This window comes from Corynebacterium sp. MSK195 (assembly GCF_030228885.1).
Taxonomy (GTDB): domain Bacteria; phylum Actinomycetota; class Actinomycetes; order Mycobacteriales; family Mycobacteriaceae; genus Corynebacterium.
Genome location: NZ_JASPGT010000001.1, coordinates 1 through 57,671, shown reverse-complemented (window position 1 = coordinate 57,671; position 57,671 = coordinate 1). Strand labels below are relative to the sequence as shown.

Below are 57,671 nucleotides of genomic sequence, written 5' to 3'. Positions count from 1 at the left end.
ATCTTCTTCGTCTGCGGCATCTGCCGCATCATTGCGGGCTTGGGCGATTTCGATGGCGTTTTCTGCCTCTTCGCGGGTGTCATACGGGCCCATCCGATTCTCCCAGCCAGAGGTCTTGCCTTGGCTGACTTCCTTAGTGGCGGGATCAAAGAACCACTTCTGGTCTGCATCGCTCATGAAACTATCCTCTCAGTCGTTGCATCAACGGCACCGGCTGACTGCTGCCGCTGATATGGTTTCTGCCCACACTACCTACGCTGTCTCACCGCTGCCCGCTAGAATGTGGGGCAGCACATTTCTTTTATACGATTCCATGTCGTATTCCCCGCCACCGCGCACAAAGGTGGCGGGCGTTCGTTGCTTTAAACGCACCGCCGCGTGTGTGGGGCAACGAAGACTACTGGTCCCAGAACCTGGAAAAGGAGCTTTAGCACCCATGCCACTGTGGTCAACGCCTGCAGAGCCCGTAGCCGAGCGCGCCGCCCGAGCACATACCGAACTCACAGGCAGCGCTCCAACGCATACCGCCAGCGCGCCGGCAACGTGGTCCCTCATTGGTGAACATATTGATCACTTCGGCGGCATTGTCGCCATGTGTGTGGGAAAGTTGCGCGCTGCAGCGGCGGTAAGCCCGCGCACCGACGGCGTGGTGGCCGTACATTTCCACCCAGCTCAGGGCGAGACTGCCCATGACTCGATTAGCCTGCAGGCGCTGGCAGAGCTGGCAACGGCGCAACAGCCCACCACGGATGCGGAAGGCCAGCCAGTTATTCCGCCGGCACCACAAGGTGGGTTGGCGGCCCGCGTAGGTGGCATTGTCCACACGATGATTAATCGTCAGTTGCTCTCCCGAGAGACGGCCGGTGCGGATATCACCATCGCCTCCGATATTCCAGAGGGCGCGGGTGTAGGCGCGGATGCCGCTGCGGACGTCGCGGTGGCGCTAGCGCTCATGGGCGCAGATGCGGATCTCGATGCACCGTTGAGGGCCCGGGTGGCTGATGTATGCACACAGGCCGTTTCTGCCTTCGCAGCGCGACCGCCACTGCGCGCACGCCACAGCGCAGCGCTGCGCAGCACGGGTGAGGGCGTGTGCATCATGGACTACGCCGATGGTTCGGTCACCCACGCCCCGCATGTGGTGGGGCGCGAGATGTCCGTCTTTGCGGTGGCGGTGCCTGAGGATTTTTCCGCGCAGGAGGAAAGGGCCATCGCCGATATCCGCCAGCGCCAGCGCTTTATCGATGATGCGTGCCACTCCTTCGGCACCGATTCGCTGCGCTTGCTTCCCGACGCCCAACAGCGCGTCCTAGACTGGCTCAAGGCCGTGCACAAGGTCTACGGCGAGGACGGCCGCCCGAGCATCAGCGCCGCCACGGAGTGGATGGCCTTTTATGAGGAAGAAACTGAGCGCGTAGAAAAGTTTGCGCGCTGCCTGCGCTCGCACCGCGGCGCGGAGCTCTTCCCTATCCTGTTGCAGTCGCAGTCTTCCTTGGCCAATATCTACGGCTTGGATTCGGCAGAAAAACTCGCCGAGTTGGTCACGGTTCGCGGTGCTGTTGCGGGTCGCTCGGCGCATGCCGGCACCTCGAACGCGGTCATCGCTTATGTTCCGGCGAAAAGCGCGCACAATTTCGCAGCTGACTTGGCTGAAGACGGACTGCTCGTCGTCGAGCTGCAGCCAGGCGAGGCCGCCCGCGGCGAAGGCTAAGAGCCTTGCCGGCTAGTCGGCCGGCCAGGCAAAAAGAACCTCGCGCGAATCGGTATCCGCCGTCACCAGCGAGACAGTGGTTTCACTGCCGGTTTCCGGTGCGCCCACGCATTGGGCGAAGACGGGTGGCTCCGGTACGAAAATCCGCGCCCTGTCCCGCTTCGGATCGCCGCGGACCACAGTGGCTGAGAAATTGGTACCCAGCCGAGGTCGCAGCACTGTCGCCTCCGTCAGGTTCAGGCAGGCCTTATCCACTTGGGAGGCGAGCTGCGAGGTCGAGCGCATTGCCCCGATGACCTCCGTGGCGCTGCCTGTTACCCACTCGGGAACCTCGTAACCGCCGCACAGCGCTAGGCATACTTCCGTGGCGAACCTATCGGAAAGGCGTCGCAGCGGCGCGGTGACGTGGGCATAGTAGCCACCAATTCCGGCGTGTACCTGCGCCTCCTGCTCGCCTAGCCAGGCATAGTCGGCTCCGCGCAAAAGGCTTTGGGCTTCGCGCATAACGGCCATGCCGCGCGGGGAATCGGCGTCGACGGTGAGGAGGAATTGGGGAATGGGGGCGTCGCCAAGCGCAAAGCCTAGGGCCTGCGCCTCGGCGCGAAATTGGCGCTCGTGCTCCGGCTCGGCCGCGGGCAGGGTTCGCAAGAAGCCCACGCCAGCTTCCTGCATGAGGCGCCCGGCGCACATGCCGGCAAGCAAAGACATCTCCGAGTTAAAGTCCATAACCTCATAGCGCGGCTCGATGACAAGCTCAAAGGTGCCATCGTCATTTTCCACCACCCGCTGGGAGGGCAGGCGCAAGGAAATGGCCTCGCGGCGCAGGGAGGATTCCTGGCGCAGCCGTCCGACCACTGGCAGCAGTGCAATAGATGGGTGGAGGTTGCCGGCCGCAAGATCCGCATGCGCGCCTTCATAATCCAGGCGGGCCTGGGAGTAGATGAGCGCGCGCTCGACGTGGAAGGACTCCACCTCGCCGTTGCCATCCAAGTCAAAGGTCCACAACACGGCCGGCTTATCGGTGCCAGGCAGTAGCGAGGCTCGGTCCTCGGAAAGCTCTGGCGGGTGCAGGCGCGCGGGTTCATCGGGAAGATAGATGGTCTGGCCGCGGCGGAACGACTCGCGCTCCAGCTCGCTGCCGGGCTCGATGAAAGCAGCAACGTCCGCGATGGCATAAAAGACGCGGTATCCGCCCTCGCGCTCTTCGATGTAGACCGCCTGATCCAAGTCCATGGAGCCGGCGGGATCCAGGGTCACAAAGGGAATATCGCGAGCGTCGCGGCGCGAGTCGGCATATCGGTCCTGCGCGCGGGCGGCCTGGGCGGTGACCTCGGCCGGAAAATCGGTGGCTACCGAAAATTCTGTGGCAATGGCGCGGAAATCAAGCGGGGCGGCATAGAGCTTCATGCCCACCACCATAAACGTAGTAGGGCGAATGAGTCGGCCTATAAGCCGGATTCTGTCTAACCGCGGCACTCCCTGAGAAGCACCGCGCGGTGAACATCCATCTAGACCAACCGTTGCCAGTTGGTTCCAGCAGCTACCTTCAGGCTCGAGCGAGCAGCCTTAAAACGCCTGATCGGGCCCCGCAACGTGGCGGGGCCGTGATGCCTTGCTCCCGGTGGGGTTTACCCAGCCACCGCCATCACTGACGGTGCTGGTGCGCTCTTAACGCACCGTTTCACCCTTACCTTGCTGCTCCAACGTGGCCGAAACCAAGTGGAGGAACGAGGCGGTCTACTTTCTGTTGCACTTGCCCGCGGGTTTCCCCGGGTTGCCGTTAGCAACCACCGTGCTCTGTGGAGTCCGGACTTTCCTCGGCGCCCACGCGGCAGCACGTAGCTGCCCGTATGAAGCGACGCGATCACCCGGCCGGCTCATTCGCGTTCCTTATTCTAGCGCAGGCCCGCCAGGTGGCCCACATCGTTAAATCCGTGCACCATAGAGCCGCCTTCCCAAAATTCCACCCGCGAAATGGCAGCCAGGTCTAAGAAGAGGTGCCCAAAGGTGGCTGGGCCGGCATCGAGCGCCTGGCGTATGAAGGACTTAATTGGGTTGACGTGGCTGACCACCAGCACGGTCTTGCCCGCAAAGCGCTCTTGGAGATCCTTGCGGGTGGTGCGCACGCGACGGTTGACCGCTTGCAGCGATTCGCCGCCCGGACAGGCGACGCTCGCATCGTGCAGCCATTCCTCGTGGAGTTCCGGATCGCGCTGGTGGGCCTCGGCCGCGGTCTTGCCTTCCCACGCACCGAAGTCCACCTCGATGAGGCCTTCGACGGTCTCTACCTCGATATCGCGGCCATTGGCCACGGCCGCCGCGGTCTCTTGGCAGCGGCGCAGGGGCGAGCAGACGATGGCGTCAAAGTCGGCGTCGGCAAGCGCCTGCGCAGCGGCGAGCGCCTGCTTTTGGCCAAGCTCCGTAAGCCCCGGATTGGCGCGGCCGGAGTACTGCTTGGCGGCCGACATCTCCGTCTGCCCGTGGCGCAGCAAGATAAAGCGGGTGGTAGGTCCGCGGTCCCCCAGCCAATCGGTGGGGTGCGGCGCGGTGGTGTCCTGCTCCGCGGCTGGGGCTGACTCGGCGTCTTCTTCGCCGGCCACGATGCCTTCCGGGTGCCCGGCGGCCGCGGCATCCATGGCGTCATTGGACAGGGCGTCTGCCACCTTGTTCTTGGCGCGCGGCACCCAGTCCAGGCTGAAAGAAGAAAAGCCGTTGATGTATTCGCGGGCGCGCAGGGCCAGCTTCTGCATATCAGGGTGCTTGATCTTCCAGCGGCCGTTGATTTGTTCCACCACCAGCTTGGAATCCATGTGGAATTCCACCTCGGTAGCGCCCATCTCGGTGGCGGCTTCAAGGCCGCGCAGCAGGCCGTTGTACTCTGCGACGTTATTGGTGGACTTGGTGCCTACCACGTAGACAATTTCGCGCAGGATGCGCTGCCCGCTGCCGTCATAGATAACGGTGCCGGAACCGGCTACCCCGGGGTTGCCGCGGGAGCCGCCATCGGCGTAGATGATGACCTTCATTAGACCAGGCGCACCAGGTAGGAGCCACAATCTCCGCACTGCGGCAGCTCATCGGCCGGGGCATTGCGCACAGCGTTTTGCTCGGCCGGCGGCAAGACGATGAAGCAGCCGCCGCAGGCGCGGTTGGCCTTGAACTGGGCGGCGCCGACGCCGTTTTCCTCGCGCTGGGTATCGTACTCGCTGAGCACTCCGGCGGGCAGTTGATCGCGCAGCTCGCCGATGCGCACGGCCGGATCTTCTTGATTGGCGGCCGCTTCCTTAGCCGCCTCGGCCGCACGGCGCAGCTTTTCCAGCTTGCGCTCGGAATCAGAAACGCGCGCGCCGTGGACATCCAGATTGGAACGCAGCGCGTGCACCTCGTTATGCGCCTCCTGCAGCTCGCTCATGAGATCTGCGATGCGGGACTTGGCAGCGTAGAGGTCGTGCTCCAGATCCTTGCGGGTTTCTGGGTCCACTGCGGCACCGAGCTGGCGCTTATCATCGCGCTCGCGCTGGCGTAGCTTGCGCTCATCGGCCTGGATGCGCAGAATTTCGGTCTCCATGTCATCGACGGCCATCTGCGCAGAACCGGAGGCATCGAGCAGGCGCTTGTGCTCCTCTTTGGCCTTGTCATACTCGGCTTGTTCCGGGATTTCCTTCTCAGCGCCATGGCCCTGCGAGCGTTCCAGGTTGGCCAGCTCCAGCAGTACCGGCTGTAGTTCTTGCGATAGTTTCACTTATGACTCCTTTGGGTGCGCAGAGATAGTCCACGGGTCGGTGCGCAGGCTAATAATTTCCGTATCCAGTTCTAAAGCATCCTCTACGATATCGCGCGCCTGGGCCGTCCACGGAAATTCGCTGGCCCAGTGGGCGGTATCGATGACGGCCGGGCCGCCGGCGCGCAGGTGCTCATCCACCGGGTGGTGGCGCAGATCCGAGGTGACATACACGTCCACGCCTAGCTTCGCGGCCGCGGAGAGGAAAGAATCGCCCGAGCCCGAAGAAACAGCTACGGTCCACACCTTCTGTTCCGGATCCCCGGCAGCGCGGATGCCCCAGGCGGTCTCTGGGAGGGCATTGGCCACCTGCTGGGTGAACTCGCGGAGGGTCATCTCCTGCGGCAGTTCTCCCACGCGTCCGAGGCCAAGCGCCTTGTCCAGGTCCTGGTGGCCGGCAGTTTCCGTGATGTCATAGGCCGGCACCTCATAAGGGTGGGCGGTGTGCAGTGCCTTCAGCAAAGAGGAGCGAAGTGCGGCTGGGGCGACAAACTCGACGCGGATTTCCTCGCCGCGGTGCAGCGCGCCAATCTCACCCTCGGTGGGGTCAGCGCCCTCCTCCGGCTGGAATTGGCCCGTGCCGGCGATATCAAAGGAGCAGTGAGAGTAGGCGCCGATGTGGCCCGCGCCGGCGTCGAAAAGCGCCTGCTTTACCTCCTCGGCCGCGGCTACCGGCACGTGCACGCCCCACTTATCCACGCCCTGGGGCTCCGGCACGATGGGCCGGCCGGGGTTGATGCCTACCAGCTCCGCGAGCTTGTCGTTGACGCCCGGCCGCGCCTTATCCGCGTTGGTGTGGGCCGCAAAGAGCGCCACGCCATTGCTGACCAGCGTGTGCACTACCTTGCCCTTGGGCGTATCGGCCGCTACGGACTCCACCCCGCGCAAAAGCAACGGGTGGTGGACCACGAGCATGTCCGCACCAAGCTCCACCGCGCGCTCGGCCACCGCCTGGGTGCAGTCCAAGGCAAAGGCCACGCGCTTTACCTCCGCGGCCGGATCGCCGCAGATAAGCCCCACGGCATCCCACTTTTCCGCCAGGTGCGGCGGGTAGGACTCATCGAGTACGCGGCGGACATCGCCCACGCTCACAGCGGACATAGAGGTGCTCCTTTATGCTCGTTTCATGGAATAGTTAGTACTGCTATATCCTATCTTCCGCACCACAGTACTATTCGCGCGAAGGGGTTTTCCGCATGACCGAATCCGATACCCGCTCCGGCCTTTACCTCGTCTTTGTCTGCACCGGCAATATCTGCCGCTCCCCCATGGCAGAAATCATCGTGCGCGATGAAATGGAAAAGGACATGCTAGACCTCGTCGCCACCGTAGATTCCTGCGGTCTGGGCGGCTGGCATGTTGGCCAGGGCGCGGACGAGCGCGCGATTGCCGAGCTGCGCCGCGGCGGCCACGATGGCGGTTCCCACCGCGCGGCCAAGCTAGGCGCCGAGCACATGGACGCTGATCTCTTCATTGCCATGGACAAGGGCCACCGCGAGGCCCTCATTGAGCACGGCATCGACCCCGACAAGATTCGCCTGATGCGCAGCTTCGACCCCAACTCCCCGGAGGACGCGGACGTGGCAGACCCCTATTACGGTTCCACAGCGGATTTCGAGACCACGCGCAAGAATATCGAGGCCGCCGTGCCTGGCCTGCTGGATTGGATTCGCGCTAACCACGACTAAACTAGGCCCCATGCTAAAGACGTTCCTTAAGCCGGGTTGGGTTCTACTGCTGCTGTTCGTCGTGGCCTTTTCCTACCTCGCTTTTACCGTCCTTGCCCCGTGGCAGCTGGGCAAGGACGATGACATTGTGGAACGCAACGAGCTCATCACCCACGCCTATGAGGCCGACCCCCAGCCGGTGGAAGACCTCGTGGATGACAACGGCGCCATCAAGGACGATGAGTGGTCCCGCGCCACCCTGCACGGCCATTACCTGCCGCAGGATGAGGTGCTGCTGCGCCTGCGCCCGGTCGATTCCGGCCCGTCCTACCAATCCCTGGTTCCCTTCCGCACCGATTCTGGCCTGACCATCTTGGTCAACCGCGGCTGGGTCAAGGCCGGCGAGGCCAACGCCGTGCCGGATATCCCTGATGCTCCCTCGGGCGAGACCACGCTTACCGGCATGATTCGCGCCGATGAGGCCGAGCACCAGTCCGCCCCCATTAAGCAGGAGGGCTACCAGCAGGTCTACTCCATCCATACGGAGCAGATTGCCTCGCTTATCGACGCCCCCTTGGCCCACGACTACATCCAACTCTCCGCCGACCAGCCCGGCGTGCTCAACCCCATGCCTATCCCGCAGCTCGACCGCGGCAACCACCTCTCCTACGGCTACCAGTGGATTGCCTTCGGCATCATGGCCCCGCTGGGCTTGGGCTACTTCGTGTGGTCCGAAATCCGTGAGCGCCGCCGCCTGCGCGAGGAGGAAGCAGCCCTCTCCGCCCTCGATGCCGATGCCTCAACTCCATCCGAGCCCGCGGACGCCTCCAGTGCAAGCTCCGCACCGGTAGAAGCCCCGTCCCCCGCGACCTCCCGGCGCGACGCCCACGCGGCCGCTGACGACGCCACCGATACCGCCCCAGCCGTTCCCGCCGCGTCCTCCTCGCATGCCGCCAGCCGCCGCAATCGCTCGCGCTACGGCGACTCCAAGCCGGATCACTACGCCAAGCTGAACAAGCGCCGCCGCGAGCGCTACTAGGTCCTCTGCCTGCCTAGGCTATTGCTTGAACATCCGCCTAGGCCCCGAATCAGCCACGTTAATGCGTTATGCCCTCCCCTCTTGGGGCATAACGTGGCCACAAGTTGGCTCCCCAGGCCTTACCCCCCTCAACTCTGCCAGCCGCCTAAGCCCACCAACACAAAAATGACCGCCTCTCGGAACCGAGTCCGAGAGGCGGTCTGTCTTGTGCGGCCTGAGGGGATCGAACCCCCGACCTATTGGGTGTAAACCAATTGCTCTTCCAGCTGAGCTAAAGCCGCATGCGCTCTTGCGCTGTTAGAAACAGTAGCGCAGGTTGCTAAAACAACACAAATCGGCAGGTAGAGCCCTACTTCTTGGTGTAGCCGCGCTGCACTAAGCACGAGCCTTGCCACTCGCCTAGGCGCTCCGCCTTGGTCTGCACTAGGCCTGCCAGCTGAGCAGACTCAGAGATGAGCCCAGGCTCTACGGTTCCCGGCTTGCCGGCACCTGGAGTAAGCAGCCAGACTGCACCGTTATCGGCCAGCGGGCGGCTCGCGTCCACCAGTCCATCCACAAGGTCGCCGTCTTCTTCGCGCCACCAAAGAAGGACTACATCGCACAGCTCGTCATTTTCTTCTTCCAAGAAGTCATCGCCGAGCACGGCCTCGATCGATTCAGAGATTGCGGTATCGCAATCCTCGTCCCAACCAAGCTCCAGGGCGATTTGCCCTTCCTTGATTCCGAGCTTGACTGCAGCGTCAGCCACTATGCATTTCCTTCCTATTTTAGTGAATGTCTGGTCCGCGTATCGCCCGCATCCTGCGGGTAAATCACGGCTTAATAGAAGCATTTTAACGCCCACCGGCCCCTTTTACCCGCCCAAGGGCCGCAATTCCCCCATTTTGCAGGCCCTGCCGCCAGCGCAGCTGGCTCCACAGAGTTAGCAAACTACCCTCTTTTGCCCCAACAAACTTTGCAAAGGTACTGGTTATGGCAATGTAACGTACCGCACGTCCCCTTAAGTCGGACTTCACAACGACTGTGGATCTGTGAGCGCGTATCCTAGTAGGCAAACTGTGCAGACCCTTAAATAGGAGGTTTAAATGGCCGAGAAGGACGCCCACCAGGGCGACTCCAACTTCCCCCTCATCCGCGACGGCGTTGCATCGTATCTTCACGATAATGATCCAGAAGAGACCCGCGAGTGGATGGACTCCCTCGATGGTCTGCTGGACCACTCCGATCCGGAGCGCGCACGCTACTTGATGCTGCGCCTGCTCGAGCGCGCTACTGCGAAGCGCGTTGAGGTGCCGTCGCTGACGTCTACGGACTTCGTCAACACCATCCCCACCACCATGGAGCCGGAGTTCCCAGGTGATGAGGAGCTGGAGAAGCGCTACCGCCGCTGGATCCGCTGGAACGCAGCCATCATGGTGCACCGCGCACAGCGCCCGGGCATTGGCGTGGGCGGCCACATCTCCACCTACGCAGGCGCCGCCCCGCTATACGAGGTCGGCCTGAACCACTTCTTCAAGGGCAAGGACGATCCTTCAGGCGGCGACCAGGTCTTCTTCCAGGGCCACGCTTCCCCAGGCATGTACGCGCGCGCATACATGGAAGGCCGCCTGACCGAAAAGGATCTGGACGGCTTCCGCCAAGAGGTCTCCCGCGGTGAGGGCGAGGGCCTGCCGTCCTACCCGCACCCGCGCCTGATGCCATGGTTCTGGGAATTCCCCACCGTGTCCATGGGCTTGGGCCCGATTAACGCTATCTACCAGGCACGCTTTAATAAGTACCTGGAGACCCGCGGCATCAAGGACACCTCCAAGCAGCACGTATGGGCTTTCTTGGGCGATGGCGAGATGGACGAGCCAGAATCCCGCGGTTTGCTGCAGATCGCATCCCTCTACGAGCTGGATAACCTCACCTTCGTGGTCAACTGCAACCTGCAGCGCCTTGACGGCCCGGTTCGCGGCAATACCCAGATCATCCAGGAGCTGGAGTCCTTCTTCCGCGGTGCTGGCTGGGAGGTCATCAAGGTTATTTGGGGCCGCGGCTGGGATAAGCTGCTGGAAAAGGACACCGAAGGTGCCCTCGTCAACGTCATGAACACCACCTCCGACGGTGACTACCAGACCTTTAAGGCGAATGATGGCGCCTATGTGCGTGAGCACTTCTTCGGCCGCGATGAGCGCACGGCCAAGCTGGTAGAAGACATGTCCGATGATGAGATTTGGGCACTGCGCCGTGGCGGCCACGATTACCGCAAGGTCTACGCTGCCTACGCTCGCGCGCTGGAGAACAAGGGCACCGGCAAGCCAACCGTCATCCTGGCGCACACCATTAAGGGCTACGGCTTGGGCCACAACTTCGAGGGCCGCAACGCTACCCACCAGATGAAGAAGCTGACCCTGGATGATCTGAAGCGCTTCCGCGATAAGCAGGAGATTCCGTTCTCCGATGCGGAGCTGGAGAAGGATCCGTACCTGCCGCCGTACTACCACCCGGGCAAGGATTCCCCGGAGATCAAGTACATGCTGGAGCGTCGTAAAGAGCTCGGCGGCTTCCTGCCGGAGCGCCGTGAGGACTTCACCCCGCTTGAGGCACCTGCGCTGGATAAGCTGCGCTCCGTGCGCAAGGGCTCCGGCAAGCAGGAAGTAGCCACCACCATGGCCCTGGTGCGCACCTTCAAGGAGATCATGCGCAACAAGGAGCTGGGCAAGCGCGTTGTGCCGATCATTCCGGACGAGGCCCGCACCTTTGGTATGGACTCCTGGTTCCCCACCATGAAGATCTGGAACCCGCGCGGCCAGAACTACGTGCCGGTTGACCATGACCTGATGCTCTCCTACCGCGAGGCCACCGACGGCCAGATCATGCACGAGGGCATTTCTGAGGCCGGCGCCGCTGCCTCCTTCACCGCGGCAGCTACGTCCTATGCCACCCAGGGCGAGGCCATGATTCCGCTGTACATCTTCTACTCGATGTTCGGCTTCCAGCGCACCGGCGATGCCTTCTGGGCGGCTGGTGACCAGATGGGCCGCGGCTTCATTATCGGCGCTACCGCCGGCCGCACCACCCTGACCGGTGAGGGCCTGCAGCACATGGACGGCCACTCCCCTGTCCTGGCCGCTACCAACCCGGCCGTGGTTTCTTATGACCCGGCCTTCGGCTACGAGGTGGCGCACCTGGTCACCCGCGGTATTGAGCGCATGTACGGCAAGGACCATGAGGCCATCATGTACTACCTCACCGTCTACAACGAGCCGGTGCACCAGCCGGCCGAGCCGGAGGACTTGGACGTGGAGGGCCTGCACAAGGGCATCTACCACTTCAACACCGCTGAGGGCGGCTCCATTGCTGCCAATATCTTGGCTTCCGGCGTGGGCGTGCACGAGGCGCTGCGCGCGCAGCAGCTGCTTGCCGACGACTTCGATGTCAAGGCCTCCATCTTCTCCGTCACCTCCTGGAACGAGCTGGCCCGCGACGGTGCCCGCCGCAACAAGGAGGCCCTGCGCAAGGGTGAGGAGCCGACCGAGGCATTTGCTACCTCCCAGCTCAAGGGCTACGAGGGTCCGTTCGTTGGCGTCTCTGACTTCACCACCGAGCTGCAGGAGCAGATCCGCCCGTACGTCCCAGGTACCTACATCACCTTGGGTGCGGATGGCTTCGGCTTCTCTGATACTCGCGAAGGCGCACGCCGCTACTTCAACATCGATGCCGAGTCCATCGTCGTCGCCGTACTCGATGGCCTGGCTCGCGAGGGCAAGATTGAGCGCTCCGTTGTGGAGAAGGCAGCCAAGGATCTCAAGCTGGATGATCCGACCGCTACCACCCACATCGAGGACTAATCCCCGCATTGGTGCGAGCTAGAACCGCACCAATGCGTTACAAGTAAGGCGCCGCCGGCTTCCCGCCGCGGCGCCTTTTGCGTGCCTCGAGAGGCTCCTTCGAGAAGCCTGCCTACACCGCGTCGAGAACGCGGCCGAGGGCCGCGGAGATAGCCTCAGGGTCTTCGAGAATCACCATGTGCCCGGAGCCTCCCACCGTTTGCAGGCTCGCGGTTGGCCAATTCTCACAGAGCACTTCCGATTGCGAACGCGGGGTCACGATATCGGCGGTGCCCACCACTACTTCACCGTGGAGTTTTGCCAGTCGTTCTGCGGCACCATACTCGGCGTGTTCCAGAAGATCATCGAAGAAACCGGAGTAGGAGGCCAAGGGGGTATCGAGAAGCATGGCAACGTGGAACTGCAGCTTCTCCATCTGGGGAAAGCCGGCTAGGGTCACGGCGAAAAGCGGCGCGATAAAGCGGGCAACCTCAAAGCGGGCGCTATCGACGCGCCCGGGCAGGCGCAGGCACAGGCGGTAGAGCGCGTGCAGGGACTTGGATTGCAAAATCTGGGCCACGCCCTTGGCCGCAAAGCGACGCATAGAGGTAGAAATCAGCAACGCGCCCTTGATGCGCTCATACACCTCGGCCGGAGCACGCCGGATGAGGTTCAAGGCAACCATGCCGCCCAGGGAATGGCCCACGATGACCAAATTGCCGTGGGGAGCGCGCTCGCGGATGACGGCTAGGACGTCGTCGGCAGCCGCGTCAACGGTGCACTCTCCTGGGGCGACCGTGGAGGATTGCCCATGCCCACGCAGGTCCACCAAGAGTGCGCGGGCATTGCGGCCGCGCAGGTAATTGGCCTGGTCATAATAGGCTTCTGAGGACAGGCAATAGCCGTGGATGAAGACCACCGTCACCGGGGCGTCCTGCTGGCCTACTTCATACCAGGCGATGTCTAGGCCATCGTGGTCCACGGTGCCGGACGCGCTGATGTGGGTAAGCCCCGGCTCGGTAGAGGGATCATGCAATCCGCCATAAAGCTTTTCTAGCTCGGCGCGGTGCGAGGGGCGCAGGCGCTTGAGCCAACTACGCGCCACAACGGAAGAACGTTTTCTCAATGCCATAACGGGATCAATACTAGACTGGTGGGCATGGCAAACGACCTCAGTGCCCAATTGCAGGCAAAGTTCAATGCGAGTGCGCCGGATAAGGAGCCGGAGCGAGATACTCTTAGCCAGCTCATCGCACTCATCCACAAGGTCACCGGGACCGAGGAAGACTTGGGCCGCGAGACCCGCCTGAAGGATATCGGCGTGGAGTCGCTCGATCTGGTGGAGCTCACCGTGCGCGCGGAAGAAGCCTTCCAGGTGCGTTTTTCTGAGGAGACGATGCTCAACAGCGAAACCATCGGCGATATCGCCGAGTATGTGGAGGATCACCAATGATTTCTTATCTATCCGATATGGACGGCGTGCTCATCAAAGAAGGTGAGATGATCCCTGGCGCGGATAAATTTATCCAGGCACTTAAAGACAATGACATCGAGTACATGGTGCTGACCAATAACTCCATGTCTACCCCGCGGGACCTATCTGCCCGCCTGCGCACTACTGGCCTGGATATTCCGGCAGAACGCATCTGGACCTCCGCTACCGCTACCGCGAACTTTCTTTCCAGCCAGGTAAGCTCCAGCAAGGCCTATGTGGTGGGCGAATCCGGCCTGACCACCGCCATGCACGAGGCAGGCTGGATCCTCACCAACGATGACCCGGACTTCGTGGTGCTTGGTGAGACCCGCACATACTCCTTTGAGGCGATTACCACCGCCATTAACCTCATCCGCGATGGTGCACGCTTTATTGCCACCAACCCGGATGTCACCGGCCCTGCCCCCACGGGCGTACTTCCGGCTACCGGCGCCGTAGCTGCGCTGATTACCGCCGCCACCAACCGCGAGCCTTATTACGTGGGCAAGCCTAACCCGGTCATGATGCGCTCGGCGCTCAATCATATTGGTGCTCACTCGGAGCACACGGTCATGATTGGTGACCGCATGGATACAGACGTCAAGGCGGGCCTTGAGGCCGGCATGCGCACGGTCCTGGTGCGCTCCGGCATCTCCGATGACCGAGAAATTTCCCGCTACCCGTACCGCCCGTCGGCCGTGCTCAAGTCCGTGGCGGAGCTGCCAGAGAAGATCCTGGATCCTTTCGCAGAGACGGAATAGTTCTTTCCTAATCGCACCATCCGGCGGCAGAAGCAAAGGGGTTGGCCAGCAGCAGCTGGTCCAACCCCTTTTTGCGCCTTCTACGGCAGGCGCACGGCAGCAGTAAAGCCGTGGCGCTGCGCGAGGTAGCGCACAACGCAATCAAGCGCGTCCAGCTCCTCGCGGGTGCCGGTAAGCACCTGGTGACAGCCAATACCGCCGCCCGCGTTGGCGCAGGCGCTCCCGCCCTGGGCAAGCGCCGCTACGGAAAGCCCATCCCGGAACCAACGAGTGCACCACTGAGCGGTCAGTGGGTCATCGCCCGGAATGATAAATTCCGACTCGGTACGGATGCACCGATCCATGGCGTGTTCAATCTCCGAGCGCAGCTTGCGCGGCATCCCGGAAATCTTGAGCACACCGGTGACCACGGTGGCGCCGCCGTTGACGGAGGGCCACGTGGAGGTGGAGGCCGGCTGTTCAACCGGCGCAGGGTTAACGCACGTATTCATAGCCGATTCTCCCTCGACATAGATCACCACCGCACGAGGCCTGCCGGCCCGGCGCGATGCAAGACGAGCTTCGTCTTCCCCAACGAACTGTCTGATGCGTCTGCTCACAATTTTCCTGAGTCACACCCCTCCCTACAACCCTCAACTTTCACTTCAACCCCCATTCACTAAACCTCAACCCCAGGTACAGACTGGGGCTAAAGTTGCAGGTGAAACTACTGTTACAAATGTGAATTTTGGAGTTTGCTGAGAAGATTCTGGTCTTCCTTGACGGCAGGGAGCAGAAGCCCTGCTCACGCACGGGAAAGCGCAACTAGGATCTCACGCAACCGCCGCCCGTGCGCTCACGCCAGTTTCCCGCGCTGGATGGCCCCCTTTCGCACGAAATTCCCCGACTTCTCCCCGCCCCACGGGGGAGCCTTCCACCGCTCCACTTCCCCCAGTGGAAGGCGCTCGTTCCGCCGAAGCGGGCAGATTACAAAGAGTTCCAGATGGCGGTATTCGTATCGTGCCAGAGCGGCTTGCACCACTCACCAAAGTCGCGGTTTGTGAGCGCAACCATGGCATAGTCGCCGGCGACCCAAAGGTAGGTGCCGGACATGCCGAAGTGACCGACGGCGTCGGCAGGCAAGGCGCCCATCCAGTGATCCTTATCTCCGCGGATTTCAAAGCCTAGGCCCCAGGTGCAGTCTTTGAAGCTGCCGTAGCCCGGAACGATGCCGCGCAATCCGTCGAAGTGAACGCGGCGCATGTCGGCCACGGTGGAGGGGTGCAGGAGTTGTGGGTGCTGAACTTCCGCAGCAAAGGCCGCGAGGTCCTCCACTGTGGAAACCAAACCGTGCCCGGCCGAGCCTTCCAGCCGGGTGGACTCCATACCCAGCGGGGCCAAAATGCCTTCGCGCAGGTACTCGGAAAAATCCATGCCCGTAGCTTCGGCCACGGTATCCGCGGCCCATTCATAACCGGCCGAGGAATAGATGCGGCGCTCGCCCACCGGCTTCTGCGACTCCCGGGAATCAAAGGAAACGCCAGAGGCGTGTGCAAGCAGGTGCTCGAGCGTGGAGCCCTCCGGGCCGGCGGGCTGCTCTAGCTCCACGGCTCCTTCTTCCACGGCCAGCATCACGCCGTACGCTGCGACCAGCTTGGTTACCGATGCCACCGGAAACTCACGGGCGGTATCCCCCACCGTTTCTTGCACCTCGCCACGGTGCAGCAAGGCTCCGGCCACCGTATCCGCGGGCCACTGGCTAATTTGGCTAAATTCACTCATACCCTCTAGCCTACTGAGCCGCACTCGGAAGGACTGGACCGCTTTGGGCGCGCCTTTTCGAGCCGGTCACTCCATTGGCCTACTGGGTCCCGCCCGTCTTAGGTCCAAGGTGATCGGGCTGATCTGAGCGAATGGACCCCTCAATTCAGCCCTAAAGGCCTCAAATCAGCCCGATCAGAATGGACCTAAGCCACAGCTGCCGGCGAAAGCCCCTCGAAACCGGCCAACCGCCAGACGCGTCAGGCCCACTGGAGGCCGCCCAAGTAAACCATCGGTTAAAACAACAAGAACATTTTATGGAATCGGGCCGGAAACGGTTGCACACCCAATAGACATGAGAAAACTTTCAACCATGTCTAATAATTCCAAGAACACGGGCAGCGCAGTTAACCGCCGCCGATTCCTGCAGACCTCGGGCACGGCCGGTGCCGCCATCGCTCTGTCCGGTGCAGCCGCCAACGCACAAAGCAGCCTCTCGCCGCGCGTGGAGCAACACATGGTGGAGCCGAAGCTGGGCGAGCGGCCCTTCCTCCACGGTGTGGCCTCGGGTGACCCGATTCCGGACTCGGTCATCCTGTGGACCCGCGTGACCCCGGATGCCGACGCCATGCCGGGCTCCGGCCTAGGCGAGGCCACCCGGGTGGAGTGGGAAATTGCCAAGGATGAGGGCTTTGGGGACGTCGTCAAGCGGGGCGAAGTAACCACCGACGCCCGCCAGGATCACACCGTGCACGTGGACCCGCATGGCCTGGAGCCGGAGACCGTGTACTTCTTCCGCTTTAAAGCGCAGGATAAGTACTCGCCCATCGGCCGCACCAAGACCGCCCCGGCGCTGAGCGCCTCCCCGGAGGAGCTCACCTTCGGCGTGGCTAGCTGCGCTAACTGGGAGTCCGGCTTCTTCAATGCCTATGGCGATATTGCCCAGCGCGGCCGCGCGGACCAGCTGGATTACATGATTTTCTTGGGCGACTATATCTACGAGTATCCGCAGCGCGAATACTCCGGCTACGGCCCGGTGCGCCTGCATCACCCGGCGCACGAGATTATCACGCTGGAGGATTACCGCATCCGCTTCGGACGCTACCGCACCGATGAGAACCTGCAGGCCGCACACGGCGCGTTGCCGTGGGTTGTGGTGTGGGATGACCACGAGGTGGCCAACGATAACTGGCGCGAGGGCGCCGAGAACCACACCGAAGGCGAGGAAGGAGCCTTCCTGGACCGCCGCAACGCCGCGATGCAGGCCTACTTCGAATGGATGCCGGTGCGTGCGACCAACCCGTCCGAGCAGGGCCACCTCTACCGCAGCCTGACCTTCGGCGATCTGGTGGAGCTGACCATGATGGACCTGCGCACCTACCGCGATGAGCAGGTGCGCTTTGGCCCGCGCAAGATGGCCGCCGAAGGCCGCACGATGCTCGGCTCTGAGCAGTACAACTGGCTTCTCAATAAGATTGAGACCTCTTCTGCCAAGTGGAATATGCTGGGCAATTCCGTCATGTTCTCCCCCATGAACCTGGCTACCCTGCAACAAGATGACAAGACCAAGCCGGTTTCATCCTCGCTGTCTTCCAATATCACCGGCATTCCGGTCAACGGCGACCAGTGGGATGGCTACTCGGCGGAGCGCCGCTTGCTTATCGACGCCCTCTCAAAGCACGACTCCCACACCCTCTTTGTCACCGGCGATATCCACTCCGAGTGGGCGCACAATATCAGCAAGGATGGCCGCATCTTTGGCGCCGAGATGGTCTGCGCCTCCGTGTCTGCGCCCAACGTGAACGAGCAGCTGAAGCTGCCGGAGGGCAATGAGCTGTCCAAGCTGGCCGAGCGCTACTTGATGGGCGCCAACCCGCACACCCGCCACGTGGATCTGGACCACCACGGCTACAGCTATGTCACCGTGCGCCCGGATTCGGCGGAAATGCACTGGTTGCGCGTGGATAACCTGCTCACCGCCAAGTCCCCGGTGCGCGAGGCCGTGACCATGACCTGGCGCCCGGGTGAGGGCTACACCAAGTAGTTGTAAGTTCTGTCACATGACAGGTACTCGGTGTTAACGAACGAGTAGTACACCTTCGATAGAGATAGTGAAAGACCCTCTCTGGGGAATTTCACTACCTATCACTCGCCCGCCTGTCGGGCCCCCTTTGGTGCCGCGGATTCTTCCCTAGTCCGCGGCATACTCATAGTCGATGTAGCCGCGCTCGCCGCCCAGGTAGAACGTATCCTGGTCCGGCTCGTTAAGCTCGAGGCCCTCGCGCCAGCGGCGCACCAGGTCCGGGTTAGCGATAAGCTGGCGGCCCACCACTGCGGCGTCCACGTAGTCCAGCTCGATTTCGCGCTGGGCATCCTCCTTGGAGGTAATCGTGGGGAAACCATCATTCATGAGCACCTTGGTCACACCGTTAGCACGTGCCTTCTGTGCCAGCGTGGCGATGAGCTCGCTGTCCGGCTCGCCATGCAGCAGGGATACATAGGCCAGGTTCAGCGGTGCCAGGGCATCGAGCAGACCGCCGTAGGTGGCCAGCATGTCTTCCTGGTCGTCTTCGATAACACCCTGCACGTTGTGTGCCGGGGAGAAACGCACGCCCACGCGGTCGGCACCGATTTCCTCCACCACGGCGCGGATGACCATCTCTGGCAGGCGCCAGCGATTTTCCGGGCTGCCGCCGAATTCATCCTCGCGCTTATTGGCCGACGGCGCCATAAACTCATGCAGCAGGTAGCCATTGGCGCCGTGGATCTCCACGCCGTCAACACCAGCATCAATAGCCCGGCGCGCACCCTGGCGGAATTCATCCACGATGCGCGGGAGCTCTTCCTTCTTCAGCTCGCGCGGCACCGGCGCGTCCATCTTGCCAGCGAAGCCACGCACGGTTCCGCCCCAATCGAAGGCGCTCGGCGCCTCCGGGTTCGCACCGTCAATCAGGTCCGGGTGGCTCGTGCGGCCGCCGTGCATGATCTGCATGAACAGGGTGCCGCCTTCCTCATGCACGCGGTCTGCGACGGCGCGCCAGCCTTCTGCCTGCTCGTCGGTGACAATGCCTGCCTGGCCCGGGAACGCGCGGTTGGTCCACGCCGGGAAGGTTCCCTCCGTAACCACCAGACCAGCCGTCGCACGCTGCGAGTAATACTTCTGGTGCAGCTCGGTAGGGACACCACTTTCGCCTGCACGCTGGCGGGTCAGTGCCGCCATGGTGACGCGGTTATCTAGCTTGAATCGGCCAAGTTCCAGTGGTTCGAAAAGTGAAGTCATGCCCAGTGCAACGCGCAGCCAGGCTGCACTATTTCACCACTGTCAAAAGGATAATGACACCAGCGTGTATGCCAGCTTTACTCACCCAATAATGAGCGCTGGACAGACCGGCTCACTGTAGAAGCCTTACTAGCGCGGCTCTGCCGGGATCTCTTGGCCGGTGCTGCCGGCGGTTCCGGACGCTTGGGTGCCATCGCCAGCGTCGCTTCCGGCAGTGGGCGCAGTGCCGGCACCGTTGCCGGAATCGGTCCCGGCGTTATCTGCGCCGTTGGCGGCGCTCGGGGCGGGCGAGGCATTACCAGTAGCGCCAGTTTCCTGGCCACCGCCGCCACCACCGCTGCCGGCAGGCGTATCGGTCGCGCCAGCGCCATTAGAGCCTTGCGGGTTGGCGGTCTCCGTGGGAGCAGAGCTGTCTTCCGTCGGCTCGGACTGCGTGCCGGTCTCGGTGGTTTCGGGGGTGGGGTTGGTGGAGGGGGCGTCGGAAAGCTGCGAGGAAGAGGCCTCCGCGCCGCTATCACGCCAATGCTCGGGCGAAAGCCAGCCCGCATCCGCATTTTCGGGATTGCTTGAGGCCAGGGCCAAGGCGCCGACGACGAGCAGAGCCAGGATGAGGCCCGTGGTAGAGGCGCGGACCCGGCCGCCAATGGTGGCGATCTTCTGGAACTTGGAATTAGTCTCCAGCGCGCGCCAGATGCCTTGGGTGGGCTCGGGCTCGTGGTCCTCCTCATCCGGCAGCGCGGGCTTTCCGGGGCCATCGCTATCCGGGCCGTCCACCTCGGGCGACTGGTGCTCCGGCTGGGGATCAGGGCGCGATCCCTCCCCTGCCGCGGAGGCATCCTTGACGGATTCTTGTGCCGCAGCATTGTCGCCCACCGGAAGAAGCGGGCTCTGGATTTCGTCCAAGTCGGCCACGTTGTAGTGATCCCAGAACTCGGAAAGCAGCGCGGAGCGGATGGCGCGCTCCACTGCCCACTGGCGGGCGGGGTTTACGGTAACCAATACGCGGTAGGTCACGTGCCAAGACTGTCCGGCGGCCTGCGGGGCAACCAACTGGGTGGCCGGTAGAACCTCGAGCTCGCCATTGACGTCCACGGCGATGGACGGTTCTTGGATGGCTTGCTTGGAAATCGTGCGCACCCGGCGCGTGATTTCCGGCAGGGTCTCGCCTTCTTGCACCGGCACATCAAAGTTGACCACGGCGCGCGACCACTCCTGGGAGTAGTTGGTGACCGCGCCGGCCGAGCTATTGGGCACGGTGACCAGCTCGCCGGTGGGTGTGCGCACCTTGGTGGTGCGCAGGGTCAGCATCACCACGGTGCCTTCCACGTCAGTCACGCCATCGAAACTGACGTAATCGCCCACGCCAAATTGCTTTTCCGAAAGGATGAAAAAGCCGGAGAGAAAGTCCGCAATGATGGACTGGGCGCCAAAGCCCACGGCGGCCGAGACTATCGTCGCCGGCACCGCCGCACCTACCGCTGGCACGCCGAGATTGGTCAGCGCGGCCCAGATGATGAGGAAGTACGCTGCTGCCTGCACGATGTAGACCAGCGCACCGGTCAGCGCCAAGCGCGCCTTGGTGGCTTCTTCCTCTTCATCAAGGCGGTGCTCCATGATGCGGATGGCCAGCCTGCCGATGCGCGGGATCAAAATGCCTATCAGCAATAGCGCGATAAGCGGCAAGCCATGGTCAACAAAGAGGCTCCATAGCTCGTAGAAGTAATACTTCAGATTCATGCCTCTAGATTAGGCCGCGTGCCTGAAAACCAGATGCCAGTTGGCTGCCAGCAACCGTGCAAGCACCCGATGGATCGAGCGCGGATTGCCCGGCCCCTAGTCGCGGGAGTTATAACGCTTCATGAGACGGTCAATGAGCTCATCGGTAAGCTTGTCATCTTCCAAAATGGTATCCAGCAGGCGCTGCGATTCCTCGTGGGAGGCCTGCTCTTCCGCCTCATAGGAGTCACCGCTAAGGTCCACACCAAAGTCGGTGTTTTCGGTCTCCGCGGTCTGGGCGCTGAGCTGATCGACGTCCGATTCAAACGACTCCATAAACTCGCTGGCCTCCGCGGCGGCCTCTTTGCGACGCTTGCCCGAGCGCACTTCCTTTTCGATGCGGCGCTGCAGTGCGGCCTCCATCTGGCGGTGGCGCCACGAGCGCACGCGGTGCGGCTCCAAGCGGCGGCCCACCGCGCGGCTCTTATTCTCGGCCTTCTTGGCCAGCACCTTCACTTGGGCAGCGGTGTCATTAATCGGCGCCCATTCCTGGTAGGCCGGCACGCGCCAGCCGGCCCAGATGCCCAGTAGCGCCAAGAAGATGGAGACCAGCGGTCCGATAATCATGCCCACGGCCATCATGTCATAGTGGTGGCCCACCAAGACGATGATGGCGCAGGCCACGGCCGGGATGACCGTCGGCTGGTTATCGCCAAAGACGCTAGGCTCCCGCCCCATGACGATGTCACGAATCATGGACCCGCCCGTGGCGGTAAACACGCCCATCATGATGCACGGGATAAGCGGCAGCCCATAAGTAATGGCCTTCACGGCGCCGGTAGCGGCCCAGAGGCCGGACACGACGGCGTCGCCATGCGCTTGCAGATAATCCCAGGTCTTGCCCTTGAAGTAGACAAAGCGGGCAATGAGCGCGCCGGCAAAGGCCAGGTAGAGGTACTCCGGCTGGCTCATGGCCGCCACGGTGCCGCGGTTGATGAGCACGTCGCGCACCATGCCGCCGCCCAGGGAAGAAAACATCGCGATGAAGAAAAAGCCGATGATGTCATAGCCGCGCTTGCGCGCCATGGTGCCGCCGATGATTCCCATCAGCAGCACGCCGCTGATATCGGACCAGCGGTAGAGAGATTCAATGAGTGGATCCACTTCAACCATATGGTTATTAGACTTCACCGCCCGCCACCGCGCAATTAGCACACCCATATGCGCAGCCAGGCACGAGAAAAGGCGCCGGCCTTGCTTGCCGACGCCTCTCTCACCGTGGGGCCAGCGGGGCTCGAACCCGCGACCAACGGATTATGAGTCCGTAGCTCTAACCGACTGAGCTATAGCCCCACACAGATTGCACCGCCCACTAGGGCGATTCTCTGCCCTCAGAAGATTAGTCAAAGAGCGGCCAAAGACCAATTTGCCCCCTACCCTTTTGAGTATTTGTCCGTTTTCTACCCCCTGAGGGTAGACATTATTTATGCGCAAACTACTCTCTTCTCTCGTTCTCGTCTCTGCAATCACGCTTACTTCCTGCTCAGATAGCGGTAGTGACAACCCAAAGGCAAGCGACTCCAATAATTCCGCGTCCGGTGCACAGGCCGATGCGAAGTCCGCAATTGGAACGTGGAAGCAAGAGGACAGCGCTTCTGAAGAGGGCTGGATGGAAGCCAGCATCACCGATGACGTCATCACTATCGAATGGGTCATGGACAACGGCGAAAATCGCATGATCTACTGGATTGGCACCTTTGACGCTCAAGCCGCTGCATCCGGTGAGACCGTTAGCTCAAACCGCGATACCGTTGCCACCGCCTCTGAGTGGATGGCCGCTTCTTCCGATAAGAAAGATTTCTCTATCGATGACGACTCCTTAACTTTCAAGGTCGCGATTGAAGATAAGGAATTCACCACGCACATGAAAAAGGTGAAGGATGATCCGACAACCGTTAAAGAGCTAAAGAGCACAGATTTCAGCCAATCCTTCAAAGACGGAGTCCTGGATGTTCCAGCCGCCAAGTTCGAAATTACCGATCACCGTGTTGTTCAACCCGGTGAGCCCGGTAACGAAATAGGTGAAAAGCCACTTCTCGTCTTTAACTATGACGTAACGAACAAAACGGATGAAACCCTAACCACCACTGACTTCGTCGTGTACTTCACCGCCATTCAAGACAATGATCCGAATAAGGTAAACGAGCTCGACCTCGGTTCCTATTTTGATCCTGAAACTTCCGATACTCAGCTTGAGCAGATTAAAAAGGGAGGAACTGTCGCCGGAACAATAGCCTACGAGCTCGATGATTTAACCACACCTGTGGACCTTGTCGCGTCTAAGTCCTTCAGCCAAGACGAAATCGGCCGCCAAACTTTCGAGCTCGATTAACTGCCCGTACTCAACGCGAGTAACTCTCCCGTTCTGGCTACTGCAGAAGCCGAAGCCCGCTGAAATACAAGGCCTGAAGTGAGATCGAACCATTTTCACGCCCCGGCTCTGTCTGGCCGCACATGGCCGCTCCTTACTCTGCAGCAAACTCAGCAGTTCCCACAGCCCAATGGAGTGCCCTAGGGCTGGTCCAACCCTCCCCTATGCAAACGTTACCCCTGCTTTTACCTCCGGTTTCTCCACAGCATAGAATCATCAGTGACATTCACCCCGATGTCACTATTTCTGTGATGGGAGATACATATGGCGACACTAGATTCCCTTTTGGTGCCCGGCGCGGTGGAGCTGCACGGCGCCGCAGATAACTGGAGGCAGGCCATCCGGCTCGCGGGCTCGCTGCTGGAAGAAGCAGGCACAATCACCGCGGACTACACCGAGGCAATGGTGCACTCCGTGGAAGAAACGGGCCCCTACATTGTGGTTGCTCCTGGCTTCGCATTCGCGCACGCGCGGCCGTCAGAGGCGGTGAAGGAAACCTCCCTGTCGTGGGTACGGCTGGATAGTCCGGTGGAATTCGGCCATGACTCTAACGATCCCGTCGACCTGGTCGTAGCTTTCGCAGCGCGCAATGACTCCGAGCACCTGCAGGCGATGAAGCAGCTGGCAAAGCTGCTAGCCACCAAGCGCGACGAGCTCAATCGGGCGGAATCCGAAGAGGAACTGCGCGCGGTTCTCACCGCATCGACCTCGAGCAAGAAGCTGCCGGCGGCAAGACCGCAGGCAGCATCCGAGCCCCAAGAAGCAAAGCACACGGCTGCAGATTCTGTCGCATCCAAGGGAAAGATCCTCACGGTCTGCGGCAACGGCCTGGGAACCTCGCTGTTCCTTAAGAACACGCTCGAGCAGGTTCTCGATGAATGGGGCTGGGGACCGTACCTGAATGTAGAAGCCACGGACACCATCTCCGCCAAGGGTCGTGCGAGCGAGGCGGATTTCCTCCTCACCTCCGGCGAAATCGCGGCAACGCTTGGCGATGTAGGCGTTCCCGTCTACGTCATCCAAGACTTCACCTCTATGCCTGAAATCGATGGGGCTCTGCGCGAGCTCTATGACATCTAAGGAGCATCCTCATGGATTTTCTTCTTGCTATAGCAAACTTCCTTGTCAATGAGATTCTCTCCGTCCCGGCATTCCTCATTGGCATCATCACCGCGGTCGGCTTGGCCGCGATGGGGCGCGGCACTGGCAAAACCATCGGTGGCGCCATCAAGGCCACGCTTGGCTTCTTGCTCATTGGTGCCGGCGCCGGACTCGTCACCGATTCGCTCGAACCGCTCGGCGCCATGATTACGGGTGCCACCGGCGCGCAAGGCGTGGTCCCGACCAATGAGGCGATCGTAGGCATTGCCCAAGACCAGTTCGGCAGCCAGGTCGCCTGGATTATGATCCTCGGCTTTGTGGTCTCCCTGCTCCTCGCCCGCTTCACGCCCATGAGCTACGTGTTCCTTACCGGTCACCACGTCCTTTTCATGGCTACACTTCTCACCATGGTGCTCGCCCCTGCCGGGTACTCATCCTGGGTCGTCATCGCCTTTGGCGCGGCTCTGCTCGGCATCCTTATGGTCTCGCTCCCAGCCATTGCGCACCCGTTTACCCGCCGGATTACCGGCGATGACTCCGTTGCCATCGGACACTTCGGCACTGTGGGGTACTTGGCTGCGGGCGGCGTCGGCAAGCTGGTAGGCGGCAAGGGAAAGAAAATGTCGCCCTCTACTGAAGACCTGAAGCTGCCAGAAGGCCTGCGCTTCTTGCGCGATTCTATGGTGGCAACCGCGCTTTCCATGGCGTTGATGTACGTGGTGCTGGCTGTGCTGTTCATTGCCCGCGCCGGTTCGGAAGAAGCCTTTACCGCCTTCCCTGACGGCGCCACCAATGTGGGCAATTTCTTGATGCAGTCCGTCACCCAGGGCCTTCAGTTCGGCGTGGCCGTGGCCGTTATCCTCTTTGGCGTGCGCACCATTTTGGGCGAGCTCGTGCCCGCGTTCCAGGGCATCGCGGCCAAGGTCGTGCCCGGCGCGATTCCCGCACTGGATGCGCCCATCGTCTTCCCTTATGCCCAGAATGCAGTACTCATCGGCTTCATTTCTTCCTTCGTGGGCGGTCTGGTGGGCCTTGCCGTCCTTTCCACCTGGCTCAACCCAGCCTTTGGCGTTGCCCTGATTCTGCCGGGCCTCGTGCCGCACTTCTTTACCGGTGGTGCGGCCGGCGTTTACGGCAATGCCACCGGTGGTCGCCGCGGCGCGGCACTCGGCGCCTTTGTCAACGGCCTCATCATTACCTTCCTGCCGGCGTTCCTCCTCAGCGTCCTGGGTTCCTTCGGCTCCGCAAATACCACCTTCGGCGATGCCGACTTTGGCTGGCTCGGCCTGCTGCTGGGCTGGTCCATCCACGCCGACGGCGCTCTGGGCCTATTCTTCATTGCCCTTATCGCGCTGGCCATCTTGGCCTTGGGCTGGGTTTGCCAGCGCACGCTTGTCGACGCCCACTGGGACCCCTCCCCTCACCGCCCTGCGCCCACCAGCGCTGCCGGTGCCCCCGAGGGCGCAACCGCGGCTGCCACTTCTTCCGGCACCGCCAAGAACTATCCCAAGGTGCTACCGCCCGAGGGCGCCCCGGTTCCACCCGCGCGCATCGAGCGGTAACCCCCACACCACACCCCAAAGGGCGCTACAGTATCCCTATGCAGCGCCCTTCTTTATTCCCCGTAGCGTCCATCCTTCTCGCCGCTGGCCTCACCGTGAGCGCCTGCGGCTCCGGCTCCGATTCGAATAACAACTCCGCGCCGGCGAATGAGCCGGCCTTCTCCACCGCACAGGACAATAGCTCCGCCGCGGGCGAAGCCGAAGAAGAATCCGGCTCGGAGAAGGACACGAAACAACCCCGCACCGAAACGGTCACCAAAGAAGCTGAACCGGAGCAGCCTGCTCCGCCGGCCGGCGGCAACCACAACATCAACGCGGGCCAGATTGGCGGCTACTGCGGGACGTCCTCGTCTGGCGATTCCATCGACGCCGGCGATGCGACTTCCTGCGAATTCGCCGCCGCGGTCTTCGATGCCGCGATGCAGGCTAGCTACACCATGCGCTCGAAAGATCCCACGGTGACGGCGGTATACCACGCAGATATCACCGCCAGCAGCCCGGTGACCAAGCAGTCCTATAACCTGGATTGCCGCATGGGCAGCGACCAGCGGATGCTCACCTGCGAAAAGCCCGGCGATAAAACGGTGCGCGCCTCATTCCAAACCGCGGACAAAAGCGTGTGGACCAAGCGCGTGGCCACCACGAACTAACCGCTACCCAGCACTTGCCCACGCCGCCCACCAAGTCTGCCCCTACTCCAATGCCACCCGCGGCACTACGGAGGGTCACCGTGAGCGTCGTCGAAGACTAGCGTTCTTGCGTACAATCGGCGGACGTACAAAGACCCGATAGAAAAGGAGTCATCATGGACGCCGTTTACACCACCGAAGCACTCTCCACCGGCGCAGGCCGCGACGGCCGCTCTGTAGTCAAGGATTCCGATCTGGACTTCACCATGACCGCCCCAAAGGAGATGGGCGGCAGCGGTGAGGGCGCTAACCCGGAGCAGCTCTTCGCTGCCGGTTACGCCGCTTGCTACCACTCCGCGCTGAAGGCAGTGGCCAAGGACAAGGGCGTTGACGTGGAGAACTCCACCGTCGGTGCCCGCGTTTCCCTGGGCAAGAACGACGAGGGCTTCTACCTCGGCGTGGACCTCGAGGTCACCATCCCGGGCGTTGAGGATGACAAGGCACAAGAGCTTGCCGACGCCGCCCACCAGATGTGCCCTTACTCCAAGGCCACCCGCGGCAACATCGAAGTCAACGTTGGTGTTGCACAGGACTAATCCTTAGTCCTCTCCCCCATCCCACGCCGCGCTACTTTCAGCGCCGCGTGGGCATTTTTATGTCAGCTTGATTCTCTTCTACATCCCGTTTCAGAGACAAGCAACACTGTGGCAGGCTAAGGACTTTAAAGATACAGACGTGAGATTTTAGCGATTAGACCTCTGACTCAATCGTCTACATCTATAAGATCGACAATTCGTAATAATTAACATTCCCCCATGATGAACACCTACCGATTTTAAAAGCCCACTTCTCCATCGCCGCAAGTATCACACCCATAACCCTTTCACTCTCGACACGTCCTCCACACACTGCCCCCAGCCAAGCCAGTCAGGAAACCGCTAGACAATGTACGCCAGGAAAGTACCCAAATCGCCCTAGCTGTTCTCATGGCAAATGACATGAAACGGTAGCTACTTTTCACAACACAATCCAACGTCAGGCTTCCCAACCCACTTTCAAACTCACTACCTAAATCGCCTTTTCACACCACTGCTTCTGCCGCGCCAGACAAACACCTACCGTTGGTTACCGCCACCCTCACTGTCAATACCCCAGTGGTGGAACCCCGCCGTACCGACACCCCATATCAATCCCCATAATGCACCTAGTGCAGTGAACCAGATGCTGTTTTATGCCGGTAGCCACCGGGGAAAGACAAGCATTCACCCTAGATACACACCACAAAACCGCTAAGAGTCAGTCGCTTCAAGCGATTACAGGTCCCCACCCCAAAACATCTACGGCATTGAGTGAATGTTCCCACCCTTTTTACGAAACCTTTCCCACCGGAGGAATTCACTATAAAGATTCCCGAAAAGGACTGGTACTTACGGGCCGTTTACTACAACCACCGAGAGCCGCTTCGTCCGTTTTGCTGTCATAAAACGGGTTCCCAACAGAGAAGTAAGGCAGTCCACACTATCCGCAACCGCCACCAAACGAAAAGTTCATTCTTCCGAAGCCCCAAATTCCAGCAATTAAACCAACTTCAAATTAACGGAACGTGATTTACATTTCTTTACTCAGCCCATTGCGATCTGCATCATATCTTTGTATGGTTTATTTCACAAAGAACACCACATGAAAGGATCCATAAAATGGCGTCCTCCCCAATGAACTCCCCTCCCGCTAATCGAAGAAGACTTTCCACTTGGGAAGTAACGGCGATCTCTGTCGGCTTCATGGGACCGGTTATGGCCATGTCATTAAATGGCATTGGAGTAGCCGGCCTAGTCGGCAAAGCAGTACCCTTCGCATTCGCTGTTGCTTTTGCTGGAACACTTTTCGTGGCTTACGCATTTGTACGACTTCTCCAGAGAGTTACGCACGCCGGTTCGGTATATGCGCTAGCTGGAATTACGATTGGCCCTAAGTCTGGATTCTTTAGCGGCTTCGCGTTACTAGGCACCTATATTTTCATGACTACTTGTATTTTGGGTGCTTGCAGCGTTTTCTTTGAGGCAATGCTTCACGAACTGGGCGTTCCAGTTCCGCCAGGTATTTGGTTCCTCATTCCTATTATCATTTCTGGAGCGGGGCTATATTTGAATTTGAGAAACTCGTCTGCAGCGGCCCGTGTGACGCTGGCGATTGGGTTTATCGGAATAGTTGCGATGGTCATCCTCTCCATTGTCATCCTATTTCAGGTGACTAAAGGAACTTCCGGTTCCACTACTTCCCTTGACTTTCAATCGCTAACACCAGCTGGAAACTCTTGGTCAGCAATCATGACAGCGTCAGTATTCGCTTTTCTCTCCTGGGCAGGGTTTGAGTCAGGTTCGTCCCTTGGGGAGGAAACAGCAGATCCCAAACGCACGGTTCCACGCTCTTTACTCTTAGCTGTAATTATTGGCGGATTCCTCTACGTTTTCGTCATGTTTGCACAGGTCAATGGTTTTGGAACAGACCGGGAAGGTGTGGAAGCGTTCGCCGAGTCTTCGTCAACGTTGACGCAACTCGGTTCGATATACATAGGACAGTGGTTCTCGGTTCTAATTTCCGTAACCGCCTTCGCTGTTGCGTTCGGCGCGTTCCTCAGCTCGAGTACCGCCACCTCGAGACTCATTCACACCCTTTCCAGGGACGGGTTCGGTCCGTCAATTCTTGCCAAGCGCGATTCAATAACCTTTATCCCTAAGAGCGCTGTATGGGCTACAAACGCCATCGGCCTACTCCTTGCACTTGCCCTAGGAGCATCCGGTCAGTCCAGCGTAGAAATATATTACTGGTACGCAACTATTGCCACGCTCTGCATGGTCGTAGCTTATGGCATGGCCTCAGTTGGGGCCATCAAATACATCATGGAACCAGAATCGACTATACCCCGGTGGGAATCTATCTTTCCCATTCTGGCGTTGGGCTACCTCATCTACGTCTATTTCATTCAAGTTTTGGGCCAAGAACCGCCATACACCTATTTCCCCTGGATTTCAGGAATTTGGTGTCTTCTGGGGCTCATTATTGTTCTGGCAAATCCCCGTTTAACCAAGCAAATTGGCCAAAAGCTAACTAAGGAGGACATCGAATAATGTCTGCTACCCCAAATTCAAGCACCTTCACATTCCTCGCAACCAGTGATATCTCAGCCCGAACAAAAGGTCGCGCCGTCAGCACGAAAGATTTCAAAGAAGGCGCTAGCGTCGGCTGGGTGCCAGCAAACCTAGGCATCGGGCCTCTGGGCCACATTGTTAGTGATATTCCTTACGATTCAACCGGCGACATTCGCTTGCTTGCAGATCCCAAGTCTCTTTTCCATTTGAAGGGAATTCCGAATCTTCCTGACTTCAACCTGTGCTTCGCCGATTTGGTCAATAACGATGGTACAGCGTGGGAATCCTGCTCACGCACTTTCCTAAAGCATGCGGTTGAGGAGCTAAAAGATAAGCACGGCATTACTCTGACAGCTTCTTTTGAGCACGAGTTCACTGAAAGAAATACCACCGAATCAACTCACCCATTTTCGTTCTCGAGCTTCGTAGATGGGGAACCTGTTGGTGGCACAGTCTTCGACATCTTGGAGCAAGCCGGCATAGAACCGGAATGCTGGCTACCTGAATACGCACCCTACCAGTACGAACTCACCATGAAGCCGTCTGATCCAATCTTAGCTGCCGACCGCGCAATTCTGCTCAGAGAAATCGTGCGGACGTGCTTCAAAGCTTTTGACCGAGAGGTAACATTTTCACCGGTTCCGGACGCATCTGAAGGAGGATCCGGCGTACATGTCCACTATGGGCTTTACGGTCGTGATGGAGAAATCATTTCCTTTGATCCGAACAACCCAGGACGGATGTCTAAGATTGCTAGCCAATTCAACGCAGGAATCATTAAGTACGCCGCTCCAATGACTTGCTTGTTTGCTCCCCTAACCGTCAGTTATCACCGTCTAAAACCAAATAAGTGGTCAGTCGCACAGGCTTTCTGTGGGGAACAAAATCGAGAAGCCCTCGTACGAATCTGTCCTACTAATGAAATTGGTGACCGAAAACCCGACAGGCAATACCATTTTGAGTTTCGAGGTGGAGACGTCGGAGCAAATCCATGGATTCTGATGGGTATTGTCATACGAGCTGGCATGGCGGGAATCGCTGAAAATCTGGACCCTGTAAAAGTAGTTGTTGGTGAGGGGGCTTCGGAGGAAGAACCTCTTGATGGTCGGCCATTGCCTTCCACCCTGGAAGAAGCCCTTAGCATCTTCGAAGAAAACGAAGTTGTCCGTTCTTGGTTCTCTGACGCATGGGTAGAAACTTTTCTTAAGGTTAAACGAGACGAAATTGCCAGGCTAAAGGATAAGAGCATCGAAGAACAATGCGAGGTGTATGCCGATGTCTATTAAGAATTCCAATGAGTTGCTGCAGGCATTAGAATCTCTTCCATTGTTCGACCACCATTGCCATGGCATCGTTACCGAGCCACTTCAACGCCCCGAATTCGAAGAACTCATCTCTGAATCTTCGAGTCCAGCTACTTGCGGCACCACACGATTCGATTCACAGGTTGGCTTCCAGATTCGAGGCGCCTGTGCACCAATTTTAGGTTTGGACTCATTTTGTTCGCCCGATGAATACATCGCTAAACGCGCAACAATGGTGCCGGATATTGTGAACTCAAAGTTTCTCAAAGCCGCTGGCATCGAGACTTTTGGCCTCGAAACAGGCCACTCAGCGGACATCATCACGTCCCCAAGCGAGTTGCATCAGCTGACCGGAAAGGCGGTCCATGAGGTAATTCGACTAGAAAAGGTCGCCGAAGAGGTGGCTGAAAAGTTTCAAAATGAAGAAGGCAGCGATAAGGTGTCTGCCTTCCTCGATGAACTCGACGCCACTTTGTATTCCAGAGTCGAGAACGCAATAGGCGTCAAATCCATTGCGGCATATCGCATTGGTTTAGATTTCTCGCCCAATCGTCCTACCAAGGAAGAACTATCAAGATCGGTCGCCAAATTGCTGGCGCAGGATGGAAAGATTCGTCTTGCGGATAGCACTATCATTCGATACCTTCTCTGGTTCGCTATCGACACTGCTCAAGTAATACAGCTCCATATTGGATACGGTGATGATGACGTGGATCTTCATCAATGCAATCCACTGTTACTCACCGAACTCTTTAGGAAATCAATCGGCTCAGGTGCGCGCTTTACGTTGTTGCACTGCTACCCATTTCATAGGGAGGCCGGTTACTTAGCGGATGTATTTCCACATGTCTATTTCGACGTGGGGCTAGCAATTAACTACACCGGTGCCCGCGCTCATGCAGTAATTGCTGAATCTCTAGAAGTAAGCCCTTTCGGAAAGATTCTTTTCAGCTCCGATGCGTTCGGGCTCCCTGAACTGTACTACTTAGGAGCCAAGTTGTTTCGCGAAGGGTTATCTCGGGTCCTGAACAATTTTCACAAAGAATCAAACTGGCCCCTGGAAGAATGCCACCGAGTAGCACGGATGATCAGTTACGAAAATGCTGCACGCCTTTACAAAGTAGAGTAGGAGCGCCGGATTCATGAATGAGGAATTGAAAGACCTATCTCGCCAATGGATGGATGAATTTCAAAAGAATGCTCCCAAAGCGATTGCCCTCAGAAGGACCATCCACCAAAATCCGCAACTCAGCGGTGAAGAGGGGCCAACTAGAGAGCTTATGCTAAAAGAACTGGGCATCCACTTTGATCCCGTTGCAAGCACGGGCGCAATCGGCCGTGTCGGCCCAGCAACGGGGCCGAGCATTGGCATGCGCGGCGAGTTGGATGCATTGCCAGTGTCCGAGAACACAAACGTCGAATGGTCGGCTGCTTCCGACAAAATGCATGCGTGCGGTCACGACGTCCATCTCGCAGCTCTAGCAGGTGTCATCAACGCAGCTAAGAAATTAGATCTTCCTTTTGGATTAGTCCCCATTCTCCAACCACGAGAAGAAACCTATCCTTCAGGAGCTCTCGACATCTCTGAATCCGGTCTATTAGAAAGCCATGAAGTTAACCATGTTATAGGTGCACATGTGCACCCAGCTATTCAACTCGGCTCCATCGCGGCAGGCTCAGGATTCGTCAATGCCGCTGCAGGTGAGATCGAGATAAAAATAGTCGGTAAAGGCGGGCATGGAGCTTATCCTCACAAGGCTAGCGACGTAGCCATTCCCACTGCCCAAATAGCGCTAGGGTTATCCGAAGTAGTACGCAGGACTAGCGATCCCATGAGCCCGGCTGTGGTAAGCATAGGTAGCTTGTCCGCTGGACAAGGTGCGGCAAACGTTCTGCCCCAATCCGGTACCATCTTCGCAACGATTAGGAGTACAAGTACGGAAAAGAATAACGCGCTCGCGAGCCAGATCGATCAGTTCGCAACCTATACCGCGAAAAGCCTAGGTTGCTTTGCCAAAACCATATACACGCCGGGCGAACCAGCTTTGGTCAACTCCAGCTCTCTAGCCGATAAGTTCGAGTCCTATGCTGCGGCGGTTGACATACCTGTCGCAGAAACCATGCGGTCACTAGGAGCAGATGACTTTTCCTATTACGGAGAAAACTGTCCGTCTTTGATGTGCTTCGTTGGCGTCAAGGAGGGAAACACGCCTTCACTTCACGATGCCGAATTTTTGCCGCCGGACGAAGCAATTACTTATGTTGCTAAAGCCTTTATCACTGGCTATGTAGCCGCAGCAGATAACCTCATGGAGACTTAATGACCTACAGCATCACTGAGCAAATTAACGCTAAATTTCCTTCCCTCTCCCAAGCAGAAAAAGATGCTGCACGGTGTTTTCTGAACAGCTACCCTTGGGTCGGCCTTAAGACCGTCCAACACTTTGCTAGTCAAGCGAATGTCAGCAGCGCAACAATAGTTCGTTTTGTACAAACCTTGGGGTTCAAAGGCTTTAAGCAATTTCAGAACGCACTGATGAATGAGACTTCTGAACGGGATGCATCTCCGCTTACCCAGGCGGGGGATGAGTTCAGAAACTCATCTAATGCTCTCTTAGAACAAACTCTCAATCAAACGGCTGCAGCTTACCTGCGCGGAATTGAAGCGACGTTTAAATACGCAAAGGAGGACGATTTAGAAAGAATCGTTGCCCTCTTCTCTAATCAACAGCACCGCATAATTTGTCACGGCGGAACATTCTCTTGGGTATTAGCTCAGCATCTGGTTGCTCAGCTCAGCCTCTTCCGAGGCAACCAAATAGCTTCACCTCTATCCGATCTCCCTTTAATTGAATTAATTAACCAAACTTCCGCTGATGATGTTTGGGTTTTCTTCGATTTCCGGAGATATAGTCCGCGATCAGAACAAATTGCCCGACTAGCCAAAGAAAATGGAGCCATCATTGTAATAATCACAGATAGGTGGATTTCCCCTGTCGCCGCATATAGCGATGTATCGTTAGTAACTCGAGTTGAGGCATTCGGCCCATCTGACACGCTTGTTCCTGCATTTGCTCTAGTTGAGGCAATTTGCGAATGCGTTTCTCGGAGGATTGGAAAAGCTGGAATTCAGTATCTCGAGTCTTTCGAAGCCCTTCGGAAAGAACTCTGCTAGAACTACTCGCTCACCAAGGCATCTAAGGCAGTTAGGCCTACAACTTTCCTCGCAGTTTCGTTCCATAGAAGTTTTCCCTTGAAGTTGCAGGTAAGCACTAACCGGCTTTAACTTCCTGAGCTTCAATGCTAGGAGAAATCAATACCATTTAGCGGAGACAAGTCTATTTGTCACCGTTCAAATCTACGATTCCGTAGTATGCAGAATGCGATTTAACCGCATCGCTCACGTCGTGATTGACCGCAAACGAGGCGTCCAGACCCTCGAAGCCGATCGCCTTCCTGCCGCCCATCACTGCAGGATACAGTCGACCTAGAACCACGTCATTGTGGGAGTGATAGTTGTGAACTACACCAGATGGGGCTTCACCAACAGAATCCCACGTCGTATCTTGACCAATTGCCGCGCCTAGAAGATGCACGGCTTCAACGCGCACTTCATTTTCAGTCCCGGCAGCGCCTGCTAGCGCAGGAGCAAGGTTGAGCATGACACGGCCACCCAAACTATGGCCGACGAGCACCACTGATTCTAGGTTGGAGCGCTGAATAATTGCCGCGAGCGTCATTGCTGTCTTATTTGCACGGTTAACCGCAACCGTCCACGGGTTCTTGACCAAGTCCAGGGCGCCTAGGGCAAAGCCAGCAGGCGTTGCCTTCTTGGCCAACTTCTTTCCGGCGTGTTTGACCATGCCCTTCAGCACGGTGCCGCCGGCGAGACCAACTCCCGGAGCTAGGAAACCGGCAAGCTCCAGCATTTCCTTGCTTCCCCACGTCACGAGATAAATCGGAGAATCAGGGTAGGCGGCTTCGACCGCCTTAACTTCGGTACGCCAATCGAGCTTTTTCTCAGTGGTAAAACCACGTGCGATCAAGACGGGCGTACCGCTCCCCTTGCGGACGCACTGAATATCAAAGGAGTCATCCTCGCCAATATAAGAATTAAGCGCCTTTACGCCGTATGCGGAGCCAAGCAGTCCACCAGCAGCAGCGACGACCATGCTGCCGCCAGCCATACCTAAACCACCAGAAGCCAAGGAGCCGAAACCGAGCGCTGCCAGACCAGCGTTTTGTGCTACTGCGCCAGAAAAGCCTAGGAACGTAGTACCTACCGCACCACCGACCATGGGAGCTGCCAGCAATCCACCGGTAGCGCCCAAGGCTAGAGTTGCGATGCCAGCGGCCGCCAGCTTGGCTGCACGACCAACATTGGCTGCCTTGAATTCGCCGGAGCTCACGCCACTGGGTGAGGTCAGCAATGCGATGGTCGAGGCGCTCAAAATCAGGGACTTGGTGGAGGTGTTCTGCGCACACGGTCGGCAAAGCCACCAGACCGAGGCCGGCGGCGGCGAAGTTATCGCACTGGGGCACGGTGCAATGGAACGTCGCCGAGCCGCAGTTCTCGCACACGTACAGGGATTTAGTCTTGCATTTCCGGTGGGTGGACTTGGTCAGGCAGCGGGAGCACCAGCCTTCCTCGGTGGCGTCACTAAGCGTGTCCATGAGCTCAGCCAAAGTGGTAGCCAACTTTGCAGAAGCAATGGCTTGCTCCCTTAGCTCTTGGACTTCTCCCTCGTGGCGCTTGACTGCGCGCTTTACCGCATTAGCAGCGAAAACTCGTTGGTCGTCCGGGCTAATAAACTCGTTATTGAAACTGAAATCTGGGCGACATTTACAACCGAGTTCTACGACCGTAAGCGCTGGCCAACCCGTGATGCCGCACGCAAGGCCGTTGTTTACTGGATTGAAGTAGTCTACAACCGACGGCATCGGTCCACCGCACTCGGGATGGTCGGCCTCGTCGACCTTGAGAACCACATTGGTCTAACCACCAGTAGCAAAGAAATAGCTGCCTAACCACTAGGTAGCTCCACTACGTGTGCACGAATTTCGGTTAACCCCAAGGACGATTCAAACTTTCCAGGTCCTGGCCTAGGCTCGTCCGATCGTTTTTCTTTTCCCTCTAAAGACAAAGGACACCCTGCACAGGCGGGCATCCTTTCAACTTTAGGTTTCTCTATTCGCAGGCGACGCCGTCACCGTCTCGATCCAAATTCGAGCTATAGCCTGGTTGGCCAGCGTACAACGGCGCCACACCTGCCGCGCGAGCGGCTGCACAATTAGGGTAATAGCTAGCGGCTCCACCATCACCGCCAGCAGATTCTCCACCGCCATTATTGATTGACTGCTGTTGAATCACGGGCGCAGGGGCAACGAATCCGTGCATACCACCATCAGCATCCGGATCGGCATCCACGTTCACATCTACTACTTCTTCTGCCGCTTCGGCAGGACTTACTTGCGGATCTAGCGTTGGCTCCTCAAAATCAACTGGCGCAGTAGATTCCGGTGCTTGATTTAGCGTCGAGCTTTGGACACTTTCAGAAGCGGTAGTAGTTACCGTTGCGGTTTCTCGGACTGTAGTAGTTTCAGTGCTCTTCGTTTCATCGGCGTCGGAACATTGACTGAGAAGAGACGAAACGACAAAAAGAGCAGCGATACTGCCTACAATTTTCTTACCGGAGGCCATAATTTTCCCCAAGAGATGAGAGTGTATTTAATTGACACTTCAACTATAGCTTCGAGCGGCTCTCCCACCTATTTACATACACGTGATTTAGAGCTCATTTTTTCGCTACCCTATACATTTTCCCACTCTGATGAGTTTCTGCCTGAATAGCTTTTCACCTCGTGGTCGGGACTTCCCCAAACCCTTACTCGACCTGGCCCCGATACTTCTCCAGCAGAGCCTCCAAGTCAGCGAATAGAGCCGGACCTTACTTCGAATGACGCAGTCCGAACTCGACGCTGGCGGGAATAAAGCCGGCGGGATTGCCGAGGTCGTGGCGGATACCATTATGAACCACGACGTGACGGAGAGCCCCTCGAAGATCAGGAGGTCGATGGCGTCGGTAACCTGCAGCTACCTGCCCTTGCTGGGAGCATTACGGCACAGGGCGCTAAGAATCGCACGGTCTAAAAGGTAGCACCCCGTGGCCACCAAATTCGACGACGCGTCCTAGACCACAGGCTTTTCTACCATGCCCACAACCTTCTTCCCCCGATCATCGTCGGTGGCCTCCACATCAAAGGCGCCATAATTCGCCACCTGCGACGGCTCCACCTCCACCGCCAACAACACCGAACTGCCATGCTCCTGGCCCACCCGAATCATCTCACTCATGACGACGTTGAACGCAATAGCGCTATCCGGAAGTATTACCGCGGAATAATGCTCATCAACATCTAAGATTTCGCCCGCATCCTCTTCTATCCCTTAGCCCCGTCCCCATGTGCCGCAAGGCCATGTTTTACATCACAGTGCCCTATTGGAACTTTATGCAAACGAGGTTTGGGCTTTCCAGCAGCTGAATTCTCAACCCGTTATCTACGACGATTACTTCTTTAGCGCCCCTAATTCACGGCTCCGCCTCCTCGTCGAGGTACATCACCAAAGCAGACCCCCAAAACGTCCCAAACCGCCTTCCGATACTTTGTTCTCAGACCGAAGGCCCCCACCTTAATGGCCAAAATTCCACCGAACCCCAGACACCAGACAAGCTGCCAGCTCTAATCCTCTCCCCTCTTCCTAGCTCCTCTGCGCTCGCGCCTTCGAGCACGTTTCGCTTTGCGAATGTCGACGACCCAACGCGGAACAAAAGGCCACGGAAGCGGGATCCCGAAACCACCCGTCATCCCGACAGCTCCGATAAAAACAGATGCCATGAGCACAACCCGCAGCACTGAGTCGACAAACTCAGGAGGGTTCATGCTTTCGACCAACCCTACGACACCGCCAACACCCATAATTAGCGAGCAGTAAGGATAATAGAAGAGGACGCCATCATTTGCTGCACCTTCCCAGGCGCTTTCGTCGTACCACTCTTCTGATCGGGGATACCTCCGCACGACTAGGATGTAATAGGTCCAGAAGAGCACCGCGACAAGCACTAGCCCGACGTATACGAGCAGCTCGGTAATATCCGCGTCCATAGAATATGGCCTCCTGTACCTGCTGGTGTCGGTATGCAATAAGACGCTACCAGCGCCCACTGAGTAAGGCATGAGACTAAACAAAATACGTCTACAGAAAGCACACCGGCCACGGAGAAACTTATAGGCCCAAACATTTGTCGCGCCTATAGTCTTGCGACCTCAAGGCCTTTAGCGTGTCCGACTTCCGCAGCATCCGCGCCGCACAGACGCCCCGCCTTCGCGCTGCTCACCATCGAGTCTTCTGCTACAGCCTCGCTTGCCGACGCCCCTTTCCACCCCGCCCACAACGCCCCAGTACTTTTGAGCCGCAGTCCGCGCCACGCTCGCCCGCGCAGTGGTGCACGATGTGGCCTGCCTGCCGAACGACCACACGTCGCTTAGCGCTGCCTCCCGCATCCCCCCTTCATCCGCACCGGCGCACCGCCCTTCCATAAGGCGGCCGCCCTGCGTCCGGAGAGATTCTGGTCCGCAGAGAATACCAACGCCGGCGAATCGAAACTCCGCAGCCTCAGCCAAGCATTGGCCGCGCCGCGGGAGCTCGTTAAGGCCGGGGCATAAATGGAGCGGGCGCTTAGCGACGCCTCCCCCAATCCCCTCAATCCCAATCCTGAACCCGAGATTGCCCACATTTCCTCGCCTTCACTCGAGCCCCTAATGAAGTCCCATTCGCGGTATTTCATGGGCAAGGTTGAGGTCCCGGCCAGCTCTGCCTTCTCCGACGTCTAGTTTCGCTCCAGCCGGTAGTATTTATAGTCGCTTCCAAGTCATGGAACAATGCCGGTCCGTACTTCGAGTGGCAGAGACCGAACTCGACGCTGGGGGAATGAAGCCGGCGGGATTGCCAAGGTCGTGACGTGTGCCATCATGGACCACGACGTGGACGGGGTGACCTTCGGAAATGAGGAGATCGATGGCGTCGGTAAGCTGCAGCTCCCCGGCCTTGCCGGGAGTGATACGGTGAAGGAAGCCAAAATCGCGCGGTCCAAAAGGTAGCGCCCCGTGGCCACCAAATTCGACGGCGCAGCCTCAACCGCAGGCTTTTCCACCATGCCCACAACTTCTTCACCCGATCATCGTCGGTAGCCTCGACATCAAAGGCGCCATAATTCGCCACCTGCGACGGCTCCACCCCCACTGCCAACAACACCGAACCGCCATGCTCCTAGCGCACCCGAATCATCTCACTCATGGCGACGGTCGGCTCAATAGCATCATCAGGAAGCATGACGCAAAATAACCCTCATCAGCATCCAACGCCGACTCAGCCAATGCGACAGCCCGCCCCAACCCCACAGGCTCATCCTTACCCCGTGCACGCAACAGTGCCACCAAAGCAGGAGACTCATCGAAGTGCCGCCGCATCTCTTGCTTGCTTGGCGGCGCCACAATCGCTAACCTTCACGCCTACACGGCCGCGGCTTTTCCCATTGCTCGCTGACCACAGGAACTAGGTCCAAGACCGCAACTAGTGCGAAACCAGAACATTCCACCGCAGAGTTCACACTCGCCTGTCCCCTGCCACATCACCGGTGGTCACTTATTACACAGGAAGATCATGGCGCAAGGTTCGCTCACCATTCGATTTTTGTTTGAAGAACTTCACCGCAGATACCCCCATTCGCGTAGCTCGCGACCATGATTCCGATCCAGGCAAATTCCTTTGGAAGGTCTCCTCAAGGTGCACGTTGTCACCTGGACGGAGGTTGTCGATGGATATGTTGATTGGTCCGCCGTATTCCGCGCCGTCTATCGCGAACATCGGCTTCCCATTAACTACGACTGCTAGCTGTATGTAGTTCTTCCCAGCCGGATTTGTGTACGGCTGGTGGACTCGAAAACAAAGAGTTCCCCTCATCTTCACAGCGTGCACAAAGACGCGCATCCGATTTCCTACCTGCAATGTGTTCGTCGGCATTCTGAAAGATTTCTTGATTTCGACGTCGCAAAGATGATCGCCTTGAGGACTTACAACCTCGGCAGACAAAGGCGCACGACCGGAGCCGTTGTTGAGTTGTTCCCTCTTTAATTCGCGCCACTCAGAGTAAAGCGTTTCCTGGGAATTAACTGGATAGCGGTTGAGCTCTGGGGCGTTCCTTTCAATTAAGTCGCGGACGACAAGACTGTTACGGACTTCCTGCTCGTCGAATGCTGCCATCAAGTCTCTTACTCGGCGGATACCCGCTGGGACCCAAGTATCAAACGCTGCATCAAGTTCGTTATGAATCTCCCCGAGCCATTTACCATGCCTGAATTCCCAATAGGTAAGAGCACCGCGGCCGTATCCATAAAGATTCGAGTCATAGCCCAATGCTTTCAGGCGTGAAGTAATATCCGCCGGAAAATCACCCTGGCACTTCTCTACTAAAGCGCCAAAGGACAAATTAGAATTGCCCGTTCGTGAAAGCTCGATGGCATTTCCGCGAATGTTGAGCCACGGCCCTTCGAATGCCCTTCTATACGAAGCCACCAAGCGCTTCCCGTGGCTTCCCACGGTGTTATTTTCGAGGAGGTGCTCTAGTTGGTCATCCACTTTTTCGAGTGACTCCATATTAAAATAAACATGGTCCTTAAAGTCGCACGATGAAAGCATCTGGCGCACGATCGACTCGTCATTTTCCATGGTGCGGCCAAAGAAGGTGCCTCGCTGTGCTAGGCCTTCCCCTCGTTTTGCGAGGCCGTAGGTGTATCCGACAATACGGTCCCAGTACGGCTTAGCCATTGCAAGCACAACTCTGCTATCAACTCCACCGCTGATGGAAAATGCAATACGCGAATAGCGGTCGAAGTACTGTGCTTGCACTGCCCGCCAAACTCGCTCAATCTCTGCATATTTGGATTCCGAATCCCACCCATAGAAGGGATTAGCTTCTCGCGGATAAAAGCGAACTGTTTCTCTCTCGTCCCAGTTCAGTTTGTGATTAGGGAGCACATGTCGCACGTTCTTGTACGGTGTTAAATCCGCAGCCCACTGATACTTTGCAACGCGAGCTTTTTCGAGCGAACGCGAAAGCAACTCATGCGGTGAAACTTGGTTCAAAAGATTCAAATGCGAAGCCGCAACTGATTGATCAGCTGCGTAGTACACCGTTCTGTTTCCGATTGCGTCATTGTAAATCCAGGTATTCCCGTGGAGGTGCAAAACGATAAGATAACGACCACACATATAATCGAGCTCGTCTTCAAACAAGGCGATTGACTCTTGAGCCAGATACAAGAAGCGGCGCGCCGAAGAGTCATCTATTCCGTCCTCCGAGCCCGAAGCCCAGTGCCCCCGAATGATCAAAAAATCTCCATTTTCAGCAGAGGCTTGATCTTCATCCACAAAGCTATCGCTCCACCACCAAAGGCCATTTGGCAATGCTCGCTTTTCAAAATGCGCGATAGGGCCAAAGTCCCTGTTGGACAATACGAAACCACTGGCAAACGGAACGTTTTTCTGAGTCATGCATGTAAGTTTAACTTGAAGGACGGTCCCTTCGTCGAGTTCCCCCGCGGATCAGCTCCATTTAAAATTACGTTGCTGAACTGCTCCACGGCTCGCGTTTACTTCGCTGAGCGCAACAGCTCACCACGAACCCACCGGAGTTTCACCGCTTCTGGAAACCCGACGAATTGGAACAGCTTCGCTTGCTTGGCAACGCCACTGACGCCTACTCCGAAGCCTCTTATCCGCGACCTATTCTTGTTGGTCCCGAAAAGGCCGACCATGCTTCGGTAATGATCCTTGCAGGCCATGGTATATCAACGGGCTTATAACGAAAGTTTAGAAGATTCAGTTGCGGACTTCCGTTGCTGTCTCTGGGATCAGAAAGTCGTGGTGTTGGTTCCAGAGTTTCTCAGTTACTGGCTGCGAATTGAAGCAAGAGCTCTGAAGTCCATTTGACCAACTTAATCCCAGCTTTGTCGCCCGCTGCTTATCCATCTCCGCCCCATCAAAATGGGCTTCTAAGGCAAATACCTTTGCGGTAACCCAACCGAAGTGCCGACCTCCACTGAGCACACTCTGATTGACGAGAAAGCCGATATGTCTGCTCGAACAGAACCGGATACCGTTCATCGACGACTTTGACAGAGGCTGTAGATGAACGGCTGACTTTAACCTGGGGTTGACCGCAGTTTTGTCGTTTAAGCTGAAAGACTAGGCACCGTGATCGCTTTCAATAACTGAAGACGAGCTGCCCACCATTTCTTATCAAAACACCGATTCCGGACCGTGTTACAGCAACTATTGGAGTTTACTGGACAGACAAGCTTTCCTCCACAAGATGACGAGGTCGTGAGCATTTACGAAATGGCTGATACACAGCAAGGCAGGGCAAAGCTGAACGAGCCCGACTCCGCAATAAAGACTTAGCCTACTTCAGTCTTCCGCAGCCGTCACTCTGGTATGTTGAATCTGTAACTTTCACCTCGGTTAACCGTTTCAACGGCTAAAGGCACTTGTTCATGAACCAAACTCCTTTCACTAACGACGATGTCGCGAAACGAGCTCTCGAAGTCATCAATTCACTCTCGACTGAACTGTCGACAACTTACAAAGACTTAGCCGCGGAAGCCGACCGCAGCGGCAAGCTCCTCGACGCCATCAAGAAACAGCAGAAAGAGATTTCATTCCTCAAACAACGCGTTGAGACGCTTGAGAGCACAAAAGCACTAAAGCTTCAACGCCGTTACTGGAAGTTAAAAGAAGGACTCCCCCTCGGGAAGGGAAAGAATGCGTAAAGAAGAGATTGAAGCTGAGCACAAGCGCCTCCGAAAGGTAAAGAAAAAAGCTGATGCCGGCCAGGTTCGTGCCGAGAGCTTTGGCAAGTCCAGCCAAACTCCGATGTTTCGCAATTACCTGACGGGTGTAGGCCCGCTGGTCAAACCGATTATTAAACGCAACGACTACCTTCGTGAATTTTCAAAATTCGAAGAAGATAACGCTTCCGCTATGCAGAAGCTCCTTGTGGAAGCAGAAGAGCTACCAAAAGCCACCGCACAAAATTGGAACACCAAGCGAGAAGCAAAGATCGGAATCATCGCCGATCGCTTTCTCTATGAGTCACTTGAAGTAGCTGCTGATTTCACCCCGATCACACCCGAGAACTTTCGCGAAGTCATTCCTCAGACTGATGTCCTCTTAGTCGTATCTGCTTGGCGCGGACTGAATGAAGAGTGGGTTAATCTACCGCGCAGGACCTCCGGAAAGCGAGAGCTCTTAGAAAAGACAATCATCCCTTTCGCGAAGGATCAAGGAATACCTGTGGTCTTCTATTCCAAAGAAGACCCACCGAACTATGACTCCTTTGTAAGCATGGCCCGTCTTGCAGATCACGTTTTCACTTCTGCCGAAGAGGTTATTCCCAAGTACAGGAAAGATATTCCAGATGGTATTCCTGTTGAGCCATTGCGATTCGGAGTCAATTACAAAATCCACAACCCGCTAGGCTCCATGCGCCATACGGGGCGTGAGCTGGTTTTCGCCGGCTCATGGATGAGCCACAAGTATCCTTCTCGAGCTGCAAGTACTGAGAAGATGTTTGACGGAGCACTTCGCGCAGGACTGCCTTTGTATGTTGTCGACAGGAACCTGGATCTCGACCCAAAGTCTTTTAAGAATTTGGAAAAGTACATGTTCCCCGACCGTTTTGTAGCTAATCTTCACCGGCCGCTACCCCACGATCAGCTGCTCCGTCTGCAGAAGCTTCTTCCTCTGGCATTCAATCTAAATTCTGTCATGGGTAGCCAGACGATGTTCGCGAACCGAGTCGTTGAACTTCTCGCAATGGGAACGCTGCTGATTTCAAACTACAGCGCGGGCGTCAATACTCGTTATCCTTCGGTAGCCATAATGGATACCGAGCTCGACACGCAACAGTTCCTCGAAACCCTGAGCGATGACTACCTCAGGTACTGCCAGGTCGAGGGAATTCGTGAAGTCTTCCTTCATGACACTGCCTTCGACAGGGTTGACAAGATCTTAAATTCCGTAGGCCTCAGCACCCCCACGGACGACCACCGGATTCTCGTTGTTGCAAACAGCCAAGCCGAATTCGAGCAATTCAAACAGTCGCAAGCATCTGATTTTGAGTGCACTTACGTCCCCTCAAGCGAGGCCTCGAATATTAAGGGTTCCGAGCACGGTGACCTAGTCATCTTCGCCAATCGCCTTGAGACTTTCGGCCCTGACATCATCAATGATGCCGTAGCTACATATCGTTACTCAGCACCGGATGCGCTTTACATCACGGCTTTTGACTCAGAAGCCGAAGCTTACGAGCCTACGACCCACGACAATGGCATCTCAAAACCAGCTACTGCTTACTGGATCAACGCCGGAGAAATGGTGGACGATGCCACTGTTGAAACGTCAATGACCATCAAGTCAAGTTTCACCAACAACAGTGGAGCAAAGGAGACCCAACAGGAGGCTGAGCTTTCAGTAATTGTTCCCGCCTACAATAACGGCAAACACTTAATCCATAAATGTTGCCAATCCATTTTCCGAAGCAGCATTAACAAGCTAGCGAAGGTAATTATTGTCGACGACGGCTCCACAGACCCCAAAACACAGGCTACTTTGAGCCTTTTGGAGAAGACGAAGCCTAACGTTGAGGTATTCAGGTTCCCTCCTGGAGGCTCAGGTAGCGCCTCGCGTCCTCGCAACAAAGGACTGGAGCTAACCCAAACTCCGTACGTGACGTATCTCGACCCAGACAACGAACAGGTCAATGACACCTATATTAGGTTGCTGGACCGAGTAAAAGACACCGGTGCTGACTTTGCTATTGGAAACATGGTTCGCTTTAAAGGAAAGCGTAACCGCATCAATAATTCCAAAGAACTCAAAAAGGCAATGGCGAAGAGCGCTGCCCTAGACGGAAATAACGCCGATCTCCTTGAGAAGCTCGGCTTCAAGCCGATGAGTATCCAGGCCCTTGTAGCCAATACTGCTTGGTTGAAGTCCCTCAACCTTGAACAGCCAGTGGGCGCAGTTGGGCAAGATTCTTACTTCTTCCAACAAATGCTGTACTACGCAAGGAAGGTTTCAATCACCAGCCGTGCAGCACATATCTACTATGCCGAAATTTCTACATCTACGGTTAATGCAATTTCGCCGAAGTATTACAGGAAATACCTCCCTCTAGAAGAGGATAGAGCTAAGTGGTTAAAGGAGGTTGGTCTGCTTCGTGCATACCAGGAGGATCGCTTCACCCAGTTCCTTGAGCATTGGTATGTAAAGAAACTAGAGAACGTTGATCCCGATGACCTCGATGAATGCATTGACCTCATCGAGGAGATTAACGGCATCTACGGATTATCGGAGGACTCGAACCCTGAAATCCAACGAATCATGGATAAGGCCCGCGCGCTGAAAAAGTAAGTAGCCCGATCTGGCTCCGTCACCCATACCTTGTGTGTGGCGCAGCCAGATTTACTAATTCCTTCTTTCAACTCGATGAACCAGACTTTTCAACGAACATTTTCTACAGAGCCGAGCCATACCTTCCCGTCCGTCTCAGACTTCTTGTCTAATTGGAATTTCACCAAAGACACCGGGGATATCGAAGCGGAACTGGAAAAAGGAATTCCACTTCGAATGCATTGGAGTTTTAGGGATTCCTCGCAAACTCTGGTTCGGTTCTTGCCGGCACCAGCCGGATATTTCAGGCTCCCTGGCTGGCAAGATGATTCTACTTTTCCGAGGCTTAAGTGCAACATCTTGCTTTTATCGGACCCTACCCTTTTGACAGACGCCGGTCTCAGCCATACTTGGTTTGAATCCACAGAATTTTGCCCGAACCTTGAATCAAGCATCAATTCAATTCTGGGCCGTATAGGAGAAGAAAGCGAGCTCCTGACTTTTGGAGAGCTCTCCAGTGGTTTCGCCGCAATAAAATACGGCGCGGTCAACAATTCTCGCATCATAGCTATAGAGCCCAGTCTTACACGTCACCACCTCCAAGGCTGGGACGACTATGTAGATTCGCTCAGCCCTAAAGAGGCAGATTTAGACTGTGCTGCGACAAAAATTCCAGAAAGCTACTTACAGCGCTTATGGATGTTCACTAATCGCAGGGATATTGAGTACGAGAAGATGACGCTTGCTCCATTTTTGAAAGCTACCCCATTGAGCATTGATCTGAAGCATGTGTCCTTCGCGGTTCAGCCGTCAGACAGGCTGCTCGCCGACAGCTCACTGGAAAGAATCGTCGAAGGAATCGTCTCAACAGACCAGCAAAGCTCCCTCTCAATAGGCCGACTTGAAGTCGAACTCTCCAGTTCAAGAAGGAAGCCATCTTTTGAGCGAGCTCGATTACCTAGAAGGAAAATGGAAATCCTTTTTGATGAAAATTTTTCTTTCACTAACCAGCCGAAATCTTGCACCATAAAATTACGCTCGACCACGGCTCTGAATCACAAGGATCTTATACTACTCTTCGATTTTCACCCCACTAGTGAAAAACTCGCACCCAATGTAGTTTCGCTTGGTTGGTCACCGGGCTTAGGCTCCTTCTTCCATTACGTGGAGAGCCTCACCCCTGACCATGCGACCACGGTTTCAGAGTTGAGCCTTCCAGCGTCGGTAACAGGCTTTCGCCTACGCTTGGCAAGGTGGAATATACCCGATGACCAAGAAATTGAAATTAATCTCGAAGCTGGTTTCGGATTTCAGTCGATGTCAACTTAGGACATGCCCTAGCACCTTTTCAAAATCCCCTACTCGGTAGGTCGAAGGGATTCTTCCTTCGAGCAAAACTCCGAATCTCTTCGTCGAGCTTCCGGTACAGCTCCTTTTCGTAATGAAACGGGGCGCTACCCCATTTGTGATCAGGGTCACTGATCGTATCTGCTAAGCGCACGATCGTAACGCCAAGGTTTTCAAGATGCGCAAGGTAAATAGAAAACACGTTGTTGTAGAACTCAATAGATTTTCCAGCAACCTTCTTATTCTTTTTACCGTGAGTATCTCTTACAGCCCACTCTGGGGCTAACACCAAGAGTCGTTCCTTGAGTTCTAGTTCCTGCAGAATAGCGACGAACATCGTAGCTGCTGCACACCACCGTGCGTAATGCTCTTCTGAGCCAAAAGCAATGAATCTCGCGTCTTCTAGGACGGGCGCTACTCCTTCGACGCGTTTAAGCTCTGCACTGTTAGTAACGACCGTCCCGTCACTGAATTGCCAGACACCAGAACGCTCTATGTTTAGGTCCCACAGGAGCACGTCCACACCGCGCATTTTCCTGAGCTCTTGTAAAAGCGCGCCGGAAGCATCTAAGTCCACCATCTTCTTCTGAAATGCACTAGGGAGGGATAACTCCGGTAAGTTAACGCGCGCATCTGTCCCCACAGAGAGCAAAGAGTTTCTCGCCACATATTTCGCAAGACTATAAGCATGGGGGTCGGCGAACGCCACGGTGTCGCGGCTCACGCAGCCCCCATATACAAAAACTCTCCACACCTCTTTAGACAGGTCAAAAGCCTCTGCCGAATCTTGCATACCGCCCAGCATATAACACTGACACAGACCTATAGCTTTACGGCGCATGGCTCTGCTAGGCACTGGTTGTCTTAACTCGTACTATGGTAAGGAAAGTTGTTTTGGCCAGGAGTTCATTACCGCATGATTAGACGCCGTTCTAGGGGCACACACGCCCAATCTTCCAGTTCTATTGATGTACAAAGCTTAGTTCTGGGCAATGAACTGGAAAAGGGGAAAGAAGCATCAGTCCTAGTGTCTCGCGAGCCACTCGAGACTATTAACGCACTCCCGCGATTTTCAGACTACGTTTCCCAATTATGGAAGCTGCGGCACTTTATTTATTTCGACGCACGTAGCAAAGCATTTAAGTCATCCCGCGATTTACTGCTGGGTAGAGCATGGATCATCATTCAGCCGCTTATCGACGTCATGGTTTATGCGTTTATCTTCGGCGTCATCCTCAAGACTTCTAGGGGAATTGACAACTTTCTTGGATACCTAACAATTGGCGTAATCTTCTTTGGATTCATCACGACTGGTTTAAACAGTGGTACTAAGCTCATTCAAAGTAGTTACGGTCTTATATCCTCATTTTCTTTCCCCAAAGCGGCTCTCCCGATTGCCTTAGTTACAAAGCAGTTCATTGACAACCTTCCTCCCGCAATTATCTCGATTGTTCTGTCTTTCGCTTTCCAGTGGCCACAGGGCCCCACTTGGGAGGTTTTTCTCATTATCCCCCTATATATCCTGGCCCACCTACTAATTTTGGGCGTAATTTTTATCATTGCCCGGCTAACAGCTTTCATCCCAGATCTGAAAGCACTAGTCGGTGTTCTCAGCCGAGCGCTGTTTTTCACCTCAGGTGTGTTTTTCTCTGTCGATAGGTTTAGCGGTAACCCGACGGCGCAAAAAATCATGGAGAACAATCCAGGGTATATCTTCCTTCAAGCGTGCAGAGACGTCACGATCTACAATAAGCTTCCTGATCTATCCTCCTGGGTCCATTTGATTGCTTGGAGTTTTGGGCTCCTTATCATTGGGTTTATATTCTTCTGGAAGGCTGAAGAAAGGTACGCGAGTGTCAAATAAGACCACAGTTGTTGCCAGAAAGCTTGGCAAGTCTTATTTCGTTTCTAAAAACGGATCTAACGTGGGCCTTTTCCGAAGCCGGATGAGAGAAGTTCGCGCGCTCCAGTCAGCATCATTTGTTGCCCACTCAGGCGAATCCATTGGCATTCTAGGAAAAAATGGCTCGGGAAAATCAACCCTTATTCGCCTAATGGCCGGGGCGGAATCCCCCTCTCGAGGAGAGGTATATGTCTCCGCCAAACCGACAATGTTGGGTGTGTCTGCGGCTCTCCAGCGGCAAATGTCGGGTCGCGATAACACGAGGCTAGGGCTACTAGCTATGGGCCTTCAACCTGATGAAGTTAACGAGCTTATTCCTAGCGTAATTGAATGGGCGGACCTTGAAGACGCCATTGATAGACCGCTAAAGACCTACTCATCGGGTATGACAGCTCGCTTGAAATTTGCGATTGCCACGTCAGTCAAACGGGAGATTCTCCTTATTGATGAGGCACTATCAACTGGTGACTCAACATTCGCTGCAAAGGCCAAGGAGCGAATGAACGACTTCTTGGACACAGCCGGAACCGTTTTCTTGGTCTCCCATGGTGCTACTACTATTCAGGAACATTGCTCACGGGCAATTTGGCTTCACGAGGGAGAAATGATTGCTGATGGGCCTGCTCAACAAGTTGCCAAATCTTACCGAGTCTGGGGCAACCGCGCCGCGACCGGGAAGGATGAAGAAGCAGACGCCATCATCGAAAAGATGCGAAGTAAATTCGAAGAGCCAAAGATAATCTTCGACGACGAAGCGGAAAAAGCCCTAAATAAGGGCTCCGCTCAGAAATCGAAATGATCTCTAAAGGTATTAAAAAGTACTACCTCGCTATTGGCTAGAAATTCTAGGTCTTTAGAGCCCCAAGTATGATTTGTTTTTCCTCGGACCTGTAGGAAATTAAATCGATCCGCAGAATAGATGCGCTTTCCGGCCTTAACAAGACTAGAAAGAAAGGCAGAATCTTCACCATTTGTTCTATCTTCAAAACGGTGAGCTTCAAATGTAGAACGAGGGCCAAATAAGGTTGGGCCAGCGACGAAGTCAGTCCAACGATGTTCCTTTACCGAGTTTTTTAACGCAATAATTGAGCTTTCCTCTAAGGACACATACACAGCCTGCTTGCCAACGAGATCAGCCCCAGAAAATTTCAGAGAATAGTACTGATCAAGAAGATAGTGTCGGCCGTATTCATCATCATCATCCATTTTCGCAATGAAGTCCCCAGTGGAAAGCTCAACCAGGCGATTTAAACAATTACCTAGGCTTTCCGCGGAGGAAACCTCCACCACTTTAAGATTTGCAACATTACTTTGCGCTTGCAGTTGAGGAAAATCAACTTCTTGTTCATCAAAACCGTGAAGCGCCAAACACAGTTCAATTTCCACATCACATTGTCGCCCGACTTGCTCAAGCAAATGCCGAATTTGGTTGGGCCGGTTAGTGGAACTAATAACCGAAATCCGCGGCTTTTCAGTCTGCTCGCTAGCGAAACCAAGTGTCTTTTCAAGCACAAACTTAGCTCGCTTTTCATAAGTGTGCTGAGCCCAAATTTTCCGCTGCGCTTTATGAACTATTCGGTCACGCAGTTCTTTCGAATTCACTAGAGCCCGCAGCAGGTGTTGCGCCTCGACTCCATCGCTCACTGTCGGCAGCTCTTCTTTGTTAAAAAAATGATGTATCGCTGCGCTGGGGGTACTTACAACGACAGTTCCGGAAGCCAAAATTTCAAAGACTCTCCTAGAACACATTGAAGTGCTGTTCACAACCGAGTTAACGTTCAGAAATACCTTGTGTTGGCGGTATGCCGACATCATTTTCTTATAAGGCAAGCCGCCAACTACGTACTTATCAAATGGCGCGGGGAACTGATAGCGCTCATCACCACCTGAGTATCGCGAATAGATAGCCAATCCTGCCTGCATCCGTGGAGCCACTGCTGCGGCGGCGCCCAAGAGTAAGTCCATCTGCTCCCTGCGCTCTCGGAACTTGTGCTTAAAATACATACCCGCAAAAGCAATATCTCCAGGCTTTTCATCGCCGCTGAGCCGGATGGGATTATGCAGCTTTGGCTGGGCTGCAAAAGGCAGACAATAGATCCTGTCATGCCCTAATTCTTCGATATATTCAGGAATTTTTTCTTCGGCGGTGGTAAAAACTACGTCGAAAAGCTTTGCTGTCCCCAAGAAATCGTGGAAATGAGGCGGATCCTCCTTATTCCAGAAGGCCGTCGGAATCCCCCAACGTTTGCATACTCTAACGAGCTCTCCCAGCTTTTCAGAGGGAGCGTTCTGTCCTGCGAGTTGATATTTCCACTTTCCGTTGTTTCCATTCCAGGAAGACTCTACGAAAAGAAGGTCAATTTTCGGCGAATTCCCATCAGCCAGTTGTGACTCAAATTTTTCTGGGTCGAGGGGAATAGTGTGGAATTCTTCACTCCATACCTCGAGGGAAAAATCATCCATGATGACTCCAACTTTTACAGAGCCAAAGCTTTGGCTTTTAAAACTTGGAGGAAGTGGCTTTACATGTAGTGGGTCGTGAGCAGTCCTCAAAACCAGTTTGTTATTTAATAGCCTGAATGCCTTCTGCCGAGTATTGCGAATTCCATTCGCCTTTGTATTTCGAACTGCCTTAGTAAGGCCACTGCGAACAGTGGTCAAATAGTATTCAAAATTCATCTACTTACCTCCAGTCAGTTCGCTATACAACGCTTCTAGTTTCTTCACGTTATATTCCCAAGTTCTGGTTCGCAGCCACTGGTCAATTCGTTCTTGGTCTATCTCGACGCTGCCGTCAAGAATCATCTTTATCTTTCTTACAAAATCTTCCAATTGCTCGGGTGCAAAATAGACCGCAAATTCTCCAGTGACTTCATGAAGTGCTGGGAGATCTGATGCCAAGACTGGAATTCCTACTCGCATGGCTTCTAGGGGTTTGATTGGAGTTACCCTCGCAGTAACTAGGCTAGAAATTCGTGGTACAACAAAAACGTCAAGCGCACGATACCACTCACCTATCGATTCAGTTGGTTGCTTCCCAGCGAAAACTACCCTGTCGTGTACTCCCAATGATCTGGCGAGTGCTTCAAGTCGGCGTCGCTCTGTTCCATCACCTACAAAAAGAGCATTAACTTCCACTGGCAGGTAGGGCAATGCCCGTATAACGATAGATAAGCCCTCGTAGTGCACAAGACTAGACACGGTCCCGATATATATCTTGTTGTTATCGAGCAATGATGAAACAAGCTTTTGGGCCGAATCATGGCCTTCCGTGGCTTTACCGCCTTCAGGCAGACTATTCGGAATTACCCAAGCCAGGCGTGGGTCAATTCCATTTGAAACAGCATATTCTTTTGCCACCTCACTGAGAAAGATGGCACTGCCCGCTTTCCTCGCCGCTTCCATTTCTTTTTCGTGGGCATAGTTATAGTATCTGGACGCAGCAGCCGCTTTACTTTCCGCGTCTTCAAACTGGCTTAGCCACGTATTCTCCCGCTCTCCTCTCACTTCATAAACCCACGGAATCGAAAGCCGCTTCGCCACCTGAGATGCTACGTATGCATTTCTAAAATCAGTAGTTGTATGAATGACTCCGACCTGCTCTGACTCAGCAATTTTCGTCAGTTCTCGAATTTCCTCTCGAGCACGAAGCCGACTGCTAGGAAAGAAAAACCGCGGAATAATCCGACGATAAGTAACACCGCTGAGAACATCCTCTTGAGACCTTGGGATGCGGCCCACGACCACAGGATAGCCAAGACGGGTAACGCAAATTATCTTTCTTGAGTTTGTTTTGTTATATGCCCTGAGCATCCCATGAGTCCGCACGGTGTAACCCGATTGTGTATAGGGCATCGAATTATTTGCAAAATACAGCACTGCCTTCCGCTCATCTTCGGAGCGCCGCATGCTTCGATGAATTTGTCCCGGCAATTCATAATTACGCGGTTCCTTGGTACTCCAAGAAGGCACAGAAGTTTCTTTTCGGGAGGTCTCCCAAAGACGAATCCCAAACCGCTGCTGTACCTTAAGGCAGAACTCGACGGGATTTTCCCACAAGAGGCTGACGATGGTTGACGGAAGGGAAAAGTAGGGACGAAGCCACATCCTACCTATCTCCAAGAACGTGATGGATGAATGAATGAAGCTTTTCTGGGGCGATTTTAGTTCTTTCTTTTTCGACCCATTCTCTGCCGAGACTTCCTACACGGAGTTGACCAGGATCTTTCGCTAACCGTACCCACAGGGCGGCAAGCTCTTCGGGCTTCTCAGGAGGAACAACTTCACCTGCATTGCAGCTTTCAATGATCTCCGCGGCTTCTCCCGCCACTACACCGGAAATGTGCAGGCCGGATGACATTAACTCATAAGTTTTTGAAGGAACGGCTCGCTCTAGAGGCTCCCAATCGGTTAGATGCACTAATGCAGTATCGGCCCACTCGTAATGCTCATCGAGCGCATCAGCTGGCCGGCGAAAATAGAATTCGGCATTAACCTTGAGTTGCTCGGCCATTTCGCTCAAAGCTTCTTTCGCAGCCCCGGCACCCACAAATCTCAAATGAACGTCAACGCCCGCGGTAGCGGCTATCCTCGCCGCTTCAACGGCATTGGCAAGGTTTTGGGCTCGACCGATGGTCCCTGCATATAGGACATTCAAAGCCCGCTTGCCGTCTTCACTCACATAATGGTGTACAAAATCAGTCCGTGAGGGGAACACATTCCGGATAGTTACTAGGGGTATTTCACGGCCACTATTGGAAAATCTGCTCCTTAGGTTTTCCTCCAAATGGCTTGAGGTCACCATCACTCCGCTCGAATGTTCAAGAACCCAGTTAACCGATCGGTCCGTCAACCATGAAGCACCTTGTAGAGGTCCATGCGAAAGGAGTAACTCTCGAAACGAGCGGGAACCGACGCTTCTATTCCACTGATCAGATTGAGAAAGAAGATCCGGCCAGGCATCGCGCAAATCAACTACGTACGGAGTACGCAAGACCTTCGACGCAAAATAAGTAACTACTGCAGTAGGCAATGCAGGTACAGTACCGATGATTACATCTGGCTTTTTAGAAGAACGGCCAAAACTTAAAACGGACAGTTTTAGCACCATGCCTATGGCAACCGTAAGCTGATTCAGCGCCTTCTGCGTTAATGAATTTCCGCTTGGAATGAAAAAGGTTCGATGAATCCTTTCACCTGAGGGACCAAGCTCTAATTCTTTCCAGCCACGTCCAACAACCTGTCTCACCCAAGCAAAAAGCTTCAGATTCCTACGATAGTGCGGAGGTGGCGCGATGACTTCAAGTGCAAATTCGTCCCTAAGTAGATCTGAAAGCCAAGTCCAACGCCGTTGAGGTACGCCATTTTCCGGATACCAATACTGCGATATCACCAGAATTCTCAAGAAAGGCTCCCACCTTCGCTCAGACCAAAAGGGAACTAATATTCTAACCAAAAGTGTCTACTCAAAGACCATTTTGCGCCTATTAGAACAGTATAAGCCACGGTTTCAAAGGAACGTGGCCTGGGGAGTGCTTCAACTTTATAAAGAGACTGGGAGGCACCAAACTATTTTAGCGCCTCCCAGTCGTTCCTATTAAGAGCGCCAGATACCCTTAGTGTCAATAACTGACTTCCCCTCAAGCAGGGAAGTGTCCATCTGGAGAAACTCCTTGTGGTTAACCAAGAGTAGAACCACATCTGCATCTTGTACTGCAGCTTCTAGTTCCTGCTTTTTCAGGTTAGGTACCGAAGAAAGCGAATCAGGCAACTCCGCAACATTCGGTTCGACTACTCGGATGTCTAGATCTGGGTTCTCCTCACCAAGCGATTTCACAATATTCAGCGAAGGGGACTCTCGAAGATCGTCGATATCGTTCTTAAAGGCAATACCAAGCGCCGCAACCGTAGAGCTCTCTTTGCCTTCAAGCGCAGCCTTAACTTGCTTAATTACCCAGGCTGGCTTCCCATCATTAACGTCTCGAGCCATCTTGATAATCTTCGCTTCTTCAGGAACGGAAGACACGATGAACCAAGGATCGACTGCAATGCAGTGACCGCCAACTCCAGGACCTGGCTGCAAAATATTTACTCGCGGATGGTGGTTAGCCAGTTCGATGAGCTCCCATACGTCGATTCCCAAGCGATCGCTGATCAGCGACAGCTCATTAGCGAATGCGATGTTCACATCCCTAAAGGAATTCTCAGTAAGCTTGGCCATCTCAGCTGTTGTGGCATTCGTCTGCAGCAATTCAGCAGTACAGAAGGTGCCATACAAATCAACAGCAAGCTGGGTACCCCGAGGGGTCAAACCACCGATAACGCGGTCGTTGTTTTCCATCTCTTCCATAATCTGCCCCGGTAGCACTCGCTCCGGACAGTGCGCTACGAAAATTACATTTTCGTCATCTTCGTCAAGAGACAGGTCGGGGCGAAGTTCGAGGATGTAATTCGCCATATCCTCGGTAGTTCCTGGAGGAGAAGTAGACTCCAGAACAACCAATGCACCGGGACGCAGGTGCGGGGCCATAGCCTCAACCGCGGAATTGATGAACTTGGTATCAACCTTGTGGTCTTCCTTGAAAGGAGTAGGAACGCAGACGATATATGCATCCGCTTCAACCTGTTCGGTCTGAGCTACCAAGTACCCTTCATCTACAACTCGCTTTAGAAGAACATCGAACCCTGGTTCAAAGAAAGGCACTTCCCCTTTGTTGATTGACTCTACGAACTTAGAATTCACATCAACGCCGGTGACATGAACTCCTTTAGAAGCAATGAACGCAGCGGTGGGCAATCCGATGTAACCCAATCCGACCACACAAACTTTTTCAAATGCCTGAGGAGACTTTTCAGAATGCATGAATACCTTTCTCGAATACTTTCAAACCCATACCCTACACGGAATGTAAACCTCGCTCAGCAGGAACGGGTGCAGAAATTCAGCTGAGCCGCCACACTCCTTTCCACAACCTTATTTATTAGCCTCTTACAGGCGATTTGTACCGAGCCCACCCATACCTATATAGTTAATTCTCGTTGCACAGAGAACAGCAAGTTCGACGTACAGCATACGCATAATCCTCCATAGCTCAGTTGGCAGAGCATTCGACTGTTAATCGAAGGGTCACTGGTTCGAGCCCAGTTGGAGGAGCAAAGTGCAAGCCCCCTTCCGCCAGCGTAATCGCTGGCGGAAGGGGGCTACGCTTTGTGACCTATAAAGTCGTTAAGCCCTCGTTTACGGTGGTTTCCAGTACCGTGTGTCGTGGAAATGCATGACCGTTCAGGGTTAAGTAACAAGACGGGGTGCGGGAAATGCTCCAAGCTTTCATCCACATCCGCAAAAGCCCCGTTACCTTGTGAGTGTCCCCGATAATGGGGATAGTCGCTGGTCCCGGTATGGCTTACCTGCCCTGTAGTTTCCATAATCCGGGGGGTGTTGCCGCCGGGTGCCAGGACTTTCGATGACAGCTGATAGGGACACGGCCAGTTTTAAACTAGGTCTCTTTGTAACGTGGGTGCTTGCAACGAAGGTCATGACACCAGCGACTGGAACAACGCCATACCCATCTCGTTTTCTAGGAGCTCATCATGTCTCCGGAGCATTCCATCGACATATTCCTTGGGTTAGACGTCGGCAAATCTGAACACCACGCCTGCGCCTTAGACCGTGATGGCAACAAGGTCTTCGACAAACCGTTGCCTCAACTCGAATCCGAACTAGCAGGCGTTTTTCACCAGCTTCAGAAGCTTGGCACCGTGCTCGTGATCGTCGACCAACCCAACACCATCGGCGCACTACCGATTGCTGTAGCCCGGGACTGCGGTTGCGAAGTCGGATACCTGCCAGGTCTTGCGATGCGCAAAGCTGCAGATCTCTATCCGGGACGTGCAAAAACAGACAAACGCGACGCATTCATCATCGCCGACACCGCCCGCACAATGCCCCACACGCTACGTGCCGTCGACCGCAATGATGAGGTACTCTCGGGCCTGGCCCCCGGAAAGTAGACACGTCGGGGGTTAGCTATGCTGCTTGGGTCAGTGTAGTTGATGTGAGTGCTTCGAAGGCATCGGGGGCTAGAAGATTGCACCAGGAGTGCCGTCTGCGCGTGTTGTAGCGCATGCACCATCGGAAGACTTCTTGGCGGCAGATGATGGGATTGTCAAAGACTTTCCGATCACGCAGAACTTCACGCTTTAGGGTGGCGTTAAACGATTCTGCCAGGGCATTATCGGCACTCGTTCCCACCGCTCCCATGGATTGGCGAACACCAAGTACAGCGCAGTGGTCCCTAAATGCCTGTGAGGTGTACACACTGCCGTGATCGGAATGGAAAATTGCCCCTTTAAGGCTTCCGCGGACCTTTCTGGCATGAGACAAAGCTTCGATAACCAGCGATACCCGCATGTGATCGGCGAGTGCATGACCGACAAGTTTGCGAGAGTAGACGTCGATGACCGTGGCAAGGTACATGTTTTTGCCACCCTTACACGGCAGGTACGTAATGTCGCCAACATAGACGTGGTTTGGCCTGTCAGCGGTGAATTTGCGGCCCACTAAATCTGGCATGACGCGGTGACCAGGCTTACGCCTGGTAGTGACACATCGACGCCGTTTACTAAAGCCTTTCAGTCCCATGGATTTCATGATGCGTGCGACCTTCTTATGGTTGATCGGGCCGAAGTCCGTATCGTCGTTGAGGCTTGCAGCGATGCGTTTAGCACCATAAAGCCCGTGCTCATCATCGAA

At 55.9% G+C, this 57,671-nt stretch carries 48 protein-coding genes, 4 tRNA genes, 1 other RNA gene and 2 pseudogenes (1 of these 55 running past the window's edge); 27 read left to right on the top strand and 28 right to left on the bottom strand.

What is annotated here, in order from left to right; all coding sequences use genetic code 11:
• A protein-coding gene (locus QP909_RS00275) for a hypothetical protein (protein WP_284765717.1) crosses the window boundary here: on the bottom strand, positions 1-177 show its 5' portion. 12 nt of this gene lie to the left of the window's left edge; the window shows 177 of its 189 coding nt (coding positions 1-177); it begins with the start codon at positions 175-177; its stop codon lies beyond the left edge, outside the window.
• 259 nt (positions 178-436) lie between these two features.
• On the opposite strand from QP909_RS00275, the gene QP909_RS00270 reads away from it, so the two are divergent.
• A complete protein-coding gene (locus QP909_RS00270; RefSeq protein ID WP_284765716.1) occupies positions 437-1,711 on the top strand; it encodes a galactokinase family protein in 1,275 nt (424 codons plus the stop codon).
• 12 nt (positions 1,712-1,723) lie between these two features.
• Here QP909_RS00270 and QP909_RS00265 read toward each other — a convergent pair whose 3' ends face one another.
• From QP909_RS00265 to QP909_RS00245, 5 genes are all read right to left on the bottom strand, one after another.
• Positions 1,724-3,118: an RNB domain-containing ribonuclease gene (locus tag QP909_RS00265; RefSeq protein WP_284765715.1), complete on the bottom strand. Its 1,395-nt coding sequence runs from the start codon at positions 3,116-3,118 to the stop codon at positions 1,724-1,726.
• 25 nt (positions 3,119-3,143) lie between these two features.
• An RNA gene (rnpB, locus tag QP909_RS00260) (RNase P RNA component class A) lies at positions 3,144-3,591 on the bottom strand.
• A 15-nt stretch (positions 3,592-3,606) separates the two neighbouring features.
• The gene (locus tag QP909_RS00255) at positions 3,607-4,737 is read right to left on the bottom strand and encodes a bifunctional RNase H/acid phosphatase (RefSeq protein WP_284765714.1); all 1,131 of its coding nucleotides are present in this window, start codon (positions 4,735-4,737) and stop codon (positions 3,607-3,609) included.
• Positions 4,737-5,453 (bottom strand): zinc ribbon domain-containing protein, encoded by a 717-nt coding sequence (locus tag QP909_RS00250; protein WP_005324390.1) that lies wholly within the window; start codon positions 5,451-5,453, stop codon positions 4,737-4,739. The genes QP909_RS00255 and QP909_RS00250 overlap by 1 nt, the downstream gene beginning before the upstream one ends.
• Positions 5,454-6,593: a Nif3-like dinuclear metal center hexameric protein gene (locus tag QP909_RS00245; protein ID WP_284765713.1), complete on the bottom strand. Its 1,140-nt coding sequence runs from the start codon at positions 6,591-6,593 to the stop codon at positions 5,454-5,456.
• A 95-nt stretch (positions 6,594-6,688) separates the two neighbouring features.
• Between QP909_RS00245 and QP909_RS00240 the strand changes: the two genes are divergently transcribed.
• Positions 6,689-7,180 carry a low molecular weight protein-tyrosine-phosphatase gene (locus QP909_RS00240; RefSeq protein WP_040425191.1) on the top strand — a complete coding sequence of 164 codons (492 nt, stop codon included), beginning with the start codon at positions 6,689-6,691 and terminating at the stop codon, positions 7,178-7,180.
• A 43-nt stretch (positions 7,181-7,223) separates the two neighbouring features.
• On the opposite strand, the gene QP909_RS00235 is transcribed toward QP909_RS00240, so the two are convergent.
• A complete protein-coding gene (locus QP909_RS00235; protein ID WP_284765712.1) occupies positions 7,224-7,430 on the bottom strand; it encodes a hypothetical protein in 207 nt (68 codons plus the stop codon).
• Here QP909_RS00235 and QP909_RS00230 point away from each other — a divergent pair.
• Both QP909_RS00230 and QP909_RS00225 read left to right on the top strand, forming a co-directional pair.
• A tRNA-OTHER gene (locus QP909_RS00230) sits at positions 7,393-7,492 on the top strand. The genes QP909_RS00235 and QP909_RS00230 overlap by 38 nt on opposite strands.
• Positions 7,449-8,198 (top strand): SURF1 family cytochrome oxidase biogenesis protein, encoded by a 750-nt coding sequence (locus tag QP909_RS00225; protein ID WP_284765711.1) that lies wholly within the window; start codon positions 7,449-7,451, stop codon positions 8,196-8,198. Before QP909_RS00230 ends, QP909_RS00225 begins: the two co-directional genes overlap by 44 nt.
• Before the next feature lie 208 nt (positions 8,199-8,406).
• On the opposite strand, the gene QP909_RS00220 is transcribed toward QP909_RS00225, so the two are convergent.
• Positions 8,407-8,479: transfer RNA gene (locus QP909_RS00220), tRNA-Val, on the bottom strand.
• A gap of 68 nt (positions 8,480-8,547) precedes the next feature.
• Positions 8,548-8,946, bottom strand: a complete 399-nt coding sequence (locus tag QP909_RS00215) for a DUF3052 domain-containing protein (RefSeq protein WP_005324380.1) — start codon at positions 8,944-8,946, stop codon at positions 8,548-8,550.
• Positions 8,947-9,283: 337 nt separating this feature from the next.
• On the opposite strand from QP909_RS00215, the gene aceE reads away from it, so the two are divergent.
• The gene (gene aceE / locus QP909_RS00210) at positions 9,284-12,031 is read left to right on the top strand and encodes a pyruvate dehydrogenase (acetyl-transferring), homodimeric type (protein WP_284765710.1); all 2,748 of its coding nucleotides are present in this window, start codon (positions 9,284-9,286) and stop codon (positions 12,029-12,031) included.
• 112 nt (positions 12,032-12,143) lie between these two features.
• On the opposite strand, the gene QP909_RS00205 is transcribed toward aceE, so the two are convergent.
• On the bottom strand, positions 12,144-13,142 hold the full coding sequence (locus QP909_RS00205; protein WP_284765709.1) for an alpha/beta fold hydrolase: 999 nt from the start codon (positions 13,140-13,142) through the stop codon (positions 12,144-12,146).
• Positions 13,143-13,169: 27 nt separating this feature from the next.
• On the opposite strand from QP909_RS00205, the gene QP909_RS00200 reads away from it, so the two are divergent.
• Both QP909_RS00200 and QP909_RS00195 read left to right on the top strand, forming a co-directional pair.
• A complete protein-coding gene (locus tag QP909_RS00200; RefSeq protein WP_225746656.1) occupies positions 13,170-13,463 on the top strand; it encodes an acyl carrier protein in 294 nt (97 codons plus the stop codon).
• A complete protein-coding gene (locus QP909_RS00195; protein WP_284765708.1) occupies positions 13,460-14,245 on the top strand; it encodes an HAD-IIA family hydrolase in 786 nt (261 codons plus the stop codon). Before QP909_RS00200 ends, QP909_RS00195 begins: the two co-directional genes overlap by 4 nt.
• An 80-nt stretch (positions 14,246-14,325) precedes the next feature.
• Here the strand turns inward: QP909_RS00195 and QP909_RS00190 are convergent, their stop codons facing one another.
• On the bottom strand, positions 14,326-14,736 hold the full coding sequence (locus QP909_RS00190; protein ID WP_284765707.1) for a hypothetical protein: 411 nt from the start codon (positions 14,734-14,736) through the stop codon (positions 14,326-14,328).
• A 475-nt stretch (positions 14,737-15,211) separates the two neighbouring features.
• Positions 15,212-16,006, bottom strand: coding sequence for a serine hydrolase domain-containing protein (locus QP909_RS00185; RefSeq protein ID WP_284765706.1), 795 nt, complete (start codon positions 16,004-16,006; stop codon positions 15,212-15,214).
• A 352-nt stretch (positions 16,007-16,358) separates the two neighbouring features.
• Here QP909_RS00185 and QP909_RS00180 point away from each other — a divergent pair, with 352 nt between their 5' ends.
• Entirely contained in the window at positions 16,359-18,029 is a 1,671-nt protein-coding gene (locus tag QP909_RS00180; RefSeq protein WP_284765705.1) for an alkaline phosphatase D family protein, read from the top strand.
• A gap of 147 nt (positions 18,030-18,176) precedes the next feature.
• Here QP909_RS00180 and QP909_RS00175 read toward each other — a convergent pair whose 3' ends face one another.
• The 4 genes from QP909_RS00175 to QP909_RS00160 form a co-directional block, all read right to left on the bottom strand.
• Positions 18,177-19,265, bottom strand: a complete 1,089-nt coding sequence (locus QP909_RS00175; RefSeq protein ID WP_284765704.1) for an alkene reductase — start codon at positions 19,263-19,265, stop codon at positions 18,177-18,179.
• Positions 19,266-19,394: 129 nt separating this feature from the next.
• Positions 19,395-21,002, bottom strand: a complete 1,608-nt coding sequence (locus QP909_RS00170) for a mechanosensitive ion channel family protein (protein WP_284765703.1) — start codon at positions 21,000-21,002, stop codon at positions 19,395-19,397.
• A gap of 96 nt (positions 21,003-21,098) precedes the next feature.
• Positions 21,099-22,154, bottom strand: coding sequence for a TRIC cation channel family protein (locus tag QP909_RS00165; protein WP_284765702.1), 1,056 nt, complete (start codon positions 22,152-22,154; stop codon positions 21,099-21,101).
• Positions 22,155-22,260: 106 nt separating this feature from the next.
• Positions 22,261-22,334: transfer RNA gene (locus tag QP909_RS00160), tRNA-Ile, on the bottom strand.
• Positions 22,335-22,467: 133 nt separating this feature from the next.
• Here QP909_RS00160 and QP909_RS00155 point away from each other — a divergent pair.
• From QP909_RS00155 to QP909_RS00110, 10 genes are all read left to right on the top strand, one after another.
• Positions 22,468-23,373: a DUF5067 domain-containing protein gene (locus QP909_RS00155; protein ID WP_284765701.1), complete on the top strand. Its 906-nt coding sequence runs from the start codon at positions 22,468-22,470 to the stop codon at positions 23,371-23,373.
• Between the two features lie 303 nt (positions 23,374-23,676).
• Entirely contained in the window at positions 23,677-24,492 is an 816-nt protein-coding gene (locus tag QP909_RS00150; protein ID WP_284765700.1) for a PTS sugar transporter subunit IIAB, read from the top strand.
• Between the two features lie 11 nt (positions 24,493-24,503).
• On the top strand, positions 24,504-26,075 hold the full coding sequence (gene ulaA, locus QP909_RS00145) for a PTS ascorbate transporter subunit IIC (protein ID WP_284765699.1): 1,572 nt from the start codon (positions 24,504-24,506) through the stop codon (positions 26,073-26,075).
• 38 nt (positions 26,076-26,113) lie between these two features.
• Positions 26,114-26,725 carry a hypothetical protein gene (locus QP909_RS00140; RefSeq protein ID WP_284765698.1) on the top strand — a complete coding sequence of 204 codons (612 nt, stop codon included), beginning with the start codon at positions 26,114-26,116 and terminating at the stop codon, positions 26,723-26,725.
• A gap of 155 nt (positions 26,726-26,880) precedes the next feature.
• Positions 26,881-27,300 (top strand): organic hydroperoxide resistance protein, encoded by a 420-nt coding sequence (locus QP909_RS00135; RefSeq protein WP_005328206.1) that lies wholly within the window; start codon positions 26,881-26,883, stop codon positions 27,298-27,300.
• A 1,101-nt stretch (positions 27,301-28,401) separates the two neighbouring features.
• On the top strand, positions 28,402-29,832 hold the full coding sequence (locus QP909_RS00130) for an APC family permease (protein WP_284765697.1): 1,431 nt from the start codon (positions 28,402-28,404) through the stop codon (positions 29,830-29,832).
• Positions 29,832-31,139, top strand: a complete 1,308-nt coding sequence (locus tag QP909_RS00125) for a type I glutamate--ammonia ligase (RefSeq protein ID WP_284765696.1) — start codon at positions 29,832-29,834, stop codon at positions 31,137-31,139. Before QP909_RS00130 ends, QP909_RS00125 begins: the two co-directional genes overlap by 1 nt.
• Positions 31,129-32,286 carry an amidohydrolase family protein gene (locus QP909_RS00120; RefSeq protein ID WP_284765695.1) on the top strand — a complete coding sequence of 386 codons (1,158 nt, stop codon included), beginning with the start codon at positions 31,129-31,131 and terminating at the stop codon, positions 32,284-32,286. Before QP909_RS00125 ends, QP909_RS00120 begins: the two co-directional genes overlap by 11 nt.
• Before the next feature lie 13 nt (positions 32,287-32,299).
• Positions 32,300-33,478, top strand: coding sequence for a M20 metallopeptidase family protein (locus QP909_RS00115; RefSeq protein ID WP_284765694.1), 1,179 nt, complete (start codon positions 32,300-32,302; stop codon positions 33,476-33,478).
• The gene (locus QP909_RS00110; protein ID WP_284765693.1) at positions 33,478-34,332 is read left to right on the top strand and encodes a MurR/RpiR family transcriptional regulator; all 855 of its coding nucleotides are present in this window, start codon (positions 33,478-33,480) and stop codon (positions 34,330-34,332) included. The genes QP909_RS00115 and QP909_RS00110 overlap by 1 nt, the downstream gene beginning before the upstream one ends.
• Before the next feature lie 163 nt (positions 34,333-34,495).
• Here the strand turns inward: QP909_RS00110 and QP909_RS00105 are convergent, their stop codons facing one another.
• A complete protein-coding gene (locus QP909_RS00105; RefSeq protein ID WP_284765692.1) occupies positions 34,496-35,608 on the bottom strand; it encodes a DUF726 domain-containing protein in 1,113 nt (370 codons plus the stop codon).
• 295 nt (positions 35,609-35,903) lie between these two features.
• Between QP909_RS00105 and QP909_RS00100 the strand changes: the two genes are divergently transcribed.
• Positions 35,904-36,185, top strand: a complete 282-nt coding sequence (locus QP909_RS00100) for a hypothetical protein (RefSeq protein WP_284765691.1) — start codon at positions 35,904-35,906, stop codon at positions 36,183-36,185.
• Positions 36,186-36,345: 160 nt separating this feature from the next.
• Here the strand turns inward: QP909_RS00100 and QP909_RS00095 are convergent, their stop codons facing one another.
• From QP909_RS00095 to QP909_RS00085, 3 genes are all read right to left on the bottom strand, one after another.
• Positions 36,346-36,858 carry an excalibur calcium-binding domain-containing protein gene (locus QP909_RS00095; RefSeq protein WP_284765690.1) on the bottom strand — a complete coding sequence of 171 codons (513 nt, stop codon included), beginning with the start codon at positions 36,856-36,858 and terminating at the stop codon, positions 36,346-36,348.
• A gap of 489 nt (positions 36,859-37,347) precedes the next feature.
• Positions 37,348-37,512: a hypothetical protein gene (locus tag QP909_RS00090; RefSeq protein ID WP_284765689.1), complete on the bottom strand. Its 165-nt coding sequence runs from the start codon at positions 37,510-37,512 to the stop codon at positions 37,348-37,350.
• Between the two features lie 386 nt (positions 37,513-37,898).
• Entirely contained in the window at positions 37,899-38,321 is a 423-nt protein-coding gene (locus tag QP909_RS00085; RefSeq protein WP_284765688.1) for a hypothetical protein, read from the bottom strand.
• Positions 38,322-38,882: 561 nt separating this feature from the next.
• On the opposite strand from QP909_RS00085, the gene QP909_RS00080 reads away from it, so the two are divergent.
• The gene (locus tag QP909_RS00080; RefSeq protein ID WP_284765927.1) at positions 38,883-39,050 is read left to right on the top strand and encodes a hypothetical protein; all 168 of its coding nucleotides are present in this window, start codon (positions 38,883-38,885) and stop codon (positions 39,048-39,050) included.
• Here QP909_RS00080 and QP909_RS00075 read toward each other — a convergent pair.
• Together QP909_RS00075 and QP909_RS00070 are read right to left on the bottom strand one after the other, a co-directional pair.
• Positions 39,001-39,722 (bottom strand): annotated as a pseudogene (locus tag QP909_RS00075) (sugar phosphate nucleotidyltransferase); the annotation flags it as partial. The gene QP909_RS00080 and the pseudogene QP909_RS00075 overlap by 50 nt on opposite strands.
• Positions 39,723-39,864: 142 nt before the next feature.
• Entirely contained in the window at positions 39,865-41,769 is a 1,905-nt protein-coding gene (locus QP909_RS00070; RefSeq protein WP_284765687.1) for an asparagine synthetase B family protein, read from the bottom strand.
• A gap of 1,001 nt (positions 41,770-42,770) precedes the next feature.
• On the opposite strand from QP909_RS00070, the gene QP909_RS00065 reads away from it, so the two are divergent.
• Genes QP909_RS00065 through QP909_RS00055 form a run of 3 tightly spaced genes read left to right on the top strand, consistent with a single transcriptional unit; the run spans position 42,771 to position 46,998 of the window.
• A complete protein-coding gene (locus tag QP909_RS00065) occupies positions 42,771-43,046 on the top strand; it encodes a hypothetical protein (protein WP_284765686.1) in 276 nt (91 codons plus the stop codon).
• Positions 43,039-45,690, top strand: a complete 2,652-nt coding sequence (locus QP909_RS00060) for a glycosyltransferase (protein ID WP_284765685.1) — start codon at positions 43,039-43,041, stop codon at positions 45,688-45,690. Before QP909_RS00065 ends, QP909_RS00060 begins: the two co-directional genes overlap by 8 nt.
• Positions 45,691-45,726: 36 nt before the next feature.
• Positions 45,727-46,998, top strand: coding sequence for a hypothetical protein (locus tag QP909_RS00055; RefSeq protein WP_284765684.1), 1,272 nt, complete (start codon positions 45,727-45,729; stop codon positions 46,996-46,998).
• Between the two features lie 19 nt (positions 46,999-47,017).
• On the opposite strand, the gene QP909_RS00050 is transcribed toward QP909_RS00055, so the two are convergent.
• A complete protein-coding gene (locus QP909_RS00050) occupies positions 47,018-47,809 on the bottom strand; it encodes a DUF6270 domain-containing protein (protein ID WP_284765683.1) in 792 nt (263 codons plus the stop codon).
• Positions 47,810-47,932: 123 nt separating this feature from the next.
• On the opposite strand from QP909_RS00050, the gene QP909_RS00045 reads away from it, so the two are divergent.
• Together QP909_RS00045 and QP909_RS00040 are read left to right on the top strand one after the other, a co-directional pair.
• Positions 47,933-48,880 carry an ABC transporter permease gene (locus QP909_RS00045; protein ID WP_284765682.1) on the top strand — a complete coding sequence of 316 codons (948 nt, stop codon included), beginning with the start codon at positions 47,933-47,935 and terminating at the stop codon, positions 48,878-48,880.
• Positions 48,870-49,718, top strand: a complete 849-nt coding sequence (locus tag QP909_RS00040) for an ABC transporter ATP-binding protein (RefSeq protein WP_284765681.1) — start codon at positions 48,870-48,872, stop codon at positions 49,716-49,718. The genes QP909_RS00045 and QP909_RS00040 overlap by 11 nt, the downstream gene beginning before the upstream one ends.
• Here the strand turns inward: QP909_RS00040 and QP909_RS00035 are convergent.
• The 4 genes from QP909_RS00035 to wecC form a co-directional block, all read right to left on the bottom strand.
• Positions 49,703-51,382: a glycosyltransferase family protein gene (locus QP909_RS00035; protein ID WP_284765680.1), complete on the bottom strand. Its 1,680-nt coding sequence runs from the start codon at positions 51,380-51,382 to the stop codon at positions 49,703-49,705. The two genes, QP909_RS00040 and QP909_RS00035, sit on opposite strands and share 16 nt — an antisense overlap.
• Positions 51,383-51,598: 216 nt before the next feature.
• Entirely contained in the window at positions 51,599-53,026 is a 1,428-nt protein-coding gene (locus QP909_RS00030) for a glycosyltransferase family 4 protein (protein WP_284765679.1), read from the bottom strand.
• Position 53,027: 1 nt separating this feature from the next.
• Complete coding sequence (locus QP909_RS00025) at positions 53,028-54,323, bottom strand: glycosyltransferase family 4 protein (RefSeq protein ID WP_284765678.1); 1,296 nt, start codon at positions 54,321-54,323, stop codon at positions 53,028-53,030.
• Between the two features lie 192 nt (positions 54,324-54,515).
• On the bottom strand, positions 54,516-55,781 hold the full coding sequence (gene wecC / locus QP909_RS00020; RefSeq protein ID WP_284765677.1) for a UDP-N-acetyl-D-mannosamine dehydrogenase: 1,266 nt from the start codon (positions 55,779-55,781) through the stop codon (positions 54,516-54,518).
• Positions 55,782-55,999: 218 nt separating this feature from the next.
• Between wecC and QP909_RS00015 the strand changes: the two genes are divergently transcribed.
• Positions 56,000-56,072, top strand: a tRNA-Asn gene (locus QP909_RS00015).
• Positions 56,073-56,509: 437 nt separating this feature from the next.
• A pseudogene (locus QP909_RS00010) lies at positions 56,510-56,914 on the top strand (IS110 family transposase); the annotation flags it as partial.
• A gap of 31 nt (positions 56,915-56,945) precedes the next feature.
• Here the strand turns inward: QP909_RS00010 and QP909_RS00005 are convergent.
• The coding region (locus QP909_RS00005) for an IS3 family transposase (RefSeq protein WP_284765676.1) at positions 56,946-57,671 on the bottom strand (726 nt) is incomplete at its 5' end.

Coding starts and splice junctions, on each gene's coding strand:
- QP909_RS00270 (WP_284765716.1), top strand. CDS start 437: ATGCCACTGTGGTCAACGCCTGCAGAGCCCGTAGCCGAGCGCGCCGCC.
- QP909_RS00265 (WP_284765715.1), bottom strand. CDS start 3,118: ATGAAGCTCTATGCCGCCCCGCTTGATTTCCGCGCCATTGCCACAGAA.
- QP909_RS00255 (WP_284765714.1), bottom strand. CDS start 4,737: ATGAAGGTCATCATCTACGCCGATGGCGGCTCCCGCGGCAACCCCGGG.
- QP909_RS00245 (WP_284765713.1), bottom strand. CDS start 6,593: ATGTCCGCTGTGAGCGTGGGCGATGTCCGCCGCGTACTCGATGAGTCC.
- QP909_RS00240 (WP_040425191.1), top strand. CDS start 6,689: ATGACCGAATCCGATACCCGCTCCGGCCTTTACCTCGTCTTTGTCTGC.
- QP909_RS00235 (WP_284765712.1), bottom strand. CDS start 7,430: ATGGCCGTGCAGGGTGGCGCGGGACCACTCATCGTCCTTGATGGCGCC.
- aceE (WP_284765710.1), top strand. CDS start 9,284: ATGGCCGAGAAGGACGCCCACCAGGGCGACTCCAACTTCCCCCTCATC.
- QP909_RS00205 (WP_284765709.1), bottom strand. CDS start 13,142: ATGGCATTGAGAAAACGTTCTTCCGTTGTGGCGCGTAGTTGGCTCAAG.
- QP909_RS00200 (WP_225746656.1), top strand. CDS start 13,170: ATGGCAAACGACCTCAGTGCCCAATTGCAGGCAAAGTTCAATGCGAGT.
- QP909_RS00195 (WP_284765708.1), top strand. CDS start 13,460: ATGATTTCTTATCTATCCGATATGGACGGCGTGCTCATCAAAGAAGGT.
- QP909_RS00190 (WP_284765707.1), bottom strand. CDS start 14,736: ATGAATACGTGCGTTAACCCTGCGCCGGTTGAACAGCCGGCCTCCACC.
- QP909_RS00185 (WP_284765706.1), bottom strand. CDS start 16,006: ATGAGTGAATTTAGCCAAATTAGCCAGTGGCCCGCGGATACGGTGGCC.
- QP909_RS00180 (WP_284765705.1), top strand. CDS start 16,359: ATGTCTAATAATTCCAAGAACACGGGCAGCGCAGTTAACCGCCGCCGA.
- QP909_RS00175 (WP_284765704.1), bottom strand. CDS start 19,265: ATGACTTCACTTTTCGAACCACTGGAACTTGGCCGATTCAAGCTAGAT.
- QP909_RS00170 (WP_284765703.1), bottom strand. CDS start 21,002: ATGAATCTGAAGTATTACTTCTACGAGCTATGGAGCCTCTTTGTTGAC.
- QP909_RS00165 (WP_284765702.1), bottom strand. CDS start 22,154: ATGGTTGAAGTGGATCCACTCATTGAATCTCTCTACCGCTGGTCCGAT.
- QP909_RS00155 (WP_284765701.1), top strand. CDS start 22,468: ATGCGCAAACTACTCTCTTCTCTCGTTCTCGTCTCTGCAATCACGCTT.
- QP909_RS00150 (WP_284765700.1), top strand. CDS start 23,677: ATGGCGACACTAGATTCCCTTTTGGTGCCCGGCGCGGTGGAGCTGCAC.
- ulaA (WP_284765699.1), top strand. CDS start 24,504: ATGGATTTTCTTCTTGCTATAGCAAACTTCCTTGTCAATGAGATTCTC.
- QP909_RS00140 (WP_284765698.1), top strand. CDS start 26,114: ATGCAGCGCCCTTCTTTATTCCCCGTAGCGTCCATCCTTCTCGCCGCT.
- QP909_RS00135 (WP_005328206.1), top strand. CDS start 26,881: ATGGACGCCGTTTACACCACCGAAGCACTCTCCACCGGCGCAGGCCGC.
- QP909_RS00130 (WP_284765697.1), top strand. CDS start 28,402: ATGGCGTCCTCCCCAATGAACTCCCCTCCCGCTAATCGAAGAAGACTT.
- QP909_RS00125 (WP_284765696.1), top strand. CDS start 29,832: ATGTCTGCTACCCCAAATTCAAGCACCTTCACATTCCTCGCAACCAGT.
- QP909_RS00120 (WP_284765695.1), top strand. CDS start 31,129: ATGTCTATTAAGAATTCCAATGAGTTGCTGCAGGCATTAGAATCTCTT.
- QP909_RS00115 (WP_284765694.1), top strand. CDS start 32,300: ATGAATGAGGAATTGAAAGACCTATCTCGCCAATGGATGGATGAATTT.
- QP909_RS00110 (WP_284765693.1), top strand. CDS start 33,478: ATGACCTACAGCATCACTGAGCAAATTAACGCTAAATTTCCTTCCCTC.
- QP909_RS00095 (WP_284765690.1), bottom strand. CDS start 36,858: ATGGCCTCCGGTAAGAAAATTGTAGGCAGTATCGCTGCTCTTTTTGTC.
- QP909_RS00090 (WP_284765689.1), bottom strand. CDS start 37,512: ATGAGTGAGATGATTCGGGTGGGCCAGGAGCATGGCAGTTCGGTGTTG.
- QP909_RS00085 (WP_284765688.1), bottom strand. CDS start 38,321: ATGGACGCGGATATTACCGAGCTGCTCGTATACGTCGGGCTAGTGCTT.
- QP909_RS00080 (WP_284765927.1), top strand. CDS start 38,883: ATGGAGCGGGCGCTTAGCGACGCCTCCCCCAATCCCCTCAATCCCAAT.
- QP909_RS00070 (WP_284765687.1), bottom strand. CDS start 41,769: ATGACTCAGAAAAACGTTCCGTTTGCCAGTGGTTTCGTATTGTCCAAC.
- QP909_RS00065 (WP_284765686.1), top strand. CDS start 42,771: ATGAACCAAACTCCTTTCACTAACGACGATGTCGCGAAACGAGCTCTC.
- QP909_RS00060 (WP_284765685.1), top strand. CDS start 43,039: ATGCGTAAAGAAGAGATTGAAGCTGAGCACAAGCGCCTCCGAAAGGTA.
- QP909_RS00050 (WP_284765683.1), bottom strand. CDS start 47,809: ATGCAAGATTCGGCAGAGGCTTTTGACCTGTCTAAAGAGGTGTGGAGA.
- QP909_RS00045 (WP_284765682.1), top strand. CDS start 47,933: ATGATTAGACGCCGTTCTAGGGGCACACACGCCCAATCTTCCAGTTCT.
- QP909_RS00035 (WP_284765680.1), bottom strand. CDS start 51,382: ATGGATGATTTTTCCCTCGAGGTATGGAGTGAAGAATTCCACACTATT.
- QP909_RS00030 (WP_284765679.1), bottom strand. CDS start 53,026: ATGTGGCTTCGTCCCTACTTTTCCCTTCCGTCAACCATCGTCAGCCTC.
- wecC (WP_284765677.1), bottom strand. CDS start 55,781: ATGCATTCTGAAAAGTCTCCTCAGGCATTTGAAAAAGTTTGTGTGGTC.